The sequence below is a fragment of the Kitasatospora brasiliensis genome, assembly GCF_032654805.1.
Classification (GTDB): Bacteria; Actinomycetota; Actinomycetes; order Streptomycetales; family Streptomycetaceae; genus Kitasatospora; species Kitasatospora brasiliensis.
The window spans coordinates 285,711-343,381 of record NZ_JAUOOW010000009.1; the positions used below are offsets into that span (position 1 = coordinate 285,711).

Annotated in this window: 47 protein-coding genes (2 of these 47 cut by a window edge); 18 read left to right on the forward strand and 29 right to left on the reverse strand. The window is 72.7% G+C overall.

Annotation, left to right across the window (positions count from 1 at the left end):
- The 3 genes in view from QWJ13_RS31350 to QWJ13_RS31360 are tightly spaced (at most 57 nt apart) and all read right to left on the reverse strand, a layout consistent with a single transcriptional unit that may run on beyond the window.
- Positions 1–363: the beginning of a glucose-6-phosphate dehydrogenase gene (locus QWJ13_RS31350; RefSeq protein WP_316528810.1), read on the reverse strand. 1,005 nt of this gene lie to the left of the window's left edge; the window shows 363 of its 1,368 coding nt (coding positions 1–363); the start codon lies at positions 361–363; the stop codon falls past the left edge of the window.
- Positions 360–2,189 carry a glycoside hydrolase family 15 protein gene (locus QWJ13_RS31355; protein ID WP_316528811.1) on the reverse strand — a complete coding sequence of 610 codons (1,830 nt, stop codon included), beginning with the start codon at positions 2,187–2,189 and terminating at the stop codon, positions 360–362. The genes QWJ13_RS31350 and QWJ13_RS31355 overlap by 4 nt, the downstream gene beginning before the upstream one ends.
- A gap of 57 nt (positions 2,190–2,246) precedes the next feature.
- Positions 2,247–3,296: an NAD(P)-dependent alcohol dehydrogenase gene (locus QWJ13_RS31360; protein ID WP_316528812.1), complete on the reverse strand. Its 1,050-nt coding sequence runs from the start codon at positions 3,294–3,296 to the stop codon at positions 2,247–2,249.
- A 250-nt stretch (positions 3,297–3,546) separates the two neighbouring features.
- Between QWJ13_RS31360 and QWJ13_RS31365 the strand changes: the two genes are divergently transcribed.
- The gene (locus tag QWJ13_RS31365) at positions 3,547–4,593 is read left to right on the forward strand and encodes a lactonase family protein (RefSeq protein WP_432277638.1); all 1,047 of its coding nucleotides are present in this window, start codon (positions 3,547–3,549) and stop codon (positions 4,591–4,593) included.
- Between the two features lie 45 nt (positions 4,594–4,638).
- Here QWJ13_RS31365 and QWJ13_RS31370 read toward each other — a convergent pair whose 3' ends face one another.
- From QWJ13_RS31370 to QWJ13_RS31390, 5 genes are all read right to left on the reverse strand, one after another.
- Positions 4,639–5,094, reverse strand: a complete 456-nt coding sequence (locus tag QWJ13_RS31370; RefSeq protein ID WP_316528816.1) for a universal stress protein — start codon at positions 5,092–5,094, stop codon at positions 4,639–4,641.
- A 209-nt stretch (positions 5,095–5,303) separates the two neighbouring features.
- Positions 5,304–8,054, reverse strand: a complete 2,751-nt coding sequence (locus QWJ13_RS31375) for an alkaline phosphatase family protein (protein WP_316528818.1) — start codon at positions 8,052–8,054, stop codon at positions 5,304–5,306.
- Positions 8,055–8,058: 4 nt separating this feature from the next.
- Positions 8,059–9,453 carry an ABC transporter permease gene (locus QWJ13_RS31380; RefSeq protein WP_316528819.1) on the reverse strand — a complete coding sequence of 465 codons (1,395 nt, stop codon included), beginning with the start codon at positions 9,451–9,453 and terminating at the stop codon, positions 8,059–8,061.
- A 73-nt stretch (positions 9,454–9,526) separates the two neighbouring features.
- Positions 9,527–10,459, reverse strand: coding sequence for an ABC transporter ATP-binding protein (locus QWJ13_RS31385; protein ID WP_316528822.1), 933 nt, complete (start codon positions 10,457–10,459; stop codon positions 9,527–9,529).
- A 141-nt stretch (positions 10,460–10,600) separates the two neighbouring features.
- Positions 10,601–11,434 (reverse strand): PIG-L family deacetylase, encoded by an 834-nt coding sequence (locus QWJ13_RS31390; RefSeq protein WP_316528823.1) that lies wholly within the window; start codon positions 11,432–11,434, stop codon positions 10,601–10,603.
- Positions 11,435–11,647: 213 nt separating this feature from the next.
- Here QWJ13_RS31390 and QWJ13_RS31395 point away from each other — a divergent pair, with 213 nt between their 5' ends.
- Both QWJ13_RS31395 and QWJ13_RS31400 read left to right on the forward strand, forming a co-directional pair.
- On the forward strand, positions 11,648–12,847 hold the full coding sequence (locus QWJ13_RS31395) for an IS110 family RNA-guided transposase (RefSeq protein ID WP_316527751.1): 1,200 nt from the start codon (positions 11,648–11,650) through the stop codon (positions 12,845–12,847).
- Positions 12,848–13,051: 204 nt separating this feature from the next.
- Positions 13,052–13,849 (forward strand): SAM-dependent methyltransferase, encoded by a 798-nt coding sequence (locus QWJ13_RS31400; RefSeq protein ID WP_316528826.1) that lies wholly within the window; start codon positions 13,052–13,054, stop codon positions 13,847–13,849.
- 132 nt (positions 13,850–13,981) lie between these two features.
- Here QWJ13_RS31400 and QWJ13_RS31405 read toward each other — a convergent pair whose 3' ends face one another.
- From QWJ13_RS31405 to QWJ13_RS31420, 4 genes are all read right to left on the reverse strand, one after another.
- A complete protein-coding gene (locus QWJ13_RS31405) occupies positions 13,982–15,262 on the reverse strand; it encodes a hypothetical protein (RefSeq protein WP_316528828.1) in 1,281 nt (426 codons plus the stop codon).
- A gap of 100 nt (positions 15,263–15,362) precedes the next feature.
- Positions 15,363–17,117, reverse strand: a complete 1,755-nt coding sequence (locus tag QWJ13_RS31410) for a carbohydrate binding domain-containing protein (protein WP_316528830.1) — start codon at positions 17,115–17,117, stop codon at positions 15,363–15,365.
- 259 nt (positions 17,118–17,376) lie between these two features.
- Complete coding sequence (locus QWJ13_RS31415; protein ID WP_316528832.1) at positions 17,377–18,903, reverse strand: FMN-binding glutamate synthase family protein; 1,527 nt, start codon at positions 18,901–18,903, stop codon at positions 17,377–17,379.
- A gap of 198 nt (positions 18,904–19,101) precedes the next feature.
- Positions 19,102–19,932, reverse strand: coding sequence for an SAM-dependent methyltransferase (locus QWJ13_RS31420; protein WP_316528833.1), 831 nt, complete (start codon positions 19,930–19,932; stop codon positions 19,102–19,104).
- A 207-nt stretch (positions 19,933–20,139) separates the two neighbouring features.
- Between QWJ13_RS31420 and QWJ13_RS31425 the strand changes: the two genes are divergently transcribed.
- Positions 20,140–20,694, forward strand: a complete 555-nt coding sequence (locus QWJ13_RS31425; RefSeq protein ID WP_316528834.1) for an RNA polymerase sigma factor — start codon at positions 20,140–20,142, stop codon at positions 20,692–20,694.
- Positions 20,691–21,389, forward strand: coding sequence for a hypothetical protein (locus QWJ13_RS31430; RefSeq protein ID WP_316528836.1), 699 nt, complete (start codon positions 20,691–20,693; stop codon positions 21,387–21,389). The genes QWJ13_RS31425 and QWJ13_RS31430 overlap by 4 nt, the downstream gene beginning before the upstream one ends.
- A 56-nt stretch (positions 21,390–21,445) precedes the next feature.
- Here QWJ13_RS31430 and QWJ13_RS31435 read toward each other — a convergent pair whose 3' ends face one another.
- Positions 21,446–22,231: a class I SAM-dependent methyltransferase gene (locus QWJ13_RS31435; protein ID WP_316528838.1), complete on the reverse strand. Its 786-nt coding sequence runs from the start codon at positions 22,229–22,231 to the stop codon at positions 21,446–21,448.
- 203 nt (positions 22,232–22,434) lie between these two features.
- Between QWJ13_RS31435 and QWJ13_RS31440 the strand changes: the two genes are divergently transcribed.
- The 3 genes from QWJ13_RS31440 to QWJ13_RS31450 all read left to right on the forward strand — a co-directional run bounded on the left by QWJ13_RS31440 (position 22,435) and on the right by QWJ13_RS31450 (position 25,319).
- The gene (locus QWJ13_RS31440) at positions 22,435–23,325 is read left to right on the forward strand and encodes a transglutaminase-like domain-containing protein (protein ID WP_316528839.1); all 891 of its coding nucleotides are present in this window, start codon (positions 22,435–22,437) and stop codon (positions 23,323–23,325) included.
- 82 nt (positions 23,326–23,407) lie between these two features.
- Positions 23,408–24,001 carry a helix-turn-helix domain-containing protein gene (locus tag QWJ13_RS31445; protein ID WP_316528842.1) on the forward strand — a complete coding sequence of 198 codons (594 nt, stop codon included), beginning with the start codon at positions 23,408–23,410 and terminating at the stop codon, positions 23,999–24,001.
- A gap of 49 nt (positions 24,002–24,050) precedes the next feature.
- Complete coding sequence (locus QWJ13_RS31450; protein WP_432277634.1) at positions 24,051–25,319, forward strand: MFS transporter; 1,269 nt, start codon at positions 24,051–24,053, stop codon at positions 25,317–25,319.
- Positions 25,320–25,684: 365 nt separating this feature from the next.
- Here QWJ13_RS31450 and QWJ13_RS31455 read toward each other — a convergent pair whose 3' ends face one another.
- The gene (locus QWJ13_RS31455; protein ID WP_316528844.1) at positions 25,685–26,188 is read right to left on the reverse strand and encodes a DinB family protein; all 504 of its coding nucleotides are present in this window, start codon (positions 26,186–26,188) and stop codon (positions 25,685–25,687) included.
- Positions 26,189–26,289: 101 nt separating this feature from the next.
- Between QWJ13_RS31455 and QWJ13_RS31460 the strand changes: the two genes are divergently transcribed.
- Positions 26,290–26,718, forward strand: coding sequence for a PPOX class F420-dependent oxidoreductase (locus QWJ13_RS31460; RefSeq protein WP_316528846.1), 429 nt, complete (start codon positions 26,290–26,292; stop codon positions 26,716–26,718).
- An 81-nt stretch (positions 26,719–26,799) separates the two neighbouring features.
- Here QWJ13_RS31460 and QWJ13_RS31465 read toward each other — a convergent pair whose 3' ends face one another.
- Complete coding sequence (locus tag QWJ13_RS31465; RefSeq protein WP_316528848.1) at positions 26,800–27,591, reverse strand: putative protein N(5)-glutamine methyltransferase; 792 nt, start codon at positions 27,589–27,591, stop codon at positions 26,800–26,802.
- Between the two features lie 412 nt (positions 27,592–28,003).
- On the opposite strand from QWJ13_RS31465, the gene QWJ13_RS31470 reads away from it, so the two are divergent.
- Positions 28,004–35,617 (forward strand): DUF7507 domain-containing protein, encoded by a 7,614-nt coding sequence (locus QWJ13_RS31470; protein ID WP_316528850.1) that lies wholly within the window; start codon positions 28,004–28,006, stop codon positions 35,615–35,617.
- A 277-nt stretch (positions 35,618–35,894) separates the two neighbouring features.
- Here QWJ13_RS31470 and QWJ13_RS31475 read toward each other — a convergent pair whose 3' ends face one another.
- The 4 genes from QWJ13_RS31475 to QWJ13_RS31490 form a co-directional block, all read right to left on the reverse strand.
- A complete protein-coding gene (locus QWJ13_RS31475; protein ID WP_316528853.1) occupies positions 35,895–36,575 on the reverse strand; it encodes a ScbR family autoregulator-binding transcription factor in 681 nt (226 codons plus the stop codon).
- A 258-nt stretch (positions 36,576–36,833) separates the two neighbouring features.
- Positions 36,834–39,275, reverse strand: a complete 2,442-nt coding sequence (locus QWJ13_RS31480) for a DEAD/DEAH box helicase (protein ID WP_316528855.1) — start codon at positions 39,273–39,275, stop codon at positions 36,834–36,836.
- Positions 39,272–40,915: a hypothetical protein gene (locus QWJ13_RS31485; RefSeq protein WP_316528856.1), complete on the reverse strand. Its 1,644-nt coding sequence runs from the start codon at positions 40,913–40,915 to the stop codon at positions 39,272–39,274. The genes QWJ13_RS31480 and QWJ13_RS31485 overlap by 4 nt, the downstream gene beginning before the upstream one ends.
- A gap of 189 nt (positions 40,916–41,104) precedes the next feature.
- Complete coding sequence (locus tag QWJ13_RS31490) at positions 41,105–42,130, reverse strand: alkylmercury lyase family protein (protein ID WP_316528858.1); 1,026 nt, start codon at positions 42,128–42,130, stop codon at positions 41,105–41,107.
- An 88-nt stretch (positions 42,131–42,218) separates the two neighbouring features.
- Here QWJ13_RS31490 and QWJ13_RS31495 point away from each other — a divergent pair, with 88 nt between their 5' ends.
- Positions 42,219–42,623, forward strand: a complete 405-nt coding sequence (locus QWJ13_RS31495; RefSeq protein WP_316528860.1) for a heavy metal-responsive transcriptional regulator — start codon at positions 42,219–42,221, stop codon at positions 42,621–42,623.
- A 137-nt stretch (positions 42,624–42,760) separates the two neighbouring features.
- The gene (locus QWJ13_RS31500) at positions 42,761–43,393 is read left to right on the forward strand and encodes a peptidase inhibitor family I36 protein (RefSeq protein WP_316528862.1); all 633 of its coding nucleotides are present in this window, start codon (positions 42,761–42,763) and stop codon (positions 43,391–43,393) included.
- Here the strand turns inward: QWJ13_RS31500 and QWJ13_RS31505 are convergent, their stop codons facing one another.
- The 4 genes from QWJ13_RS31505 to QWJ13_RS31520 form a co-directional block, all read right to left on the reverse strand.
- Positions 43,394–43,570, reverse strand: coding sequence for a hypothetical protein (locus QWJ13_RS31505; RefSeq protein WP_316528864.1), 177 nt, complete (start codon positions 43,568–43,570; stop codon positions 43,394–43,396).
- Positions 43,571–43,664: 94 nt separating this feature from the next.
- Positions 43,665–44,987: a nucleotidyl transferase AbiEii/AbiGii toxin family protein gene (locus tag QWJ13_RS31510; protein WP_316528866.1), complete on the reverse strand. Its 1,323-nt coding sequence runs from the start codon at positions 44,985–44,987 to the stop codon at positions 43,665–43,667.
- Complete coding sequence (locus tag QWJ13_RS31515; RefSeq protein WP_316528867.1) at positions 44,984–45,763, reverse strand: hypothetical protein; 780 nt, start codon at positions 45,761–45,763, stop codon at positions 44,984–44,986. Before QWJ13_RS31515 ends, QWJ13_RS31510 begins: the two co-directional genes overlap by 4 nt.
- Positions 45,764–45,832: 69 nt before the next feature.
- On the reverse strand, positions 45,833–46,240 hold the full coding sequence (locus tag QWJ13_RS31520; RefSeq protein WP_316528868.1) for a RidA family protein: 408 nt from the start codon (positions 46,238–46,240) through the stop codon (positions 45,833–45,835).
- Positions 46,241–46,472: 232 nt separating this feature from the next.
- Here QWJ13_RS31520 and QWJ13_RS31525 point away from each other — a divergent pair, with 232 nt between their 5' ends.
- On the forward strand, positions 46,473–47,111 hold the full coding sequence (locus QWJ13_RS31525; RefSeq protein ID WP_316528869.1) for a C40 family peptidase: 639 nt from the start codon (positions 46,473–46,475) through the stop codon (positions 47,109–47,111).
- 31 nt (positions 47,112–47,142) lie between these two features.
- Here QWJ13_RS31525 and QWJ13_RS31530 read toward each other — a convergent pair whose 3' ends face one another.
- A complete protein-coding gene (locus tag QWJ13_RS31530; protein WP_316528870.1) occupies positions 47,143–47,619 on the reverse strand; it encodes a MarR family winged helix-turn-helix transcriptional regulator in 477 nt (158 codons plus the stop codon).
- A 70-nt stretch (positions 47,620–47,689) separates the two neighbouring features.
- Here QWJ13_RS31530 and QWJ13_RS31535 point away from each other — a divergent pair, with 70 nt between their 5' ends.
- A complete protein-coding gene (locus QWJ13_RS31535; RefSeq protein ID WP_316528872.1) occupies positions 47,690–48,094 on the forward strand; it encodes a VOC family protein in 405 nt (134 codons plus the stop codon).
- A gap of 61 nt (positions 48,095–48,155) precedes the next feature.
- Here QWJ13_RS31535 and QWJ13_RS31540 read toward each other — a convergent pair whose 3' ends face one another.
- The 5 genes from QWJ13_RS31540 to QWJ13_RS31560 all read right to left on the reverse strand — a co-directional run bounded on the left by QWJ13_RS31540 (position 48,156) and on the right by QWJ13_RS31560 (position 53,449).
- Positions 48,156–48,443 (reverse strand): hypothetical protein, encoded by a 288-nt coding sequence (locus tag QWJ13_RS31540; protein WP_316528874.1) that lies wholly within the window; start codon positions 48,441–48,443, stop codon positions 48,156–48,158.
- Between the two features lie 180 nt (positions 48,444–48,623).
- Entirely contained in the window at positions 48,624–49,853 is a 1,230-nt protein-coding gene (thrS, locus tag QWJ13_RS31545; RefSeq protein ID WP_316528897.1) for a threonine--tRNA ligase, read from the reverse strand.
- A 221-nt stretch (positions 49,854–50,074) separates the two neighbouring features.
- Positions 50,075–51,430, reverse strand: a complete 1,356-nt coding sequence (locus QWJ13_RS31550; protein ID WP_316528876.1) for a GNAT family N-acetyltransferase — start codon at positions 51,428–51,430, stop codon at positions 50,075–50,077.
- Between the two features lie 115 nt (positions 51,431–51,545).
- Positions 51,546–52,805 (reverse strand): serine hydrolase domain-containing protein, encoded by a 1,260-nt coding sequence (locus QWJ13_RS31555; RefSeq protein ID WP_316528878.1) that lies wholly within the window; start codon positions 52,803–52,805, stop codon positions 51,546–51,548.
- A 155-nt stretch (positions 52,806–52,960) separates the two neighbouring features.
- A complete protein-coding gene (locus tag QWJ13_RS31560) occupies positions 52,961–53,449 on the reverse strand; it encodes a carboxymuconolactone decarboxylase family protein (protein ID WP_316528880.1) in 489 nt (162 codons plus the stop codon).
- A gap of 96 nt (positions 53,450–53,545) precedes the next feature.
- On the opposite strand from QWJ13_RS31560, the gene QWJ13_RS31565 reads away from it, so the two are divergent.
- The 4 genes from QWJ13_RS31565 to QWJ13_RS31580 form a co-directional block, all read left to right on the forward strand.
- Positions 53,546–54,499, forward strand: a complete 954-nt coding sequence (locus QWJ13_RS31565; RefSeq protein WP_316528882.1) for a pirin family protein — start codon at positions 53,546–53,548, stop codon at positions 54,497–54,499.
- Positions 54,500–54,918: 419 nt separating this feature from the next.
- The gene (locus QWJ13_RS31570; RefSeq protein WP_316528883.1) at positions 54,919–55,128 is read left to right on the forward strand and encodes a hypothetical protein; all 210 of its coding nucleotides are present in this window, start codon (positions 54,919–54,921) and stop codon (positions 55,126–55,128) included.
- A 224-nt stretch (positions 55,129–55,352) separates the two neighbouring features.
- Entirely contained in the window at positions 55,353–56,069 is a 717-nt protein-coding gene (locus tag QWJ13_RS31575; RefSeq protein ID WP_316528884.1) for a TnsA-like heteromeric transposase endonuclease subunit, read from the forward strand.
- Positions 56,062–57,671, forward strand: the 5' portion of a protein-coding gene (locus QWJ13_RS31580; RefSeq protein ID WP_316528885.1) for a TnsB C-terminal domain-containing protein. The gene runs 463 nt beyond the window's last position; 1,610 of the gene's 2,073 nt are visible here — the first part of the coding sequence; the start codon lies at positions 56,062–56,064; the stop codon falls past the right edge of the window. The genes QWJ13_RS31575 and QWJ13_RS31580 overlap by 8 nt, the downstream gene beginning before the upstream one ends.

Consider the following 57,671-nt stretch of genomic DNA (forward strand, 5'->3'; position numbering starts at 1 on the left):
CTCGTGCAGCGCGGTGATCACGGACGGGAAGAGCGCCGGCGGCAGGGCGAGGTAGACGGCGACGGGCCCCTCGCCGGCGACCACCGCGGCCACGTCGGCGGGGTTGGTGACGTTCGCCCGCAGGTAGCTCAGCGAGGCCAGCACCGCGTCCTTGGCCTCCTCCGGGTAGCCGCCGCCGTGCCGCTCCAGCTGGGTGGCGGCCCACTCCCGGTAGTGCTCGGTGGGCCAGTCCTCCCGGCTCGCCCCGGTCACCCGCAGGCCGTCGCCGACCTGCCCGGAGGCCCGCAGGGCGGTCAGCGCCGGCAGCAGGAAGCGGGCGGTGAGGTCGCCGGTCGCGCCGAGGACGGCGAGTCGGTCGATCATCCCCGCCCACCCGCCTTCGCCCGGGCCAGGCTCACGCCGCCGGCGATGATCCCGATGTGGCTGAACGCCTGGGGGAAGTTGCCCATGAACTCTCCTGTGGACGGGTTGATCTGTTCGGACATCAGCCCCAGCGGGCTCGCCCGGGAGCACAGCGAGGCGTACAACTCCTCGGCCTCGCCGATCCGGCCCTGGCCGATCAGGTTGTCGACCAGCCAGAAGCTGCACAGCACGAAGGCGCCCTCGTCGCCGGGCAGGCCGTCCGGGGACTCCTCGTGCAGGTAGCGGTAGAGCAGCCCGCCGCCCGCCGACAGCCGTTCGGCGACGGCCGCGGCGGTCGCCACCATCCGCGGGTGGTCGGCCGGCACCACCTGGCGCAGCGGGAGCGCGAGCAGGCTGGCGTCCAACGCGCCGCCGCCGTCCAGGTGGGCGCTGAGGGTCTTCGCGTCCTCGTCCCAGGACTGCTCCAGGATCAGCCGGCGCAGCTTCTCGGCCGAGGCCCGCCAGCGGTCGGTGCCGCTGGGCAGCCCGAGCCGGGCGCCGATCTGCGCGGCCCGGTCCAGGGCGACCTGGCACAGCCCGGCCGAGTAGGTGAACACCCGGCCCTCGCTGCGCACCTCCCAGATGCCCTGGTCCGGCTGGCGCCAGGCCAGTTCGGCGGAGTCGGCCAGCCCGGCCAGGCTGGCCCACAGTCCGGGCTGGATCTCGCCGCCGGCCCGCAGCCACTGGTCGGCGCAGTCCAGGATCTCGCCGTAGACGTCGTGCTGGCGCTGGTCGGCCGCGCCGTTGCCCCAGCGCACCGGGGCGGAGCGCTGGTAGCCCTCCAGCTCGCCGTCCTCGATCTCGTCCGGCACCAGTCCGCCCCGCAGGTCGTACATGATCCGGGGCCGCCGGCTGGCCTCGAAGGCGTCCAGGACCCAGCCGAGGAAGGCGTCGGCCTCGCCGCGGAAGCCGATCCGGCGCAGCGCGAACACGGCGAACGCCGCGTCGCGGATCCAGCTGTAGCGGTAGTCCCAGTTGCGGACGCCGCCGATGGGGGCGGGCAGCGAGGAGGTGGGCGCCGCGACCAGCGAGCCGTTGGCCCAGTCGTCGCAGAGCTTGAGGGTGATCGCGGCCCGCCGCACCAGCGGTTCCTCGGGGCCGTCGTAGTCGAAGTGCCGCATCCAGCGGCGCCAGGCCTCGGCGGTGCCCTTCAGGGTCGCCTCGGTGTCGAAGCGGTGGTGGCGGTGGAAGCGGCCCCAGGACAGCACCAGGTCCAGCCGTTCGCCCTGGCGCAGTTCGTGGGTGCTGTGCAGGCCGTTCAGCGGACGGTTGGACCGCAGGTGCAGGCGCAGGTCCGGGCGCCGGTGCGGCCGCACCTCCAGGCCGCTGAACAGGGCCTGCGCCTGGGCGCCGCCGCGCGGCTCCAGTTCGGCCCGCAGCCGGACGGTCCCGTCCAGCACCACGGCGGAGCGGACGAGTTCGCCCCGGTCGGCCCGCGCGTCGTCGGTGAGGTCCGCGCCGGAGCGCACGGTCAGCGCGTCGGTGACCCTCACCAGGCCGGTGGGGCCGCGCAGTTCGGTGAGCAGGACGCCGGTGTCCGGCTCGTAGCGCTGCCTGGCCTCCGTCAGGCCTTCCGGGGCGAGGGTGAAGTGCCCGCCCCGCGCGTGGTCCAGCAGGCCGCAGAACAGCGGCTCGGAGTCGAACCGGGGCAGGCACAGCCACGGGATGGTGCCGTCCAGGCCGACCAGCGCGGCGGTCGCGCCGTCGCCGATCAGCCCGAGGTCCTCCAGCGGCAGGTAGCCGCCCCGCCGGCGGACCGGCCGGAACGGTGGATCGGGATCGTACATGCCGCCTCGATTCCGCAGCACCAGAGGGGAGTTGACCGAAGGGGGAGCACGGTCCGGCTAGAAGGTGATCATCACCTTGACGACGTCCTCCAGCTTCTTGTCCGACACCTCGAAGGCCCGTTCCATGTCGTCGAAGCGGAACTCGTGGGTGGTCAGGTGCGAGGGGTCGACGCGGCCGCCCGCCAGGATCCGCAGCAGCCGCTCCATCCGCAGCCGGCCGCCCGGACAGAGCCCGGTCGCGATCGTCTTGTCCGCCATGCCGACGCCCCACTCGACGCGCGGGATGCGGACGAACTCGCCCTCGCCGAAGTAGCCGGTGTTGGAGACGGTGCCGCCGGGCTTGGTGACCTTGACGCAGGTCTGGAAGGTCACGTCCGCGCCGAGCGCCTCGATGGCGGTGTCCACGCCCTGGCCCCCGGTCAGCTCCATGATCCGCTCGACCACGTCCTCCTTGGTGAAGTCCACGATCTCGTCCGCGCCGTACGTCCGGGCGAGCTTCTGCCGGCTGGGCACCGACTCGACGCCGATGATCAGGCCGGCGCCGCGCAGCCGGGCGCCCGCCGTCGCCATCAGGCCCACCGGCCCCTGGGCGACGACGGCCACCGTCCCGCCGATCGGGATGGCGCCGTGCTCGGCGCCCATGAAGCCGGTGGAGAGCATGTCGGCGCAGTAGACCGCGTCCGCGTCGGAGATCGACTCGGGGATCTTCGCGAGGTTGGCGTCGGCGTCGTTGACGTGGAAGTACTCGGCGAAGACCCCGTCCTTCAGGTTCGCGAACTGGAAGCCGCCGAGCGCCCCGCCGGACTGCGAGGGGTGGCCGTTCTGGGAGTTCAGGTCGCCCCAGTCGGGGGTGATCGCCCCGACGAGGACCCGGTCGCCGGGCTTGAAGTCCTTCACCTCGCCGCCCACCTCGTGCACCACGCCCACCGCCTCGTGCCCGAGGGTCAGGTTCTCCCGGGGGCCGATGCCGCCCTGGACGGTGTGGGAGTCGGAGGTGCAGATCAGCGCCCGAGTCGTCCGTACGACGGCGTCGTTCGGGCCGGGCCGGGGGACCGGCTTCTCCAGGAAACCGACCCGCCCGATCTCCTTCATCACGAAGGCCTTCACTGGCCTGTCCTTCCTGCCCTCGCACCACCGCCGCGGCGGTGGTGCGGATCGATTCGGCTCCCTCCCCGCCGGGCTGCCGGTGGCCGGCCACGCGGCCAACGGGTCCCACGTTCCCGGCAAACGCGGCGCCGCGCGATCCGGCCGCCGCGGCAGCGGTGCTTTCCAGTGAAAAACGCGCGGACGCGGCAAAGGCCCGCGCCCACCGACTGCTAGCGTCTGCCGCGTACCGGCGGGAGCTGTGGAGGTCGCTGTGGTGGACAAGGGCGTGGCACGGGCCTTCATCGGGTCGTTCACCTCGGCGGGCGGGCCCGGGATCGTGGCCGCGTCCCTCGATCCGCGCACCGGGGCGCTCACCGCGACCGGCACCGTCGAGGCCGTCGATCCGTCCTACCTCGCCGTCGGGCGGTCCGAGGCCGGTCCGGTGCTCTACGCCGTCTCCGAGACGGTGCCGGGCGCCGTCACCGCGTACGACATCGCCGCACCGGTGGCCCGCCCGCTCGGCGCCCCGGTGCCGGTCGGCGGGGACGAGCCCACCCATCTGGCCGTCGCGCGCGGCCACCTGGTGACCGCCAACTACGGCTCCGGCAGCGTCAGCGTGCTGCCGCTCGCCGCCGACGGCGCCCCGCGGCCCCCGAGCGCTGTGCTGCGCCACGAGGGCAGCGGACCGGACCCGGAACGCCAGCGGGCCCCGCACGCCCACCAGGTGCTCACCGATCCCTCGGGCCGCTGGGTGCTCAGCGTCGACCTGGGCACCGACTCGGTCCGGATCTGCTCGCTGGACACGGCGACCGGCGCGCCGGCCCTGCGGTCCGAGACCGCGCTGCCGCCCGGCACCGGGCCCCGGCACCTCGCCTTCCACCCCTCGGGCCGCCACGCCTACGTGCTCGGCGAGCTGCGTCCCACCGTGACGGTCTGCCGCTGGGACGCCGCGGCCGGGGCGCTCGAACCGGTCGGGGAGACGCCGCTGTTCCCCGAGGGCGTCGAGGGCCCGGTCTCCCCGTCGGCCCCGGTGGTCTCCCCCGACGGCCGCCACCTGTGGGCGGCGGTGCGCGGCACCGACACCATCGTGGTGCTGGCGCTCGACGGTACCGGCGAGCGGGCCCGCGTGGTCGCCTCGGTGCCCTGCGGGGGCCGCTGGCCGCGCGACCTGGTGCTCGGCCCGACCGGCACCCGGCTGTACGCGGCGAACGAGCGCTCCGGCGACGTCACCTGGTTCGACCTGGAGGCCGGGAGCGGCTTCCCCCGCCGGGCGGGCTCGCTGGCCGTCCCGGCGGCCTCCGCCGTCCTGTTCGTCTGAGCCCGAGGCTGCGGCTGCGGCTGCGGCTGCGGCTCAGGCTCAGGCTCACTCGCTGTCGCGGACCACCACGACCGGGACGGTGGCGTGCCGGGTGCAGTGCTGGGCCACCGAGCCCAGCAGCATCCCCGAGAAGCCGCCGAGGCCGCGGCTGCCGACCACCAGCAGCTCCGCGCCCCTGGACGCCTCGACCAGGGCCCCGGCCGGAGTGCCGTAGCGCACCTCGGTGCGCACCTCGACCGGCGGCGTCCCGCCCAGCGCCTGCTCGACGGCCCGGGCGACCTCCTGGCGCGCCCGGCCCTCCAGCACCGCCTCGTCGGTGCTCGCCGGCGGGAACCAGCCGCGCGCGCCGTGGTACGTCGGGTACTCCCAGGCGATCACCGCCACCACCACCCCGTGGGTGAGCTCCGCCTGGCGCACCGCCCAGCGGAGGGCCCGCTGGGACGAGTCCGAGCCGTCCACCCCGACCACGATCCGGCCCGGCTCCTGGCGCTGGTCAGCCATGCTTCCTCCTCGACTCGACGGTGCCCGACCGTGGCGGCGGATCGCACAGGCCGTGGGTCCGCCGTCACCGGGCTCGGTGTCCAGCCTCGGGCCGACCGCACCGGGTGCGCAGTCCGGCAGGTCCAGACGGGGCCCGGCCCCGCCTCCGAACGACGATCGGGCCCCGAGTCGGCGGCGCGACTCGGAGCCCGATCAGGGGTCCGGAAGGATCAGCCGTCGTTCTCCGCCGACGGCAGGTACGCGCCGGGCACGTCGTTCGGCGCGAGGATCGCGCTCTCCCCCGGATACGGGGTGGCCCAGTTGTGCGCCTGGTACCAGACCAGGTGCTCCATCTGCGCCGGGTTGGCGTGGTCCGGCACCGCGTTGCGGCCGGTCAGCCGCTGCTTGGACTTCCAGGCGTCCCACTGGGCCGCGACGGCCTGCTCGGCGGCCGGCGGCGCGGTGGTGGCCGGCACCGCCGCCGCCCGCAGGTCCTGCGCCGCGGGCACGTCGAGGCCGCAGGAGGGCGGCGTCTTCAGGCCGTCGGTCAGCGGGGTCCGGTTGGGCACCGCGGTGAACGGCGTGTAGTCCGGCCGGTCGGTGAAGGCCCCGGTCATCGGGGTGGCCGCGCTGTCCTTCTGGTTCATCGGGCGGATCCCGAGGATCTGCTCGATGGTGCGGATCATGGTGATCTGCGAGTAGTAGTGGCTGTCCACCACCCCGTGCTGCGCCCAGGGGCTGACGATCTGGATCGGGGCGCGGTGGCCGTCCACGTGGTCGAGACCGGCCTGGGAGTCGTCCTCGACGACGAAGATCGCCGAGTCCTTCCAGTACGCGCTGTGGGTGATCTCGTCGACGATCTTCCCGGTCGCCAGGTCGTTGTCGGCGACCTGCGCGGCCGGGCCGGCCGGGCCGCCGGTGTGGTCGCTGGACAGCCACAGCATGTTGAGGTCGGCCGGGCCGTTCTTCTCGAAGTCCTGCTTCCAGACCTGGTACCGGTACATGTCCGGGACGTCGGTGTCGAACTTCGGGAAGCCGGGCACCGAGACGCTGTTGAGCGAGGGGATCGGCGAGGAGGACTTCAGCGCGTAGGCGCTGCCCTGGCCGCTCTCGTCCATGGACTTGGCGTCGCAGTACAGGTTCTGCCAGGTGGCGTCGTCGGGCTTGTCCAGGAACTGGTGGAACTCCCCGAAGTCGCGCACCGACTTGCCCGCCGCCTGGGCGCCCGTCCACAGGAAGCCGGAGCGCTGGTGGCCCAGGCCGTCGTCCTCGGTGTCATAGCTGCGCTCGTACTCGCCGGCCGAGGACTCGGTGTACTCCGGGTTGTCGGCCTGCATCAGCCAGTTGTGGCCCTCGGCGGAGTTAGTGCCGATGTCGTAGGTGTTGTCGTACAGCCCGAACTGCTCGGCCAGCGCGTGCTGGTTGGGCGTCACGTTCGCGCCGAACTGGGCGAGCTTCGGGTCGCCGTTGCCCTGGGCGACGTCGCCGAACAGCTGGTCGTACGTCCGGTTCTCCTTGACGATCAGGAAGACGTGCTTGATCGGCGACGGGTCGCCGATCCGCTTCGGCACCGGCTCCGCCTTCGCCTTGTGGCCGTTGGCGAGCTTGACGGCGTTGTTGGTCCAGCCGTTCTGCTGGAACACCTTCGACGTCTGGGAGCGGATCTCCTTGTCGCTCGGCAGCGTGAAGGAGGTCAGGCTGGAGGTGGTGTCGTGGGTCTTGTGGGCGCCGGTGCTGTTGGGCCGACGGGCGTCGATGCCACGGGTGTTGGAGACGATCACCTTCGAGCCGACGGTGGCGACCTCGGCCGGGAAGTAGTCCGTGGGCAGCAGGCCGACGTAGCTCACCGGCTCCTGGGCGCCGGTGAAGCGGTAGACGGCCACCGCGTTGGCGCGGCCGAGGGTGACCAGCAGACGGCCGTCCTCGGTGAGGGTCACCGCGGTGGGCTCGTAGCCGACGGAGGCCTCCGGCCACGGCTTGGTGGAAATGGTCTGGACGACCTTGTCGTGCGCGGTGTCGATCACCGATATCTCGTCGGTGGCGGTGTTCGCGACGAACACCACCCCGTTCTTGGCGTACAGCGCCGTCGGGTGCAGGCCGACGGGGACGGAGCCGACGGCGCCGGCCGGGTTCGCGAGGTCGATCACGCTGACCGTGCCGGTGGTGGTGGCGGCGGTCACCGGGTCGGCCGGCACCTGGGTGCCGTACGAGTTGATGGTGGTGTCCTCGGCCGTGGCCGCCCGGCCGCCCTCGTTGCCGACGTACAGCTTGTCGCCGACCCGCACCACGCCGCGCGGCGCGTTGCCGACCGTCCAGCTCTGCTCGACGGCGCCGGTCGCCGCGTCGATCGCGACCACCCGGTTCTGGCCGTTGACCGCCCCGTAGACCGTGGAGCCGTCGGCGGAGAACACCGCGGCCGAGGCCAGCGCGTGCTTGTCCCCGTCGGCCGGGATCGGCACCGCCACCGGCTTGGCCAGCGAGCCGTCACTCTGCACGGTGAACCGGGTGTAGCCGTCGAGCTGGCCCAGCCACAGCTGCTTGCCGTCCGGCGAGTAGACCGGGGACTCCTGGCCGACCGCGCCGCTCGGGATGCGCAGCTCATCCGCCTTGTTGGTGCCGACGCGCTGCCGGACCTTGCCGGTCTTCAGGTCCACCACGACCAGCGCCGAGTCGCCGTCGGTGACCGCGGCGGCCAGGTGGCCGCCGTCCGGGCTGACGGTGGAGCCCATGATCTTGCCGTTGTTCAGGACCTGCCGGCTGCCGTACGGGGAGAGGTACTGGTCGCTGGAGATCACCAGGCCGTTGGCCGTGGTCCGGCCGACCTGGTCGGTGCCGAACTGCTGGGTGGCCGCGAAAGCCGTGCCGGTGGCCACCGCCACCGCGGTGATGCAGGCCGTGGCGAGTGCGGCCCGGCGGCCCACCCGGCGGCCGAGGAGGACGGGGTTGTCGTTCCGGCTGCGTCGACGACGCGTCACCTGCATGACGTCATTCCTTCGTTGGGTCGAGCGGATGTGCGGGGGAAGCGAGCAGCCCGACCTGACCGTCGAACTGCCACAGCGGGTTGGGTGCGTCCCCGGTCGGGGTGTGCACCAGGAAGTAACCGTTCACGTCCTTGGGGCCGTCGCCGTCGGCGGTCAGCCGGCCGTCGGAGGCCACGTCGAGCTGGTAGACCGCCGTCCCCGGCGCGTCCGTGCCGGGCAGGTGCCAGGTGACCACGCAGCGCCAGTCGTTGCCCGGCCCCTCCGGGTCGACCTGGCCGTCGCCGCGCTGGCAGGCGGCCGTGGCCCGCAGCTGGTCCTCCGTCACGGCGGGCCGGTGCAACTGCTCGGTCTGCAACCGGTAGAGGTGGGCGAAGGCGGTGGCAACCGACCGCTGCACCTTCTCCTGGGTGATCCCCGAGCCGGTCGAGGGCGTGGCCGGCCAGACCGCGCCGGAGGTCAGCGCGAGCAGCCCGGCCAGCGGCAGCACCGCGAAGGCGAGCGCACGGCGCCCCGCACCGTCCTCGCTGCCGGTGGTGAAGTCCCGCCGGACGAACAGCAGCCAGGCCGCCGTGGTCGCCGCCGCGGCCCACACCAGGCTGACCGCGACCGCGATCAGCAGCTCGTCCAGCCGCGCCGGGTCGGCGAACAGCCCGTTCCAGGAGACGAAGGCGTAGCCGGGCAGCGCCAGGCGCAGCGCCACCGGCAGCGGCAGCAGCTGCGCGAGCTGCATCGCGACCGCCGCCAGCGCGGGGACCAGCAGCCCCATCGGCGAGCGGCCCAGCAGGACGGAGCCGAGCAGCCCGAGCGCCGCCAGCGCCAGGGTCGGCGCCAGCGCGCACGCCCAGGCCAGCAGCACGCTCACGGCCGCGTCGGAGGGTCGCAGCAGGTGCCCGTCGACGCCGACCAGCGGCTGATCGCCCACGGCCGCCAGCCCGCCCACCGTGCCGGAGGCGGCCAGCCCCGCCACCAGCAACACGATCACGGTGGTGCTCGCCAGCGCCTTCGCCGCGAAGATCCGCCGCGGCGAGCGGACCGTCACCAGCAGCTGCCGCCAGGTCCCGAGCCGGTCCTCCACGGCGAACACGTCGCCGGCGACCACGGAGGTCAGCAGCGGCAGCGCCCAGGAGCCGGCGAAGCCCAGCACCACCAGCGGCCCGGCCCAGCCGGTGGCGTGCATCCAGCGGCCGAACAGCGTGTCGGAGGGCAGCGTCCCCTGCTGGGCGACGGCGGCGGTGAACAGCCCCGGGGCGGTCCAGCACGCGAGCAGCAGCAGCCTGATCCGCCACTGCGAGAGCAGCTTGACCAGCTCGAAGCGGTACACCCGGCCCACCGGGACGGGGCGCGCCGCCACGGGTCCGGCGGCGACGACAGCCGTGCGTCCGGCCGTGATCACGCTCATGCGCCCGCCTCGCTCCGCTCGGCGAGGGCATTCGCCCACGCGCGCCTCTCGATGACTCGCTCGCTCCGCTCACTCATGGCAGGTCCTCCTGCTGCTCGGTCAGGGCCAGGAACGCGGCCTCCAACGGCGGTACGACGGGGGCGACCTCGCGCACCCGTACGCCGGCGGGCACCAGCGCGGCCACCAGCTCCTCGACGGCCGGTCCGGTGGCGCGCACCACCAGGGCCTCGGCCCCGGTCTCGGAGAGGACCTTCACGCCCCCGACCGTGGCGGCCACCCGCCGCGCGGCCGCCGGGTCGGAGGTGCGCAGCCGGTGCTCCAGCTCGCGGCTGTCCGTCGCCAACTCGCCCAGCGGGCCGGAGAACCGGACCCGGCCGGCGGCCAGGATGGTGACCTCGTCGCAGAGCGCCTCCAGGTCGTCCATCCGGTGGCTGGACAGGACCACCGTCACCCCGTCGTCCGCGAGCCTGCGCAGTGCCCGGTGCACATGCTGCTTGCCCGCCGGGTCCAGGCCGTTGGACGGCTCGTCGAGCACCAGCAGCCGGGGTTCGGTGAGCAGCGCCGCGGCCAGGCCGAGCCGCTGGCGCATGCCGAGCGAGAAGCCGCGCACCCGGTCGTCGGCGACCTCGCTCAGCCCGACCTCGGCGAGCACCTCGTCGATCCGCGCCGAGCGGGGGTCCTGGCCGCGCAGTGAGGCGAGTGCGGCCAGGTTCTTCCGGGCGGTCAGCGACGGGTAGAGCCCGGGCCCGTCCACGAACCCGGCCACCCCGTCCGGTGCCGCCAGGGCCCGGCCGACCGGTCTGCCCAGCACCTCCAGCGCGCCTTCGTCGGCGACGGCCAGCCCGAGCAGCAGTCCGAGCAGCGTGGTCTTCCCGGCGCCGTTCGGCCCGGCCAGCCCGTGGATCCGCCCGGGTGCCAGCTCCAGTCCGACGCCGTCCAGTGCCACGACGTCGTCGAAACTCTTCGTCAGCCCGTGTGCCCGTACGGCAAGTTGCGTGTCCCTCATGGCCCCTTCTCGCAGTTCCTCCGGGAACCTAGGGCGTTGACGGGTCGCAGTCAGGGCCGGGCGGTTGAACACCCGGGGAACAGCAGACGGCCGGTGCCCCGTTCGGGGCACCGGCCGTCGTGGGCCTGGGGGTACCGGAGATCAGCGCAGGCCGGCGAAGAGGTCGTCCTCGGGCAGGGAGGCGCCGGTGCCGTCCTGGACCCGGACGAAGGTCTCCACGCCCATCAGCTCGGTGAACCGCTCCTTGCCCATCTTCAGGAAGAAGATGTTCTCGCCCTGGCTGGCGTGCGCGGCCAGGGCGTCGAACTTGCGGCCGCCGAAGGCGGTGGTGTCCACCCAGGTGGTGATCTCCTCGTCGGGCAGGCCGAGCGGCGGCACCCCGGAGCCCTCCGAGCCCTCCGGCTCATCCCAGTCCGCGCCGAACTCGCGCATCACCTCGCCGAACCGCCGCATGCCGGAGTGCGGCGCCGTCGTCCAGTAGACCTTCGGCGCCAGCCCGGACAGCTCCACCGCCGCCATGGTGATGCGGTGGGCCTGGATGTGGTCGGGGTGGCCGTAGAAGCCGTTCTCGTCGTAGGTGACGACCACGTCGGGCCGGTAGTGCCGCATCAGCTCGGCGAGACGGGCGGCGCCGTCCGCCACCGGCGTGCCCCAGAAGGACCCGGGGGCGTCGTTGCTCGCCCAGCCCATCATCCCGGAGTCGGTGTACTCCAGAAGCTCCAGGTGAGAGACCTTCAGCACCTCGCAGCTGGCCTCCAGTTCCCTGCGGCGCATCTCGGCGACGGCGGCCGGGTCGTGGCCGGGCTCGCCCGGCTTGACCCCGCCCGGCCCGTCGCCGCAGCTGCCGTCCGTACAGGTCACCAGGACGGTGCGGATGCCCTCCGCCGCGTACCGGGCGAGGACACCTCCCGTCCCGCTCGCCTCGTCGTCGGGGTGAGCGTGCACCGCCATCAGCGTCAACGGCCGGTCAGCCATGGGGTTCTCCGTAAGGTGTTAGGCGGCCCAGGAGGGCCGGATGTGGCTTATGGGGTCTTGCCTTCAGTGGCTCCTGAGGAGTGGCCGTCCGGCTCTCCGGGGCGCCCTGGCTGCTGATTGAGATGTGCGCGCTGTGTGCGGTCGCTGTTTACGGAGACGACGGCGGGGTGTTCCTCGGGCCAACGTGATGCCGGTGGGAGCGAGGAGGGGCGAGTGAGTGAGCGAAGTGCCTGTGTCTGGGCGGGTGTTGACGCCGGGAAGGGCCATCACTGGGCGGCCGTGGTCGACGAGGGTGGCGCCACGCTGTGGTCGAAGAAGGTCGACAACGACGAGACCGCGATCCTGACCGCGCTCGGCGAGATCCTCGCTCTGGCCGACCGGGTCCACTGGGCGGTGGACATCTCCGGGACGTCCTCCGCCCTGCTGCTCGCGTTGCTCGCCGCGCACGGTCAGCAGGCTGTCTACGTGCCCGGCAGGACCGTCAACCGCATGGCCGGCGCCTACCGGGGCGAGGCGAAGACCGACGCCCGTGACGCCTACGTCATCGCCGAGACCGCCCGCCACCGCCGGGACTTCACCACGATCGAGGTACCCGCCCAGCTCGCGGCCGACCTCGCCCTGCTGACCGCCCACCGCTCGGACCTGGTCGCCGACCGGGTACGGATGATCAACCGGCTCCGCGACGTGCTGACCGGTATCTTCCCGGCCCTGGAGCGGGCCTTCGACTACTCCGCGCACAAGGGCGCCCTGGTCCTGCTCACCGGCTACCAGACTCCCGCCGCGATCCGTCGCCGCGGCCGGGCCCGGCTGACGGCCTGGCTGGCCAACCGGGGTGTCCGCGGCGCCGATGCCGTTGCGGCTACCGCGCTGGAGGCCGCCGAGGCCCAGCGCACCGTGCTGCCCGGTGAGGACGTCGCCGCCGCCATCGTCGCGGACCTGGCCGCGCAGATCCTGGCCCTGGACGACCGGTTGAAGCGGGTCGACAAGCAGATCCGCGACACCTTCCACGCCCACCCGCAGGCCGAGGTCATCGAGTCCTTGCCCGGCATCGGCCCGATACTCGGCGCGGAACTCGTCGTCGCGGCCGGCGATCTGACGGCCTACGCGGACGCCGGGCACCTCGCCTCGGCGGCCGGGCTCGTGCCCGTCCCCCGCGACTGCGGACGCCGCACCGGCAACCTGCGCCGGCCCAAACGCTACAGCCGCCGCCTGCGCAGGGTGTTCTACCTGTCCGCGCAGACCAGCATCATCAAGGACGGCCCCAACCGGGACTTCTACCTCAAGAAGCGCGCCGAGGGCTGCAAACACGTCCAGGCCGTCATCGCGCTGGCCCGCCGACGGGTCAGCGTCCTGTGGGCCCTCCTGCGCGACAACCGGGTCTTCACCCCCGATCCCGTCGCGCAGACGGCTTGACTCAATCATTGAGACTCCTCCGGTTCGAAAGTGTGCTCGCCCCCCAGTCTGCGTCACCCGGGCGGTCGATCGGTCATGACAACCGATCCGGGCCCCGGCGGGATTCCCTCCGACGCCACCCGCCGGGGTGCCGGGCCGGTTCGAGACGGTTCTCCTACGATCGGCCCGACAGCGCCCCAGCCCCCAGCCCCCGGATTGGTTCCCATGACCGATCACAGCGCCCGGATCGACCCGACGAAGCCGAGCATCGCCCGCGTCTACGACTACCTGCTCGGCGGCACCGACAACTTCCCCGTGGACCGCGAGGTCGGCGACTTCTTCCTCCGGGAGCTGCCCGGTTCGGTGGCCATCGCGTTCGCCGCCCGTCGGGCACTGGTCCGCGCGGTGGGCGCCATGGCCGGCGACGGCATCCGCCAGTTCCTCGACCTGGGCAGCGGTCTGCCCACCGCCGAGAACGTGCACCAGGTCGCCCACCGGCACCGCGCCGACGCCCGGGTCGTCTACGTCGACAACGACCCGACCGTCCTCGCCCACGGCCGCGCGCTGCTGGCCGCCGACCCGCGCACCGCGCTGGTCGAGGCCGACCTGCTCGAACCCGAGCGCCTCCTCGACGACCCCGACGTGCGGCGGCTGATCGACTTCGGCCGGCCGGTGGGGCTCGTCCTCAGCGCCGTCCTGCACCACTTCGAGGACTCCGAGCGGCCCGCCGGCCTGGTGCGCTGGTGGGCGGAGCGGCTGCCTCCGGGCAGCCTGGTCTACATCTCCCACTTCCGCTCCGGCGGGAACGAGGAGACCGGGCTGCTGGAACGGAAGCTCCAGGAGAGCTTCGGCCGCGGCCGCTGGCGCACCGACGAGGAGATCCTCGGGCTGTTCGGCGACCTCGAACTGCTCGAACCGGGGCTGGTTCCCTGCCCGTTGTGGCGCCCTGAGCCGGCCGCGGGCGAGGGCGACCTGTCCGTGTGGGAGCGGCTGATCTCCTGCGCGCTGGCCCGCAAGCGCTGACCTGCAGCGGCCCTGGCCCGGGTCGGCCGGTCGGTCGGTCGGTCGGTCGGTGGTGAGCACCTGGTCGCCGGGGGCTCCCGGCGGCCTCGGTCATTGAACACAATGTCGAACAACCGAGGGCCGCCGGGTGGTTCAGCTGCCGTCGGCCCGGACGGCGTACACGTAGCGGCTGCCGGCGTACTCGCTGAGGTTCCAGATCACCGACTCGGCGTACTTCCAGCCGGTCGTCGCCGAGCTGTGGAAGCTCAGGTCCTCGCAGCCCTTCGCGAGGCGCAGCACGGCGGTGGGCTTGTCGGCGCCGGAGGTGACGGCGTGCAGGGTGCCGTTGCTGTTCTCGCCGTTGCTGGTCGACAGGTAGTGCTTCGACTCCTGGGCGACGGTGCCCTGGATCTTGCCCTGGTTGACGGTGATCGCCTCCCGGGCGGTGGTGTTGCCGAGCTTGCGGTTGGTGTAGTCGAGGTCCCAGCGGACGATCTTCGGCGTGGTGATCTTCGTGCCGTTACCGTTCCAGCCGCCCCCGGTGTAGTCCACGACCGGGGTGGTGGGGTCGACGGCGTACTCGCTGACGGTCAGGCTGTCCGGCGTACTCGCGCGGTCCAGGCCGATGCAGGAGAAGCGCAGCAGCGTCCCGGTGTTGTCGTACGCGCCGCTCTGCGGCAGCACGTACCGGTAGTCGTACGCGTAGTAGTGGCCGTCGGAGGCGTCCAGGCCACAGACGTCGGGCTTGCCGGTCGCCACCTCCAGGAGGTTGTCCAGATCGAAGACCCGCAGGCCCTTGGTGGTGTCGACCATGTAGAGCAGGTTGCCGTACCAGAGGATCCCGCCGGCGTGGCGCTGCACCGGGGCGTAGGAGTACGCGCCGGCGGCCGTCTTCACCGGCTCCACCAGCAGCACGTGGCGGTACTTGGGCGCGGTGCGGTCGGTGTAGTCGACGAAGGAGACCCGTACGCCCTTGTTCACCGGGAAGTCGGGGACGCCGTCGCCGTTCGGGTCGGTGTCGAAGTACCAGGAGACCAGGACGACCCGCTTGCCGCTCCACACCCCCGAACCGAGCGCGTCCGCGCTGGTGGTGACGCCCTGGGGCATCCACTCGGCGACGCCCTGGTCCCCGGCGTTCCAGCCGAAGCCGTCCTCGAACGCCCCGACGCCGCTCGGCGCGCCGGTCAGGTGGACGGCGTCCCGGTTGGCGTTGGCCAGGACGTCCGCCACCGTCACCTTGGGCAGCGCGGCCGCCAGGCCCGCCGTCTGGGCGGCGTACGTGCCGGAGCCGTTGCCCAGCCGCTCCGCCAGGGTGAACTGGCCGGCCGTCAGCGTGGCCGCCTGGGCCGCCGCGGGGGCCAGGAGGCCGCCGCCCGCCGCTACGAACGGGGTGGCGGCGATGCCCTTGATGATCGTCCTGCGTGAGATCGTCATGGGGTCAGCATGCAGGAGACCCACCTGCCCCCGGAACCCCCGGAAGACCCTGTGCCCCGGTCCTCGGACCGGGGCGCAGGGCTCAGTGACAGGTCGGGCGTCAACGCCCCTGGAGGCGCTTGACGTTGTCGCCGAAGGTCCAGCCCTTCGAGCCGTCCCAGTTGATCGACCAGGTCATCAGGCCCTTCAGCGAGCCGCTGAAGGCGCTCCACGACTGGCCGACCGGGCCCGGGTCCATGTAGCCGCCGCCCGCGCCGGGCTGGGCCGGCAGGCCGGGCACCTGCTTGTCGTAGGGGACCTTGATCGTGGTGCCCTGGATGTTCAGGCCGTTGTTCAGGCAGGTGGTCTGCGCGGTGAAGCCCTGGACGGTGCCGGCCTGGTAGGAGTCACCGGAGCAGCCGTACATGCTGCCGTTGTAGTACTGCATGTTCAGCCACCACAGCTGCCCGTTGTCCGCGTACTTCTTGACGATCGGCAGGTAGGCGCCCCAGATCGACCCGTAGTTGACGCTGCCGCCGGTGACGTACGCGGTCTCGGGGGCCATCGTCAGGCCGAAGCCGGCGGGCATCTGGGCCAGCACGCCGTCGATGATGCGGATCAGGTTGGCCTGCGAGGCGGACAGGGTGTTGATGTTGCCGCTGCCGGACAGGCCGGTCTCGATGTCGATGTCGATCCCGTCGAAGTTGTACTTCTTGAGGATCGGGACGACGGTCGCGACGAACTTGTCGGCGACGGTGCTGGAGCTGAGGTCGATGCCCGCGGCGGCGCCGCCAATCGACATCAGGATGGTCGCCCCGGCCGCCTTGGCCTGGCACATCTCGGCGGGGGTGGAGACCTTGACGTTGGTGTCCATGCCGTCCTGCCACAGCACGGTGCCGTCCGAGAGGATCACCGGGAAGGCGGCGTTGATGACGTTGTAGCCGTGCGCGGCCATCCGGCTGTCCGTGATGGGCACCCAGCCCATGCCCGGGTGGACGCCGTTGGAGGCGCCGTCCCAGTTCTCCCAGTAGCCCTGGAGGACCTTGCCGGACGGCTTGGGCTTCGTCGGGCAGGTGTCACCCGGCGCCGGGGTGGTCGGCGGCGGGGTGGTGGGCGGCGGGGTGGTGGGCGGCGGCGTCGTGGGCGGCGGGGTGGTCGGCGGCGGGGTGGTGGGCGGCGGCGTCGTGGGCGGCGGCGTCGTCGGCGGGGGCGTGGTCGGCGGCGGGGTGGTCCCCGTGGGGCTGGGGCTGCTGCCGCCGGGGCCGGTGAGCGACACGTCGTCCGCGTAGAACGCGGGCTGCCCGTACCAGCCGTGCAGGTAGACGGTCACCGAGGTGGTGTTCGCCCCGGTGGTGAAGCCGACGCTGAGCTGGCCGTACGAGGCGTTGCTCGCCGTCCAGGTGGACGGGTCGCTGCCGGCGCCGGTGCCGGTGGCGCCCAGGTAGACGTAGCTGCCCTGGACGTAAGCGCTCAGCGTGTACTGCGAGTTGGGCTGCACGCTGATGGTCTGGCCGCACTGGGCGGTGTCCTGGCCGGTCGGCGTGGCCTGGAGCGCGGAGCTGCCGGAGTGGACCGGGCTGGTGACCACCGCGCCGGTGCCGCCGGTGCAGGTCCAGCCTGAGAGCCCGTTCTCGAACCCGGGGTTGGCCACCAGGTTCGGGGTGGCGGCCCCGGCCGTGACGGTACCGGCCACGGCGAGGCCGGCCCCGATGACGGCGGCGGCGCTCACCCCGGCGAGGGAGCGCTTCAGGACGCTGGGCCCGGACCCGCCCTGGCCGGTCCTGGGGGTCTGCGCTGCGCGCTCGACGACCGCCCGCTGCGGACCGGGGCGGGCCTGGCCCGGCGGGCGTGGAGTGCGCGACCTACGACGGAACATGCTGTGCTCTCTTCCCGCCGAGCGCCATGGGACATGACCGACGCGTGGGGGCGCGACGCCCGGCTCTGGGTGAGGTGGGGACATGTGGGGCTGTGCCGGTCCGGATCGTAGGAGCGACGGCAGGGCCCGTCAATAGGTCTGGACCAATTGAGGTCTGGACCAATCGCGCGGAGCAGGGAAACGCACCGGCGGCCGGTGCTCCGGATCACCGACCCGGAGCACCGGCCGCCCGCCGCCGACCGAGGTCGGCGAGGGGGCGTCAGACCGCGGGCCCCGCGGTCATCAGCGCCGTGATCTCCTGGGCGAGCTCGGGGCCGAGCTCGCCCCAGCCTTCCTTGTAGCCGTACACGCCGGCCAGGGTACGGGCCTCGTAGTCGCCGTTCATGATCTCGATGTCATCGGCGGTGATGAGCGACGGGTGGGCCACGCCGACGGCCGAGGAGACCTTCAGCAGCTCCTTGCGCAGGGTGCGCAGGTAGACGGCGGCCCGGGTGGACTTCGAGGCCGGGTCGACGCCGCGGGCCAGCCACGGGTTCTGGGTGGCGATGCCGGTGGGGCACTTGTCGGTGTGGCACTTCTGCGCCTGGATGCAGCCGATCGACAGCATCGCCTCGCGGGCCACGTTGATCATGTCCGCCCCCAGGGCGAAGGCGACCGCGGCGTTCTCCGGCAGGCCGAGCTTCCCGGAGCCGATGAAGGTCAGGTCGTCGGTCAGCCCCAGCTCCGCGAAGGTACCGTAGACCCGGGAGAAGCCCATCCGGAACGGCAGCGACACCGAGTCCGCGAACATCCGCGGCGCCGCGCCGGTGCCGCCCTCGCCGCCGTCGACGGTCACGAAGTCGACCCCGCGGTCGCCGCGCGCCATCAGGGTTGCCAGCTCCTGCCAGAAGCCCATCTCGCCCACCGCGCTCTTGACCCCGACCGGCAGGCCGGTCTCGGTGGCGAGCAGCTCGACGAAGTCGAGCATCGAGTCGACGTCGCCGAACGCGGTGTGCCGCGACGGGGAGGCGCAGTCCTGGCCGACCGGGATGCCGCGGATCTCGGCGATCTCCGGAGTCACCTTGGCGCCCGGCAGCATGCCGCCCAGTCCGGGCTTGGCGCCCTGGGAGAGCTTGATCTCTATCGCCTTGACCGGGGCGCCGGCGACCACCTCCTTCAGCTTCTCCAGGTTGAAGCTGCCGTCCTCGTTGCGGCAGCCGAAGTAGGCCGTGCCGAGCTGGAGGACGAGGTCGCCGCCGCCGCGGTGGTGCGGGGAGAGGCCGCCCTCGCCCGTGTTGTGCATCGCGCCGGCCTGCGCCGCCCCCTGGTTGAGCGCGGTGATGGCCGCGCCGGAGAGCGAGCCGAAGCTCATCGCCGAGATGTTCACCACGCTCGCCGGGCGGAACGCCTTGGCGCGCCCGCGCGGCCCGCCCAGCACCTTGGCCGAGGGCAGCGGCGCCTGCGGGTCGTGGAGGTCGGGCAGCGCGCCGGCGAAGGTGCGCTGCTTCAGGTAGGCGTGCCCCTGGACGTGCTCGACGTCGACCTCGGTGCCGAAGCCGAAGTAGTTGTTCTCCTCCTTCGCCGAGGCGTAGATCCAGGTGCGCTGGTCACGGCTGAACGGACGCTCCTCCTCGTTGGAGGTCACGATGTACTGCCGCAGCTCCGGGCCGATCCGCTCCAGCAGGTACCGGGCGTGGCCCACCACCGGGAAGTTCCGGAGCAGGGCGTGCCGCTTCTGGACGAGGTCGCGAGCAGCCAGAACCGCCACCGCTGTCGCGGCGGCCGCACCAATCCTCTTGGCGTTCATGGACGTTCCTCCTTGCGGCGCGACCCCGCGGCCATCCGGTGGAGTCGCGCTGCCATGTCGGGTGTCGGACGGCGGGCGCACCGCGGAGCGGGCGTCAGCGTCCGCTGAAGAATGCGAAATGATGGTAAAAGGCCCATCAGACAGGCTTGCGCCCAGGGTCGGACCCGGGCTTCGCATCCCAGTCGCACCCGCCGTCCGTCAGGCCCGGACGGCCACCGCCCCGAGGCAGGACGCCTCGATGTCGCTGATCGGTTCCGCGCCCGGCTCGGGGCGCCAGCGCGGGGTGGAGGTGACACCGGGGTCCAGGAGCTCCCAGCCGGCGAAGAACCCGCCGAACTCCTCGCGGGTACGGGCCCGGACCGGGTTGCCGTTGTCCCGGTAGGCCTTCTCGATGCCGGCCGTGTCCTGGGGGGCGAACTCGGGGGTGAGGTGGCTGATCACCAGGGCGGAGCCCCGGGCCGTCAGCGCGCTCTTGAGGGTCTCGGCGATCTCGTGGGCGCCCTCCGGCACGAAGTGGAGCAGCGCGACGAGGCTCAGGGCGATCGGCCGGGTGAAGTCGAGCACGCCCGTGGCGCGGACCGCGTCCAGCAGGGCCTCGGGGTCGCGGACGTCGGCCTGCACGTAGGTGGTGCGCCCCTGGGGGCTGCTGTGCAGGAGGGCTTGGGCGTGGGTGAGGACGATGGGGTCGTTGTCGGCGTAGACGATCCTGGCCCGCGGTTCGATGCCCTGGGCGATCTCGTGGAGGTTGGGCGAGGTCGGGATGCCGGTGCCGATGTCCAGGAACTGGGTGACGCCGCTCTGGGCGAGGGCCCGGGTGGCGCGGTGCATGAACGCCCGGTTGGCCCGGGCCGCGGCCGGCGCCTGCGGGAAGACGGCGAGGGCGTGCGCGGCGGCCTCCCGGTCGGCCGGGAAGTTGGTCGCCCCGTCGAGGAAGTAGTCGTAGATCCGTGCCGTGTGCGGGCGGTGGATGGCGAGGTCGACCTCGGCGCCGGGCGGTGTCACGGTGTCGTCCTGCTGCTCTGCTCCCATGGGGTCCCCCTACGGCTCGACGCGTTACGGCAGACCTGGAGCTTAGCCGGAAAGTTTCCCGATCGAACATGACTATTCATTACCTGATTCATTGTCATATGCCAGGTCATACAAGCATTTTTGCGAATGCGACTTCACGCCAAGCGGTACGGGACGATTTGATGTCCGGGTGGAGAAGAGCGGTTCTTCACCTGACGAGGAGGATTCTTGACCAGCGACGACGAGTGGGCGGCGGTTCGGCCGACTCACCGCCTGTCCTACCGACCGTTCTGCGAGGGCCACGAGGCGCTCTGGCGCGGAGTGGCCCGGGCGCGGCTGCACGACGAGGAGCTCGTCGACCGGGCGCTCCACGGCATCCGCCGGGAACTGCGGCAGAACTGGGGCCTCGTCCTGAGCCAACCCGACGTCGCCGCCCACGCCTGGATGATCGCCAAGAGGTGCATCACCGACCGGGAACTGGGCACCGGCCAGACCCCGCCCAGGGCGGTCGTCCGTGGCTGGAACACCGCCCTCCGACACGCCCGGGTCGGCATCGACCCGCGGAACCTCGACAACTACGAGCTGCTCTACTCCGCGATCCTGCGGCTGACCGAGCGCCAGCACGACATGCTTGTCCTGCACCTCGTGCTGGAGATCGACCACCTGGCGATCGCCACCCACCTCGGCACCACCGAGACCGACGTCCGCTCCACCATCCGCCAGGGCCTGGCCAAGCTCCGCCGGCTCATCGGCGCCGACACCACCACGGAGGACATGCAGTGACACGGGGACACGACCGCCGGACAGCCGCTCCGTGGAACTGGCACTACGGGTGCGACGACGAACCCGACCAGCCGATCCCGCTGCCCGCCGGCGTGGCCGCCCCCGACCTGCGCCGCCTCGTGCGCGCCCGCTCCCCCCTGGGCCCCGAACACCTCCAGGCCCGCCACGAACTCGACCTCGCCGCGACCCTGATCATCGCCCAGCCCGAGGCCGCCGACTCCCTGAGAGCCCTCACCGACAACCGGCAGCGCATCCACCCCGGCGGCGCGCTCGTCCTGGCCGCGCTGCTCCACCTGACCGGGCACGACGACGGCTGCCAGTTCTGGCTCCAGTTCGCCGCCGGCGGCGGCAACACGACCGCCGCCAGCTGTCTGTCCTTCCTCCACGCCAGCCGCGGCGAGTTCCGCGACTCCGACTACTGGCGCAACCAGGCCGACCGGCTCGCCGCCGAACCCCGCAACCCGGCGGCGTCGACCGCGCCCTGGCCGGGCCGCTCGCTCCCGCCCGAGGTGTGGGCCGAGACCCTCGCCGCCTGCCACGAGGGCCTGGCCCTGCGCCTGCCGACCCGGGTGGCCGCCGTCGTCCACCAGCTGCCCGTCGACTCCGACGACGAGGACCACGGCGAGATCCCCCAGCCCTCCCCCACCCTGGTGGACGACCTCTCGCACGCATCCGGCCACGCCCGGTACCTCTGAGCCTCCTCCGGGCCGGCGCGGCACCGCGCCGGCCGTCCACCCGGGCGGCCGCCGCCTCAGCTGCGCCCGGCGCGGCGGATGACGAGCATGTCCTGGGTGTGACCGATCGCGTAGCCGCCGGCGGGGAGCTCGAAGTGCTCCCGGACGTAGTCGGTCAGGGCGGCGCGGGAGGGGCGGTGGTCGAGGGCGGCCGGCTCGGCGACGTTGACCATGAACTCGGCGACGTCCACGGCTTCGGCCAGGTCGGGCGTGCGGTAGTGGAGTTCGAGGGTCTCCAGGGCGTAGTCGTGCTCCGACTGCCGGGCGCGCAGCCGGTCGACGAGCGGACCGAGGTCGTAGCGGACACCGGTGAAGTGCGCGGCCATCCGCATGCAGGGGCTCTCCGGGTTCTGGAGCACGACCAGGAGGGTGCCACCGGGGGCCGTCCACTCCAGGGCGCGGCCGACGGTGCCGATCCAGTCCGGTACGGGCACGTAGTAGAGCACATGGGAGAGGTGGACGAGGTCGGCCGGTTCGGGCGGGCAGGCCCGGTCGAGCGGTTCCGGGAGGACCAGGGCGTCGGGACAGGCCGTGACGAGCTTCTCGCGCATCGCCGCGCTGGGTTCCACCGCGATCGTGCGGTCGAAGGAGCGGCCCAGGTAGGCGGTGGTGCGGCCGTCGCCCGCGCCGAGGTCCAGCAGGACCCGGCGGTGCGGCAGGGCGGCCACGATCTCGCCGAGCCGGGCGTGGGTGATCGGCTTCTCGTCCGTCCCGGCCAGGAACAGTTCGAACGCCCGGCGGTACTCGGCGCTCGACACGTCCAGCACCCGGATCGGATCGCCGTTCTTCGTCCTGGTCTCCACCGGCTTGCCTCCTCGTTGACGACGCGTCAGATCGCGCCATTGCACCCCGGGGTCACGGCGCGGGAGTGCAGGGACGTTCCTGCCCGCGCGTCGCCCGACGGCCGGAGGCGGATCTTCTGGACAACCACCCCAAAAATTTGCCACGGTGAGGAGCAGCGGCCCAGCCAACGATCCTGCGGCCGAAGCCTCATGGGAGTTCCCCCGTGCCTTCCGCTGACTTCCCCGCCTTCTATCTGGGACAGAGCGCCTTCTCCGACCCCGGCGCCCACCTTCCCCGGTATGCCGCCCTCCCCGCCGATCCGCGCCGACTCGCCAGGATCGCGCGGAATGTGGTCATCCATCGCCTGGAGGGCCCCCTGTTCCACCACCACATCCCGACGGACCGCCTCCACCACGACGCCGAGACACGCTACCTCGACGACATCCTGCGCCTGATCACCGAGCGCGATCCCGCCCCGCTCACCCACCCCCGCGCCCCGGCCGACCGCTTCGTCGGCGTCTGCCGCGACCTGGCGCTGCTGCACTGCTCCTTCCTGCGCCACGTCGGCGTCCCGGCCCGACTGCGCTGCGGCTTCGCCGACTACCTCGGCCCGGACGGCTTCCACGCCGACCACGTGGCCACCGAGTACTGGGACGAGCGGCGCGGCTGGCTGCTCGCCGATCCGCAGCTGGCCGACCCGAGGGTGGCCGACGCCTGCCGGGTGGACTTCGACCCGATGGACGTCCCGCGCGACCGCTTCCTGGTGGCCGGCCGGGCCTGGCGCACGATCCGCGCCGACCGGGCCGCCGCCGACTCCTTCGGCGTCCATCCGCCGGACCAGGGCCCACTCAACGGCGAGTGGTTCGTCGCCCACTCCACCCGGCTCGACCTCGCCGCCCTGAACAAGGTCGAGACCCTGCTCTGGGACACCTGGGGCTCCGACTCCACCAACACTCCCCACGCCCCGTACGACGAGGTCGCCCATCTGACCGTCGGTCCGGTCGACCTCCCCGCCGCCCGCCGCCTCTTCGCCGAGCACGACGCCCTGCGCACCCCGAAGACCGTTCTGTCCCTGGCCCCCTTCAACGGCCCCCGCGAAGTCACCCTGCGCTGACGGCGGTTCGGCCTCTCGACGCCGAGTCAGAAGATACGAAATTCTTATTGCGCAATTTTCCTTTCGGATCTATCGTCGACGCATGCCCAAGGAGCCCCAGCCCGACCGGATCACCGACCTGTCCCGCCTCAAGGCGTTCACCAACCCGCTGCGCGTGCAGCTCTACCGCCTCCTTTACGTCGCCGGCAGCGCGACCGCCTCACAGCTCGCCGAGCAGGTCGACCAGGCTCCGTCCCTGGTCAGCTACCACCTGCGCAAGCTCGCCGAGCAGGGCTTCGTGACCGAGGCGAGCGGCCGGAGCAGCGACGGCCGGGAGCGGTGGTGGCAGGTCGCCTCCGAGGAGGGCTGGGGCTTCCGCGAGTCCGACCTCTCCGGCACGCCCGAGGGTGCGGCCACCGTCAACGCGGTGACCAAGGGCCTGGTCGACTCCCGCGCCGCCCAGTACCGCGCCTACCTCGACCAGAGCGCCGCCTGGGGCGGGGAGTGGACCGACGCGGCCTTCAGCTCCGAGTGGATGCTCGACCTCACCGCGGCCGAACTCGCCGAACTGGAAGATGAGTTGCAGGCCGTATCACGGCGCTGGCGGGAGCGCGGCAAGGCCGCCAGGGCGGCCGGCGACACCAGCGGCCGCGAGCACGTCTCGGTCCACCTGTACGGGTTCCCCTTCCGCCCCTGACCTCCCGCGGCGCCGGCACCGCCCGCGTCCCCGACCGTCGGAGCTCCTCATGGTCCTCGCGGAAGCGCCCCTGCCCACGCGACCGATGAAACCCGCCCACCGCGACGGCAACGTCCTGCGCTGGCTCATCGCCCACACCGCCTCGCTGATCGGCGACAGCGTCTACTTCGCCGCCCTCGCCTGGTCCGCCCAGCGGTCCGCCGGCCCCACCGAGGTCGGCCTGGTGATGGCCGCCGGCGCCGCCCCGCGCGCCCTGCTGATGCTCGGCGGCGGCGTCCTCGCCGACCGGCTCGACCCCCGCCGACTGCTCCTCGGCAGCGACACCGTGCGCTGCCTGCTCATCCTGGCCGTGGCCGGCGCCGTCGCCCTGACCACGCCCGCGCTCTGGCTCCTGGTCGCGGTGGCGCTGGTCTTCGGCGCCGTGGACGCCCTGTTCGTCCCCGCCGTGGGCGCCCTGCCACCCCGGATCACCACCCCCGACCAGCTGGCCCGGATCACCGGCCTGCGCTCGCTGTCGATGCGCCTCGGCCAGATCGCCGGCCCGCCCCTCGGCGGCCTCGCCATGGGCCTGGGCGGCCCGGCCGCCGCCTTCACCGCGGCCGGCCTGCTCTTCGCGCTCTCCCTGCCGCTGCTGCTCTCGCTGCGGATCAGCCCGCTGCCGACGCCCTCGGGCGAGGCACCGGCGCCGACGGCCGCGCCCCGGCCGGGCAGGGCCCGCGCCGAACTCGTCGACGGGCTGCGCTACATCCGCCGCCACCCGCTGATCGGCCCGCTGGTCGCAGCCGGGGCCGTCTGCGAACTCGGGCTCACCGGCACCCTCAACGTCGGCATGGTCCTGCTCAACGCCGAACGCGGCTGGGGTCCGTCCGGCTACGGCCTGATCATCAGCTGCTTCGGCGGCGGGGCCGCGGCGAGCGCCGTGCTGCTCGCCGTCGCCGGCCGGCTGCCCCGGGCCGGTCTGACCATGGCCGGCACCCTGCTGGCGGGCAGCGTCGGCGCTGCGGCCATGGGGCTGGTCCCGCACCTGGGCACCGCCGCCGCCGTCGCCGCCCTGGTCGGCCTGGCCGCGGGCGTCTTCGGCAGCCTGGACGCCACGCTCATCCAGACCACCGCCGACCCCGCCTACCTGGGCCGGGTCACCTCCGTCATGATGCTCACCATGGTCGGCCTCGCCCCGCTCGGCTATCCGCTGGTCGGCGCCGCCATCGGCCTCTGGGGCGCCGGCCCGGTCTTCCTCGGCTGCGGCGCCCTCTCCTGCCTCGGCGCCGTCCTCGCCCTGGCCTCCCCGGCCGTCCGCAGCGCCGAACTCCCCCGCTGAAGGGCCGCGCCGGACGCGCCCGCGGGGCGTGAGGGCGGCGGCGGCCCGGCCGGTCACCAGGTGACCGGGAGCGCCTCGGCCCCGGAGACCGTCGAGCCCTCACGAAAGCGCAGGGCGGTGTCGGGGACGGCCACGGCCGTGCGCAATTCCCCCACCCGCCCGCGCGTTCCAGGTCATGAACCGGAACGCCGTCCGCTCCGGCCGACGGCCCCGGGCGCGCGGTCGGCCGGGGGAATGAACACCGTGAACCGCGAACTCGCCTTCGATGTCGACCAGTTGTCCATATCCCGGAGGGCGGCGGCCAGTGGGGGCGCGGGCGCCGCCCGGACCGTCGACTTCCGGACGGCCCTGGCGGCGCGGGCCGGTCAGCTCTGGTCGTGGGCCCCGGTGCCGCCGTCGATCAGCTCCCGCAGGATGTCCATGTGCCCGGCGTGCCGCGCCGTCTCCGCGATCATGCGGATCAGCACCCAGCGCAGCGAGACGGTGTCGCCCGACCAGGAGGTGCCGACGTCGTCCAGCGCCACCTCCCGGATCGTCTCGTTCGCGGCGGCCCGGGCGCGCGCGTAGAACGCCAGGATGTCCGCCGTCGACTCGTGCGGCTCGACCCGCATGTCGGACTCCGCGTCCGCGTCGATGTCGAACGGCAGCGGCCCGCTCTCCCGGCCGAACGTCGTCCGTAACCAGCCGAGTTCGGCGCCGCCGAGGTGCTTGACCAGCCCCAGCAGATTCGTCCCCGACGGCGTCATCGGCCGCCGCAGCTGCTCGTCGTCCAGGCCTTCCACCTTCCACAGCACCGCGTCGCGATGCAGCTCCAGCGCCGCGTGAAGGCTTTCCTTCTCCTCACCCCTGTGGGGCACCGTTCTGCTCATGCGCGGACCGTACCAGGGCCCACCGACAATCCCGCCGGTCAGTCGGCCCCCGACCGCCGCGCCTTGACCTTCACACCGGTGAGAAGCCCGATGATGCCCTCATGACCGCCACACCTTACGACCCGTACGCGCTGCTCGCGCAGAGCCGCCTCGGCGTCCTCGCCACCATCAAGGCGGACGGCCGGCCGCAGCTCTCCCCCGTCCTGCCGTTCTACGACCGGGAGGCGAACGCCATCCTGATCTCCACCCGGGACGGGCTGGCCAAGACCGCCAACCTGCGCCGGGACCCTCGGGTCAGCCTGGAGGTGACCGGGCCGGACGGCCGCTCCTGGGCGACCGCCGAAGGCGTGGCCTCGCTCACCGGTCCGGGCACCGACCCCGACGGGCCGGAGGTCCAGGCGCTGGTGGACTACTACCGCCGCGCCGCCGGGGAGCACCCGAACTGGGCGGAGTACCGCGAGGCGATGGTCGCCGACCGCCGGGTGCTGCTCACCATCCCGGTCGACCACGTGTACGGCACCTCGCTCTGAGCCTCCCGGGCCCGGCCACCGTCACGAGAAAACGGTGGCCGAGCCCATCGCGTCAGCAACTCACCTTCGGTGCAGGAGAGTTCAGCGCAGCGCCGCCGTGACCACGGTGGCGTCCAGGTCCTCCTCCCAGCTCTCCGCCGCCGTCAGCCCGGCCGCCCTGGTCACCGCGAGGGCCGTCGGCGCCTGCCGCTCGCTGGTCTCGAACAGCAGCGACCCGCCCGGCGCCAACCACCCCGGCGCCTCGGCCATCACCCGACGCAGCACGTCCAGTCCGTCCGCCCCGCCGTCCAGCGCCGGCCGGGCCTCGTGCAGCCGCGCCTCGGGCGGCAGCAGGCCGAGATCACCGGTCGGGACGTACGGGACGTTGGCGATCAGCACGTCCACCCGGCCGCGCAGCTCCGTGGGCACGGCCGCGAACAGGTCGCCCTCGAAGACCCGCGCCCCGACGCCGGCCAGGTTGCGGCGGGCGCAGCGGACCGCGCCCGGGTCGATGTCCGCCGCGTACAGCTCGACCGGGTGCGCCGCCGCGGCCGCCACCGCGGCGCCCAGCGCGCCACTGCCGCAGCACAGGTCGAGCACCACCGCGCCGGGGGTGGTCAGCGCGGCGGCGGTGGCGGCCAGGAACTCGCTGCGGCGACGCGGGACGAAGACGCCCGGGTCGACGGCGATCCGCAGACCGGCGAACTCGGCCCAGCCGACGACGTGTTCGAGCGGTCGCCCGTCGGCGCGGGATCGGACCATGACGGCCAGGTCGGCGGGCGAGGCCGCGGCGGAGAGCAGGATCCGCGCCTCGTCCTCGGCGAACACACAGCCGGCGGCGCGCAGTCGGGAGACCACCGAGGAACGGAGGGAGGCGGAAGAGAAGACCGACAAGAGAACCCCTTGGGGTAGGGAAAGACAGGAGGAGGACGAACCACTCCGCCAGGGCTCCCTTGAGGGCCGGCACCGCGTCGGCGCGCCGTCCGCGCTACGCGCAGGGGCAGGCGCCCGCTCGGCCGCGCTCCGGGAGCACCCGCTCGGACAGTCCGGTAATGGGTCTCACCTCCCTGAGTCGCAGTCATACTCGGCAGCGGCCACCCTACCGCACTGCCGAGCGGGGGTGGTTGGAATGATTCCTTCGGCCCCTCCGCCGGTCCCACGACGACCGCCGTGACGACCGCCATGACAGGCCGTGGGACGACCCGCGAGCGCCCCGCATCCCACGCTCGCTCATCCGAGCTATTCCATAGCTCCACTGACAGTACATAGCGATAACCGACTGTAGCGGCCGCACATATTAACTGACATGACGAGACACTCTCGCGGACCGTCACGGCTTCGATCCCGTGCGGCCCGCTTCATCAGCGCTGCGGCCACCTTGGGCCTGCTCAGCGCCGGCCTCACCTCCACGCTGGCCCAGGCCGTCGCTCCGCCCACCCAACACACCGCCAAGGCGCTGCCGGAGCGTGTCCGGGCGACCGGCACTCCGCTGCTCACGGAAACCTTCACCGGTGCGACCGCCGACGACCGGTTCATCGCCGTCGGCGCCGCATGCCTCATCGGCGCGCCCATCTCATCGCTCGGGCCGGACGGCCGCCCGCTCGGCGGCTGCCCCGTTCCCGAGATCGGCCCGGTGCCCCCGCTGGACAGCGCGCCACACGGCTATCTGCGGCTCACCGACTCCGACAACGACCAGAGCGGCGCGGTCCTCTTCGAACAGGCGCTCCCGGCCAGCGCCGGTCTGGACGTGAGCTTCGACCAGTGGCAGTACGGCAGCACCACGCCCGCCACCCCGGCCGACGGGATCTCCTTCTTCCTCGTCAACGGTGATGTCTCCCTCACCCACCCGGGCGCCTACGGCGGCAGTCTCGGCTACGCCCAGAAGCTGCCCGGCAACGACCCGCAGCTCGGCTTCCTGCCCGGCGTCGACCGCGGCTACCTGGGCGTCGGGCTCGACGTCCTCGGCAACTACTTCGGCGACTGGGAGCAGCGCGGAAACGGTTGCCCCGTGCGCTCCCCCGCCGGCACCGGCTTCCACATCCCCGCGCCCGGGGCCAACATGGTCACCCTCCGTGGCCCGGGTAACGGCCTTGAGGGCTACTGCTTCCTGACCGCGACGACCAACAACTTCACCACCAGCGGCCCCTGGACCTCCACCCTCCCGGGGACCCTCCAGGGCCCGCTCACCTACATGCCGCCCACCGCGACGCCGACCGAGGCCGAGGCCCTGCTGGAGCCCTCCCGCCGCCGGGTGAACGTGCACCTGACGTCCGGGGCCTCCCCGGTCCTGACCGTCTCCGTCGACTTCAACGACGGCACCGGCTCACACCAGGTGCTCCAGACGCCCGCGCCGCAGCCGGTGCCCTCGACCTACAAGTTCGGCTTCGCCGGGTCCACCGGCTCGTTCACCGACGTGCACCTGATCCGCAACGTGGTGATCGGCACCGACGTGCCGCTGCCCGAGCTGAACCTGGTCAAGCAGGTGCACCAGCCGCTGCCCGGCGTGATCACGGTGGGCACCCCGATCCCGTACGACTTCGTCGTCACCAACTCCGGGAACGTGCCGATCACCAACCTGGCCGTCAACGACCCCAAGGTCGGCCCGGTCAGCTGCCCGGTGAGCACCCTGGCCCCCGGTGAGACGGTGACGTGCACGGCGACGTATCTGGTCACCGCCGCGGACGCGGCGGCGGGCGCGATCGACAACACCGCCGTGGCCACCGGGACCACCGACTCGGGGCCGGTCACCTCGCCACCGTCCTCGGAGCACGTACCGGTGATTTCGCCGCCGGGCCTCCAGGTGGTCAAGGAGGTCGGCGCGGCCGAGCCGTTCCACGTCGGCGACACCGTCCCGTACACCTACGTGGTCTCCAACACCGGTGGCACCGAGATCACCAACCTCGCGCTGACGGACGACCACGTCACCGGCATCACCTGCGACACCACGACCCTCTCCCCACGCGGCAGTCCCGGTGACACGACGAAGTGCCACGGCACCTATGTGATCACGGCGGCCGACGCCGACGCCGGGCAGGTGACCAACCACGTGGTCGCCACCGGCACGTCTGACGGTTCGACGGTCACCTCGCCGGAGGCGGAGGCCACGGTCACCGTGGTCGGCCCGTCGTCCATCGCCCTGACCAAGACGGCGAGCACCCCCGGCCCGGTCCACGTCGGGGACACCATCACCTACACCTACACCGTCACCAACACCGGATCGACGGTGCTCACCAACGTCGGCGTCACCGACGACCACGTCACTCCGGTGAACTGCCCGACGGCCACTCTCAACCCGGGTGAGAGCACCACCTGCACCTCCACGTACGTGGTGACCAACGCGGACCTGGCGCTCGGCCACATCACCAACACGGCCGAGGCGTTCGGCACCAACCCGGAGGCCGAGCAGGTCGTCAGCCCGCCCGCGGAGGTGACGGTGCCCGTGATCGGCGTGGCCCAGCTGAGCCTCTCGAAGGCGGCGGACAGCGCGGGTCCGTTCCACCTGGGCGACACCGTCAGCTACACCTACACGGTGACCAACACCGGCACCGCCGCGGTGCACAGCCTGACCGTGTCCGATGACCATGTCTCCTCGGTGACCTGTGGCACGACCACCCTCAACCCGGGTGAGAGCACCACCTGCCACGGCAGCTACGTCGTCACGGCGGCCGACGTCTCCGCCGGCCACGTGACCAACACGGCCCACGCCACCGGCACCGACCCGGAGGGCGTGCAGGTCCAGAGCCCGCCGGCCGAGGCGACGGTCCCCGTCATCGGCGTCGCGGAGCTGAGCCTGATCAAGACGGCCGACAGCGCCGGACCGTTCCACCTCGGTGAGACCATCAGCTACACCTACAACGTCACCAACACCGGTACGGCCACGGTGCACAGCATCAACATCACCGACGACCACGTCACCACGATCACCTGTGACACCACCACCCTCGACCCCGGTCAGACCGCGACCTGCCACGGCACCTACGTGGTCACCGCCGCCGACATCACCGCCGGCCACGTGACCAACACGGCCCACGCCACCGGCACCGACCCCGAGGGTCAGCCGGTGCAGAGCCCGGACGTCGAGGCCACCGTTCCCACCGTGGGCGAGCCCCGGCTGAGCCTGACCAAGACGGCCGACAGCCCCGGCCCGTACCACCTGGGCGACACCGTCAACTACACCTACACCGTCACCAACACCGGCACCGCGGTCGTGAACAACGTGTCCGTGAGTGACGACCACGTCTCCCCGGTGACCTGCGCCGCGAACACGCTCAACCCCGGCCAGAGCACCACCTGCCACGGCAGCTACGTCATCACGGCGGCCGACGTCTCCGCCGGCCACGTGACGAACACCGCGCACGCCCACGGCAACGGCGGCCCCGAGGGCGAGCCGGTCCAGAGCCCGCCGGCCGAGGAGACCGTCACCGTCATCGGCGAGCCCGCGCTGAGCGTGACCAAGACGGCCGACAGCACCGGCCCGTTCCACCTCGGTGAGACCGTCAGCTACACCTACACGGTCACCAACACCGGCACCGCCACCGTCACCAACCTGACCGTCACCGACGACCACGTCACCCCGGTGACCTGCGACACCACCACCCTCGCCCCCAACCAGACCACCACCTGCCACGGCACGTACGTCATCACCGCCGCCGACGTCGACGCCGGCCACGTGACCAACACCGCGCACGCCACCGGCACCGGCCCCGGGGGCGAGCCGATCGACAGCCCGCCGACCGAGGAGACCGTCCCGGTCGCGGGTGTCGTCCAGCTGAGCCTGGAGAAGACGGCGAACAGCGCCGGCCCGTTCCACCTCGGTGAGACCGTCACCTACACCTACACGGTCACCAACACCGGCACGGCCACCGTCACCAACCTGACCGTCACCGACGACCACGTCACCCCGGTGACCTGCGACACCACCACCCTCGCCCCCAACCAGACCACCACCTGTCACGGCACGTACGTCATCACGGCGGCCGACGTGGCGGCCGGTCACGTGACCAACACCGCCGTCGCCTCCGGCACCACCCCCGAAGGAGGGACCGAGCAGAGCCCGCCGGCCGAGGAGACCGTCACCACTGCGGGCGAGGGCCAGCTGACCCTGACCAAGACGGCGGACAGCGCCGGCCCGTTCCACCTCGGTGAGACCGTCACCTACACCTACACGGTGACCAACACCGGCACGGCCGCGGTGCACAACCTCAACATCATCGACGACCACGTGCCGTCCGTGACGTGTGCCACGACCACCCTCAACCCGGGCCAGAGCACCACCTGCCACGGCAGCTACGTCATCACCGCCGCCGACGTCACCGCCGGCCACGTGACCAACGTCGCCCACGCCAACGGCACCGACCCCGAGGGCCGTCCGGTGCAGAGCCCGGAGGGCTCGGCCAGCGTCCCCGTCGTGGGCGAGGCTCAGCTGAGACTGACCAAGACAGCCGACAGCGCCGGCCCCTTCCACCTGGGCGACACCGTCACCTACACCTACACCGTCACCAACACCGGGACGGGTGAGGTCACCAACCTGGCCATCACGGACGACCACGTCTCCTCGGTGACCTGCGCCGCGACCACCCTGGCTCCGGGCGCGAGCACCACCTGCCACGGCAGCTACGTCATCACCGCCGCCGACGTCCAGGCCGGCCAGGTGACCAACACCGCCCACGCCACGGGCACCGGCCCCGAGGGCCAGCCCGTGCAGAGCCCGCCGTCCGACGAGACCGTCCCCGTCGCCGGCGTCGTCCAGCTGAGCCTGGCCAAGCGGGCCGACAGCGCCGGACCGTTCCACCTCGGTGACACCGTCAACTACACCTACACGGTGACCAACATCGGCACGGCCACGGTGACCAACCTGACCGTCACGGACGACCGCATCAGCCCGATCACCTGCGACACCACCACCCTCGCCCCCGGGGCGAGCACCACCTGCCACGGCAGCTACGTGATCACGGCCGCCGACGTCACCGTCGGCCACGTGACCAACAGCGCCATCGCCTCTGGCACCAACCCGGAAGGAGTGACCGAGCAGAGCCCGCCGGCCGAGGAGACCGTCCCCGTCGCGGGAGTCGCCCAGCTGAGCATCGTCAAGACCGCCGACAGCGCCGGCCCGTTCCACCTGGGCGACACTGTCAGCTACACCTACACCGTCACCAACACGGGTACGGCCGCGGTGCACAACCTCACCGTGAGTGACGACCATGTGTCCTCGGTGACCTGTGCCGTGACCACGCTCAACCCGGGCGAGAGCACGACCTGCCACGGCACGTACGTGATCACGGCCGCCGACGTCGCCACCGGCCACGTGACCAACACCGCGCACGCCAACGGCACCGACCCCGAGGGTCAGCCCGTGCAGAGCCCGCCCGGCGAAGCCACCGTCCCCACCGTGGGCGAGGCCCAGCTGAGCATTGACAAGCGGTCGGACGGCACCGGGCCGTTCCACCTCGGTGACACCGTCACCTACACCTACACCGTCACCAACACCGGCACGGCCCCGGTCACCAACCTGGTCGTCACCGACAACCGCGTCCCCTCGATCACCTGCGCCGCGACCACCCTGGCTCCGGGCGCGAGCACGACCTGCCACGGCAGCTACGTCATCACCGCCGCCGACGTCACGGCCGGCCAGGTGACCAACACCGCCCACGCCACCGGCACCGGCCCCGACGGCGAGCCGATCGACAGCCCGCCGGCCGAGGAGACCGTCCCCGTCGCCGGCGTCGTCCAGCTGAGCCTGGCCAAGCGGGCCGACAGCGCCGGACCGTTCCACCTCGGCGACACCGTCACCTACACCTACACCGTCACCAACACCGGCACCGCGCCCGTCACCAACCTGGTCGTCACCGACGACCACGTCACCACGGTGACCTGCGACACCACCACCCTCAACCCCGGCCAGACCGCTACCTGCCACGGCAGCTACGTCATCACCGCCGCCGACGTCACCGCCGGCCACGTGACCAACACCGCCCACGCCACCGGCACCAACCCGGAAGGAGTCACCGAGCAAAGCCCGCCCGCCGAGGAAACCGTCCCGGTCTCGGGAGTCGCTCAGCTGAGCATTGACAAGCGGTCGGACGGCACCGGGCCGTTCCACCTCGGTGACACCGTCACCTACACCTACACCGTCACCAACACCGGCACCGCGCCCGTCACCAACCTGACCGTCACCGACAACCGCGTCCCCTCGATCACCTGCGACACCACCACCCTCAATCCCGGCCAGACCGCTACCTGCCACGGCAGCTACGTGATCACCGCCGCCGACGTCACGGCCGGCCAGGTGACCAACACCGCCCACGCCACCGGCACCGGCCCCGACGGCGAGCCCGTCGACAGCCCCCCGGCCGAGGAGACCGTCCCCGTCGCCGGCGTCGTCCAGCTGAGCCTGGCCAAGCGGGCCGACAGCGCCGGACCGTTCCACCTGGGCGACACCGTCACCTACACCTACACCGTCACCAACACCGGCACCGCGCCCGTCACCAACCTGACCGTCACCGACGACCACGTCACCACGGTGACCTGCGACACCACCACCCTCGCCCCCGGGGCGAGCACCACCTGCCACGGCAGCTACGTCATCACCGCCGCCGACGTCACCGCCGGCCACGTGACCAACACCGCCATCGCCACCGGCACCAACCCGGAAGGAGTCACCGAGCAAAGCCCGCCCGCCGAGGAAACCGTCCCCGTCGCCGGAGTCGCTCAGCTGAGCATCGTCAAGAAGGCGGACAGCGCCGGCCCGTTCAATGTCGGTGACACCGTCAGCTACACGTACACCGTCACCAACACCGGCACCGCGCCGATCACCAACATCACCATCACGGACAACCGGGTCGCCTCGGTGACCTGTGACGCGACCACCCTCAACCCGGGCCAGAGCACCACCTGCCACGGCACCTACACGGTGACCGAGGCGGACGCCCAGGCCGGACACGTCACCAACACCGCGCACGCCACCGGCACCGGCCCCGACGGCGAGCCCGTCGACAGCCCCCCGGCCGAGGAGACCGTCGACGTCGTCCCCCCGACGTCCTCGCTGAGCATCACCAAGCGCGCCGACATCACCGAGAACGCGCGCCCCGGCGACACCATCACCTACACCTACACCGTCACCAACACCGGTTCGACGGTCATCAACAACATCACCGTCACCGACGACCACGTCACCTCGGTCACCTGTGACGCGACCAGCCTCAACCCCGGCCAGAGCACCACCTGCCACGGCACCTACACCGTGACCGAGGCGGACGCCCAGGCCGGACACGTCACCAACACCGCCCGTGCCAACGGCACCGACCCCGAGGGCCGGCCGGTCGAGAGCCCGCCCGTCGAGCTCTGCATCACCGTCGTCCCCAGCGCCTCCTCGTTGACCATCACCAAGCAGGCCGACATCACCGAGAACGCGCACCCCGGCGACACCATCACCTACACCTACACCGTCACCAACACCGGCTCCACCACGGTGACGGAGCTGACCGTCAACGACGACCGCGTCCAGCAGGTGACCTGCGACGTGACCACCCTCGACCCCGGGCAGAGCACCACCTGCCACGGGACCTACACCGTGACCGAGGAGGACGCGAAGGCCGGACACGTCACCAACACCGCCACGGCCTCTGCCCGTGACCCGCAGGGTCAGCTGGTGCAGAGCCCGCCGGTCGAGCTCTGCGTCACCGTCGAGGCCTGCCCGCCGAAGGACGGCTGGCGCGGCGGCGGCGGCAAGGGCTGCCCCAGCCACTCGGGTCACCCCGGTCAGCACCCGGTTCCGCCGCAGGGCGGAGGCTCGGGCAAGCTGCCTGAGGCCGGCTCGACGGCCCTGGCCGCCGGCCTCGCCGGAGGCGGACTGATGACCGTCGGCGGACTGCTGCTCTACCGGGCCAAGCGCCGCGCGGCGGATGACCGCTCCATGGCGTAACGCCTGAGATCCCACCGTCCCCGGACGGTCGGACCGCCCCCGGCGCCTTCGGGTACCGGGGGCGGTCCGCTGTCCGGAGGTTCCGGGAAACAGGACATGCGGTTTGTCAGCATAAAACCGACCAAAATGTTTGTTTTTGATGGAGCATCATCGCCTGGCATTTCACCCGTGGCACACCAAAGGCGGCGCCAGACCCTCATGGCCCCGTCGCCGCCGATTCACCCGTTCGGCTGATGTCGTCCGGATTCCCGTGATCCGCAGGGTTGGTGAACCATCGTCAGCCGACGCCGGCGACCACCTTCGCCCCGGTGTGCGCCGCACGGGCCGCCGCGGCCTCCGCGGCCACCTGGGCGCCACGGTCCGGCCCCATCCGAAGCGAGGCGAGCACGCCGGGCACCGCGATGCTGGGCATCAGGTACTGGTACAGCCCGGACACCCGCTGTTCCAGGTCCGACCGGCCGGAGAGCTTCTGCGACTGGATCTGCGCCCCCGTCCACGCGGCGACCAGCAGCCACGCGACGTCCGCCGGCACGACGTGCGGGAGCAGCTCGCCGCGCTCGCCGGCCGCAACCAGCAGCGCCTCGAACCGGTTGATCCAGCCGGGGACGGCACCGCCGCCGAGATCGTCGAAGACGTCCTGCCCGAGCGAGAGCCGGGCGCCCGCGCTGAGCAGCGGGTCACGCGGCATCAGGTGCGCCACCACCATCCCGGTGTCCACGAACTCCTGGAGTTTGCAGGCGCGTTCGGGAACTCCGTCCTGGACGAACTGCTCGTCCACCACGCCCTGCGCCAGATCGCGCTTGGAGGCGAAATGGAAGTACACCGCACCGCGCGTCACCCCGGCCCGGGAGACCACCTCGCCGATGGTCGCGCCTTCGTACCCGAACTCGTCGAAGACCGAGGCCGCCGCCTCCAGGATCAGCCGACGTGTCCGGATCGCCCGTTCCTGCCGTACCACCGAAACCACCCCGCCGTGAGCTCCCGGAAAAACAAAACCAAACACCCCGTATCTTAGCTTCGCCTAACCTACGGCCGACAAGGCGATTCCGGCGGCCCCCTCAACCCGCCGTCCTCACCGGTTAGGTGACGATTCCACGCCCTGACGGCCAAGCGGTGATGTCCCGGATCGGGGCCCGCTTCGCCTGGAACGAGAACCGAACGAACGGTCTGTTCCGGAGGGGAGGTTCCGTCGGATCGTCAGGACGCCTGGGGCCCGTCAGGACGCCTGGGGCCCGTCGGGGTCGCGGCCGGGCTCGTCCAGCGGCCAGAGGTCGCGGTCGCGGACGTGATCGTAAACGGGCAGTTCGTCGGCCAGCACGTCGAAGTGGATCAGCGGGGCCCACAGGGCGCGGTCGCCGACGACGTAGAGGCGGCGTTTGGCGCGGCTGGCGGCCACGTTGAGGAGGTGCGGGGTGCCGGCCGCCCAGGCGCGGGCGCCGGGGCGGCCGGCCCCGAGCAGGAGGATCACGACGTCGGCCTCCTTGCCCTGGGCCTTGTGCACGGTGGCACAGCGTTCGTCCAGGTGCTCGGCGGTCCAGCCGGGGAACGTACGGCAAGTGTGGCGGGCTTCGGCGACGAGGGCGCGGAACGGGGCGATGATGCGCACGCGTTCCACGGCGACGCCGTGCCGGTCGAGTTGGCGCAGCAGGAAGGTGAGGGCGCGGCGGTCGCGCTCGCCCCAGGGGGCGTCGGCGGCGCGGTCCGGGTCGGGGGTGTCCAGCCAGCGGCTGGGGAGCAGGCCTCCGCGGTCCTGGTCGGGGAAGGGCTGGGGGTGGGTGCCGTAGACCATCAGGCCGCCGTACGCGACCTCGTTGCTGACGGTGAACATCGGCTCCTCGCAGCGGCGGTGCACGCGCAGCGGCGAGCCGACCCAGACGGTGTCCTGCTCGGCGCCGGTAGGGGCGGGCAGGTAGGTGCCGTAGCGGTTGACCCGGTCGGCGACGGCCTGGGCGGAGGTGGCCGAGGGCAGCCACTCCTCGTCGACGCCGTGGGCGAGCAGCAGTCGGCGCTGGAGGGCGGTGGGCATGGTGACGACGGGTTCGAGCTGGAGCGGGTCGCCGACGAGGACGGCCCGGCGGGCGCGCCACAGCGCACCGACGGCGGCCTGCGGGGTGGCCTGGCCGGCTTCGTCGACGAGGACCCAGCCGATGGAGCCGCGGCCGAGGCGGGCGAACATGCTGCCGATGGAGGAGAAGGTGGTGGAGACGACGGGGACGAGCAGGAAGAGGGTCTGCCAGGCGTGCAGGACCTGCTCGTCGGGGACGGGCCCGGCGGTCCCGGACATGAGTTCCACCAGGACCAGGAGGTTGCCGCGGATCCGCAGGGCGGCGTTGGCGACGAACGCGCGGTGGAGGTCGAGGGCGCGCAGGAACAGGTCGCTGCGGGCGGTGCTCCAGGCCTCGTCGGACCAGGGGGCGCCGAGTTCCTGCTCGTGGTCGTCGAGGTCGAGCCAGTCGAGCGGCAGCGAGGGCAGGGAGCCGGCGGCGGTGCGGAGGGTGCGGTGGACGGCGTCGAGTTCGGCGGTGGCGCGCTCCAGCTCGCTCCAGGCGGCCTGGGCTTCGTGCCGGGCCTGTTCGAGGTCCGCGCGGGCGGCGGACTGGGCGACGCGGGCGGCGTCCTCGTGGTCGCGGGCGCGGGTGGCGGCTTCGGCGGCCTCGGTGACGGCGGCGGCGGAGCGGGTGTGCAGTTCGGTGGCGAGGCTCTCGGCGTGCACGCAGCGGGCGATGTGGTCCTGGGCCTCCTCCAGGGCGGTGCGCTGCTGGACGAGCCGGCTGAGGAGTTCGGTCCGGGTCTGGTCGCGGTGCTGTTCGGCGGCCTGGCGGTCGGCACCGCTCTGGAGCAGGCGGCGCAGCCCGGAGCGCAGGCCCGGCTGGGCGGCGGGCGGCTCGGCGTGCAGGCTGGTCAGCACGTCGACCTGTCGGCGGTGCTGGTCGGCGCGTTCGCGGGCGACGGCCAGGGTCGCCCGGGCGTCGGCGAGGGCCTCGCGGGCCCGGGGGACGCGCTCGATCGCGGACCGGTGGGCGGCTTCGGCGGCGAGGGTGGCGCTGCCGGCGGTCTCGATGGCCGGGCCGGCGGCGGCGAGGCGGGCCTCGGCGGCCACCGCGCGGTCGTCGGCGCGGGCGATGGCGGCGCGCAGGGCGTCCAGCCGGGGGGCGACCCGGGCCGACCGGGTGTCCGCCAGGGCGGCGGCGAGGCGGGTGCGTTCGGCGCGCAGGCGCTCGACCTCGGCCTGGGCGGACTGGAAGGCGGCGACGGCCTCCGGCCAGGAGGGGACCGGCTGGGCGGGACCCGCGGGGGCCTGGGTCTCGGTGGCCGGGCGGCGGTCGCCCGAGGCGGGGGCGGGCCGGGGCGTACGGGGCGGGATCCAGTCGCCGAGGACGGCGTACATGCCGCGCAGCGACGGCAGCCCGGCTTCGGTGCGGGCGTCGGTCTCGGCCTCGGGCAGGCGGCCCCACCAGAAGCGCTCGGCGAACTTCGTCCGGTTGGTCTTGTTGCCGAGCACGGCGGCGACCAGCCCCCAGGCGGGCGCGCCGCCGAGGAGGGCGGAGGCGAGGTCGGAGAAGTGGTCGGGGCCGTCGTGCCAGTGCTCGTCGAGGGCGTCGGCGCCGGGCAGTTCGGCGGTGATGTTCTCCACGGCGCCGTTGTTGGAGGAGGTCACCAGGATCTCGCGGCCGGTGAGCTTCGGGTCGAGGCCGAGACGAAGCGCGCGTGGACGCCCTGGCGGTCCTTGCCGCGCCAGGCACGGCCGACGAACGCGTCCTCGGGCCGCCGGTAGTCGGCCAGCACGGCGGCGCGTTCGACCACGAGGGCGGCGACCAGGTCGCGCAGCATGGTGGTCTTGCCGGTGCCGGGCGGGCCGTTGACGGAGAACAGGCCGCCGTCGTCGGTGTTGGCGGCGGCCTTGGCGGCCGCGCCTTCGGCTGCGGCGCGGTCGGCTCCGGCCCGGTGAGCTGCGGTGCGATCGGCTGCGGCGCCTTCGGCTCTCGCCCGGTCGGCTCCGGCCCGGTCGGCTCCGGCCCGGTCGGCGAGCATGCGGTTGACGGCGAACTGCTGGCTGAGCGCGAGCGGGTACCGCGCCTTGGCGGGCCAGCGCCCGGCCGGGACGAGGGCCGGGTCGACGCCTTCGAGGACGGTGAGGCGGTCCTCGCGCAGATCGGTGCGGGCGCCGACGGGAATGTCCCGGCGGTCGGTCAGGTACGCCTCCAGGGCCGGACCGAGGCCCCCTCCCCGGCCGTCCTCCAACGCGGCCCGGACCCGGGCGAGGTCGGGCGGCAGCAGGCTGTTCAGGAACGGCTGGGCGGCGACGGGCTTGGCCTTCGGGTCGCGCGGGCGGTACACCAGCCGGCTCTGCACCCGGATCACGCGCGGGTCGAGATGCTCCTCGACGCCGCAGAGGTGGGCGATCTGGGCCGTCAGGGCGACCAGGTCGGCGAGCGCGACCGGGCGCGGGCCGCTCCCGTCCTGCGGCGGTCCGACCGGTGACGGCGCGTCGACCTGCGGTTCCGGTCCCGCGGGCGCGGCCCCCGGGTCCGCGGCGGAGTCCCACTCCGGGCAGCGCTCCGCCACCCAGTCGGCGACCCGCCGCACCAGCGGGTCCGCCGCCTCCTGCATGGCCGCCCCGGCGGCCTCGCCGAACAGTGCCGCGACCGCCGCCACCGCCGCGCTGCCGAGGATCTCCGCGAGCAACTCACGCCAGTCGCGGCCTGCCGGCCCCTCCGGTACGGGCACCAGGTCCGACGCGGCGCCCGCCACCGGCGCGTACGGGATCGGCGTGGCGGTCAGCCGCCCCACCGCCTCCTCGAACGCCACGCCCAGCGCCTCGAAGCCGTCCAGCCAGCCGGGCGCCGACGGCCCCGGGTCGAAGAGCCGGCCCGTCGCCCAGGCACACGCGGAGACCACCGAGGTGTCCTGCACCGGCCGGCCGTGCTCGTCCAGGACCAGCGCGAACAGCGCGCTCTTCCCCGACAGCACCAGCTCCTCGTCCGGCACCCCCGGATCCGGGTCGGTACCGGCGGGCAGCACGGCGATCATCGCCCGGCGCAGCAGCTCCAGCTCGAAGACGCCGCCGTACACCTCGTGCCGCCACACCATCCCCTTCGGTGCCCGCCACGCCGCCGTCTCCGGGTGCTCCGGCGCCCACGGCAGAACCGGCGCGGCCTCGCCGCCGACCGGGGTCACGTCGACGACGACCGGCTCCGACGCCCGGGGGCGCCCGGCGCGGCGCTTGCGCGGCACCTCCGGGATCGACGGCGGGCCGAACAGCTCGATCGCCCGCCAGCACTCCAGCAGGTCAACCACCCGCCGGTCCTGCCCGTCACCGCTGCGCACCGCGTCGCCCCCTGTGTCGAACCCGCGGCACCGAGCCTCTTCGTGTGCCGATCAACCGGCGGCAGAATCTACCGGACGGCGGGCGGGCCGAGTGCCGGGGGTCGGCTCCGCCCGTGGGGTGACACCGGCTCTGCGGCACCCGGCCCCGACCAGGCGCGTTCAGGGTGTGAGCAGGGGGCCGAAGATCTCCTGACCGATCTGCCCGGCGTCGGCCCCGTCGATGACCCGGCCGCGGATCTCCGGGTGCTCGCTCGCCCAGACGTCGGCGTTCATCGGGTCGGCGAAGAAGTTCAGCGCCTCGCAGCAGATGTCGGCCGCGGGCCCGCCTCCGGGCCGGTGCCCGAGGAAGACCACCGCGCCGGCCGGCTCCCAGCGCAAGGTGCCGTCGGTCGAGGTGACGGTGACGGGGGCGCCGCTCACCGGGTCGGTGGAGGAGATCACCGCGTCCTGGCCGAGCATGACCGGGATGCCCAGGGCGTCGGCGGCGCACATCGACCACACCGCCACCCCGCTGTCCAGGCGGACCCGGTGTCGGGTGGGAACGGCGGAGAAGGGGTAGGCGGCCCGGATCCGGCCCGCCTCGTCCAGGGTGAGGAAGTCCTCGTCGGCCAGCTCGGCGAGCACCTCGCCGGCGTTCCGGCCGGCGGCGGCCGCCACCGGCTGGAGCCGCGCCGCGTCGGGGGCGGAGCCGGTGGCGGCGAAGTGGCGCAGGACCTCCTGGTGCACGGCGCGCAGGCCGCGCTCGGCGGGGGCACGGCGTCCACGGCCGCCTCGGCCGACGATGTCCAGGGCGTCCGGGGCGATCGCGGCGCCCGGGGCCTCCGGGGCGACCGGCACAGCCGGGGCGCAGCAGTCCGACACCGCACCGATGCCGTGCGGCGGTGCGGCGTTCCCGGCCAGGGCCTGGCGCAGGGCGGCCTCGTCCGGCACCCCGGACACGGTGCCTTCGGCGCCGCGGTAGAGGCGGCACGACAGGCTCGGCACCGCTCCGGGCGGCGCGAACGGGTCGGTACCGTCGATCAGGATCGTCGGCGAGCCGTACATGCCCAGCCGGACGGCCTCGGCGTCGTCGGCCACCTCGACCAGCTCCACCTCGGCTTCCCGTCCGTCCAGCGCGGCGGTCACCAGGTCCAGCGCGGGCCTCGCGTTGGGGCAGTCCGCCACCGTCAGCACCGTGATCCGCATCCGCCCACTCCTCCGGTCCGTCGTTCGATTCCTGCGCCCGAGGCTAGACCTTCCAGCGCACTGGAAGGTCAAGGGCTAGCCTGGGGGCATGCGCATCGGGCATCTCGCCGCCCGCACCGGGCTGACGACCAAGACCATCCGCTTCTACGAGGACAGCGGCCTGCTGCCCCCGCCGCCACGCACCGCGGGCGGCTACCGCGACTACCCCGACGCGGCCGTGACCCGGCTCGCGTTCGTCCGTGACGCCCAGCGCGCCGGCCTCACCCTCGCCGAGATCCGCTCGGTCCTCACCCTGCGCGACGACGGCCACGCCCCCTGCGGCCACATCACCGGCCTCATTCACGAGCACCTCACCGACATCGAGCGGCGGATGGCCGACCTCGCCGCCACCCGGGACGCGCTGCGCCGCCTCGCGGACCGCGCCGCCACCACCGATCCGGCCGCCTGCGGCGCGGATGACATCTGCACCATCGTCAACCCCGCGAAGCCGTAGGCCTCGGCAACCCCTGGTCCACCACGGGTTCGCTCGATCAGGGGGGCGCGTGCGCACCGGCGCGCCGGTGCGGGGTGCACGCCGCGTGATCGAGCGAGCACGGTTACCGGCAGTATGTGCGCGGATACGGTTGTCATATGACGCACCCTCGATTCCGCCGTCTTGTCATCCGCACGGTCGGGGCCCTGGTGCTCCTGGCCGCCCCCCTCGGCGCACAGGCCGCCTCCGCGGACAGCCCGGCCGGGGACCGCAGAGCCATCATCACCGCCCTGAGTGGTGCCGACCGCGACGCGCTCCAGCAGGCGGTGGACGCCCAGCTCGCCGCGAGCAGGGGCGGAAAGCAGACCGCGGCCAACGAGGTCAGCTACCCGGACGGCGCGGTGGTGGTGCTCCCCCTGCCCGGACAGTCGCAGGCGCCGCAGTGGAGCGGCGACCACAGCCGCCGCGGCGTCCGGGGCCCCGACTGGAAGCACTGCCCATCGCCGATCACCGAGCCGTCGTACTACTGCTTCTACTCCGAGAAGAGCTGGGGCGGCCGCCGGATCCAGTTCAACCTGTTCCATGAGGAATCGGCCATCTACTTCGCCGACTACGGGTTCCGCGACCAGGCCAGCAGCTGGGTGAACACCGCCCGCGGCCTGGTGGTGATCGTGGACAACGACCCGGGCGACGGCCAGTGGCAGCTGCTCTGGCGGGAACCTCCGGAGTCGCTGTCCGCCTCGGTCGCCGCTGACGACATGGCCGACCGGTTCTGGGCCGTACGGCAGTAGCTACCGGCCCGCGGCCGGCGGCGAGACGGCGCCGGTGGCGACCGGCTCCGGCGTGACCATGATGTAGGTCGGCGCCGGAGCGGTCTCCCGGGAGTCCGCCGCGTACCAGCCGGCACCGAACGCGATGATGCCGAGCAGAAGGCCGCCGAGGATCAGGGTGACGATGTGCTGTTTCATGGGCCCAGGGTAGGGTTCCGGCGGCCAACTACCTTGCAGCCACGGCCTGCTGAGTCATCGGGCGTCAAGCCGGATTGACGGCCCGGCGGTGGGGTCAGTCGTCGGTGCCGCCCTTGGGCCGGTCGGTGCCGCCCTTGGGCCGGTCGGTGCCGAGTTCGGCGGCGTAGTCGGCGAAGGACTCGTCGAGAATCTCGGTCCACCGGGCTGGTTCGCCTTCGAGGTGGCCCGCGACGGTCCGGCGGGCCTCATCGAGGCTGCCGCCGAGCAGTTCGCGGGTGACGACCAGGCTGTTGTTCGGGAACACGTGGCGTCGGGACATCCACCGTTGGACCGCTGCCATGCCGTCGCATGCCAGCACCCCCCGCAGTTCCTCGGTCAACGGAGCCAGCCACTGGGCGCGCAGGGCGTACTCGCCGCGGTCGGCGAAGGTCGGGTGGAGGGCGGCCAGCAGCTGGGCCGGGTACTCCTCGACCGGCCCGACGAACTGCGGGTAGTCCTTGGCGAATCCGTCCCAGTCGACCTCGATCCCGGCGATCTGCTCCGGCAGGAGCGGGTAGCGCGACCAGCTCTCGTCGGCCTGGGCGAAGACCTGCCGCAGCAGCTCGTAGGGGACCTCGGCGGTGCGCGAGAGCAGGATCGCGTCGTAGAGGTCCTTGCCCTGCGGGTGGTTGTCCGAGACCAGCCAGAGGATCTTCCAGGCGAGGGAGAGCTGCGGGGTGGCCGCGAGCAGCGGGCCGCTGACACCGGGGAGCCGGTAGGACTCGGGCGGGACGGGCAGGTGCTCGGTGAAGACGAAGTCCAGCTGGACGGTGCCGCCCGGGACGCCCGACGCCGACCACGGCAGGACGAGCCGGCGCCCGGGAATCCTGCTGTACGTCCAGATCTCGTCGCTGAGCGCCTGGTCGGCATGGAACCGCACCGTGCCCGAGAGGCGTTCGGCGCCGGCGGCGAGTTCCTGGAGCATGCGATCGGTGCGCTCGTCCTCCAGCTGCCAGTCCACCGGGCGGACCACGAAGTCCAGGTCGCCCGGCTCCCGTGCCTGCTCGCCGTACCAGGCCCGCAGCAGAATGCTGCCGCGCAGCACCAGGTGCTCGGCCCAGGGCGAGTCGGCGACGGCGGACAGGACGGTGTTCAGCGCCTCGCGCCGGGCGGCGAGCCAGCGTTCGGCGAGCCGCGGGTCGGTGAAGGCCGGCTCGCTGGGACGCAGGGCCCGGCCGTAGCCGGCCAGGGCGGGGTCGAAGACCGGCTGCTGGCTGACCGCCTCGTCGTCGATCGGACGGATGCTCCTGGGCAGGTCCTGCTCCTCGCGCACCTCCTCCGACGGCGGCTGCTTGGGCAGCACGACGCTGTGCCACGGCCCCCATTGCAGGTTCTCCCACTCCAGCGGGGGCTGGGTCTGGGTCTGGTCTTCGGTCATCTCTGCTCTCCCTCTCCGTTCGGCCGGGCGCCGTGTCCTTGCCCGTGCTCGGTAATCCAGCCCGCGTCCAGCGCCTCGTCGCTGTCCACCACGACGAACTCCCGCTCCACCGACACCACTTCGCGGCCGTCGGCGGTGAGGCCACCCAGCAGCGCCTCCAGGCGGCGGCCCGCGGTGTCCAGGCCGACCAGGCGGCACCGCTGGGTCACGAACCACTCGCACCGGCCGTCCTCGCGCACCCGGCGCGGATTGCGCGACAGGTGTGCGTCGTGCCGGACGACCAGCTCGGTGAGGGCGGCGAGGCGGGCGGGGTCGGCGGCGTCCGCCCGGTCCGCCCGGTCCGCCAGGGCCGTCCCCGGTGTCGGGCCCGGTGTCGGGCCCGGAAGCAGCAGCTTGACGTGGTGTTCGAAGTACCGGCCGCCCCCGTGCGGCACGGCGTCCGCGTCCGATACGGGGACGCCCTGCGCCCACGGCGTGGCCTCGATCTTCGCCCGCAGGACCGCGAACCCGGCCCGGGCCAGCCGGTCCGCCGTCCGGGACGTGGCCGTGGCGACCTCCTCCAGCGTGCCGTCGACGCGCAGGGTCAGCATCGGCTGCGAGGGCACCGCACCGCGCGCCAGCAGGATCTGGGTGAACTTCAGGCCCTCGCGTTCCGCCCAGGCGGCCAGCGCCCCGGCGGCACCGGCCTCCACGGTCAGGTGCACCTCGAAGTCACCCCGGACGTCGGGCGGGGCGGGCCGGTCGTCGCGGCGCAGGTCAGGACTGGTGTCGAGCATGGTGATCATCCTGCCAAGCCCCTCTGACAACGCCGTCGGCACCCGGCCCCCGTCCGGCCGGAAGGGGCGTCAAGCGGGCAGCACGGCCACGGCCTCCACCTCCACCAGCTGGTCGTGGTAGCCGAGCACCGTGACGCCGAGCAGGGTGCTCGGGGCGTCGTGCTCCCCCAGGTACTCGCGGTAGACGCTCCACACCTTCCCCAGGTCCGCCTGGTTGCCGGAGGCCACGTAGACGGTGGTCCTGACGATGTCGGTGAGCGCCGCGCCGCTGTCCTCCAGCGTGGTTATCAGGTTCCGCATCACCTGGTGGGCCTGTCCCTCGAAGTCGCCGACGGCGACCGTACGGCCCTGCTCGTCGAGCGGGCAGGCGCCGGCCAGCCAGAGCGAGCGGACCGGTGCGTCGACCTCCGCGGCGTAGGCGTAGTCGACCGCGCTGGTCAGCCGCGTGTCGCGGATCAGCTTGACGGCGCTGCTCATGTGGTCCTCCAGTGGCCCGACCGAACGTTCGCGCCCATCGTTGGGCGTTCCCGAACGACCGTCAAACCATTTACCGGCACAGGCCTTTCCGTTTCAGGGCCGGGGTGTCCGCGATTCATCAATCCGGGTGATGGCGGCCCACCCCGCCAGGGCGGAATCCTGGTGCCTGCGCGCCCGGCCGCCCCGCGTGCGCGCCCGACCGACCTCGCCACCTCACCCGGGAGCCACCGCCATGGAAACTCAACCGTCCGGCCCCGACCACACCTCCGGAGTCCGCCGGCGCCGCATGCTCGGCCTCGCCCTCGGGGCGGGCCTTGTCCCGGCGCTCGGGCCGGCCGCCCAGGCCGCCTCCGACCCGGCATCCGAAACGGCGCCCGAGACGGTCCGGACGCTTCCCGCCGCCGCGCTGGGCCGCCGGGTCGCCGCCGTGGCCGCGAGCCAGCTCGGCGTGCCGTACGCCTGGGGCGGCGGCGACCGGATGGGCGCCAGTCTGGGCTTCTGCGACGCGGACAACGGCTGGCTGAACGGCGTCTGCATGGGCGAGAAGACGGTCGGCTTCGATTGCAGCGGCCTGTCGCTCTACTGCTGGTACCGGGCCAGCCACGGCACCGTCGAACTCGGTCACTACACCGGCGCGCAGTTCAACCTGAGCGCCCCCGTGGCCCGCGACGCGCTCGCCCCGGGCGACCTGCTGTTCTTCTCCCGCCCGGACGCCCCGCTCCACCACGTCGGGATCTACGTCGGCGAGGGCGCGATGATCCACGCCGAGCACACCGGCACCCTGGTCGCCCGGCTGGAGAACGTGCTCGACGTCCCGCGCTGGGCGGCCGAGTTCGCCGGCGCCCGCCGCCCTGGGCCCGCCGCCGGCTGACCGGAGCCCCCACCCGCCGGCCCGCACTCGGTCACGGGCCGCCGCGCCGCTCCCCCATCCCCCGGTGCACCCGCAGCAGCAGCTCCTGCAACACCTGCCGCTCCCCCGCGTCCAGCGGCGCCAGCACCTCGTCCTGTACCGCCCGCGCCTGCGCGTCCAGTTCGGCGAGCAGCGCCCGTCCGGCCTCGGTGACCGAGACCGAGACCCGCCGCCGGTCGGCCTGGTCCCTGGCCCGCTGGACGTACCCGGCGGCGGCCAGCTGGTCGGCGACCTTCGCCAGGTCGCTCGGGTCGATGGCCAGCCGCGCCGCCAGGTCCCGCTGGGCCTGCGGGCCGAAGTCGGCGAGCGCGGCCAGCACCGCCATGTCCCAGAGCCGCAGGCCGCGTTCGGCCAGCCGTTCGGCGAACCGGCCGCGCGCCGTCTTGCCGACCCGGGAGAGCAGGTAGGTGCTGAGGTCCAGCAGGGTCGGGGGGAGGTCGGCGGCTGGGTGCGGGTTCTCGGAGGCCATGGCCGCAGTCTAGGGTCCTGCCTATAGTGGGTACCAACCCACTAATTACCTCACCGCCAGGAGCCCGCCCGTGGACGCCCTGTACCCCCGCCTGCTCGCCTCCCGCTTCGCCGAGTGCTTCGGCTTCTACCGCGCCGTCCTGCCGCCGCTCACCGGCGCCGTCCTGGTCAAGGGCGCGCCCGAGGGCCCGTACGCCAACTGGGACGTGGCCGGCCAGGCCGTCCTGGTGCTCTACGACCGCTCCGCGATGGCCGCCACCCTCGGCACCACCGAACTGCCCGTCACCGCGCCCGCGCAGGACGCCACGATGCTGGTCTTCCGGGTGGCCGACGTGGACGCCGCCCTCGTCCTCTGCCTGCGCCACGGCGGCACCCCGGCCGCCCCGGCCACCGACCGCCCAGAGTGGGGACCGAACCTGCGCACCGCCCATCTGCGCGACCCGGACGGCCATCTGATCGAGCTCCAGTCCTACTGACCGGCTCGCGCCGCACGGCTCCCCTCGTGCGACGCGTCCGGCCGGCAGGACGCCCGCCCGGCTACTCCATCGGCGGCGAGGAACGCTCCGGCGACCACCCGGCGGCATCAAGGCCGCCCTCCGCCCGGGCGAACCCGGGGACCCGGAAGTCCGACGAGCAGGCCCGCCCCAGGGCCGCCGAGGCGGCGTCGGCACCCGGCACGTGCCCGAGCACGGCCGCGCAGTACTGGACGGCTGGGCCGGGCAGCGGGCGGAGCCCCGCCGAGCCGGCCGGGGCGGCGGCCACCACCCCGGCAAGGGCGAGACAGCCGGCCAGGGCGGGAGCGGCGAGGCCGCGTGGGAAGCGCATCGGGTACCTCCGGTACGGGTGGGGGCAGCGGCAGCCGTGGACTCGGCCGTCCGGCCCATTCGACGGGCGGCCGCCGCCCGCGACCCGGCCGACACACCGCGCGGCGCACTAGTCGTACGGACGCCGTCGGCGTGTCGGCTCGGCCTCCTCGGCCCTCGGGGTCCTCAGCACTCGGCCTCCTCAGTCCTCGGCGCCCTCAGCCCACAGCCGCGCGTCGCACGCCGCCACCAGCGCCCCGATCCGCGCCCACGCCTCCTCGGCCGGCAGCGGTGGCAATCGCCGTCCGTCCCGCAGCCGCAGCGCGACCCGGTCGTCCACCGCCTCCCTGGCCCCGATCACCGCCTGGTACGGCACCAACCGGGCCGCGCGGATCCGGGCGCCCAGGGTGCCGTGCTCGGGCCCGGCGACCTCGGCGCGCAGCCCGAGGTCCAGACAGCGCTGCCGCAGCCGCTCGGCCTGCGGCAGTTCGGCCTCGGAGACGGGCAGCAGCACCGCCTGGACGGGCGCCAGCCAGGCTGGGAACGAGCCGCCGTACAGCTCGATCAGGTGGGCCACCACGCGCTCGACACTGCCGATCACGCTGCGGTGCACCATCACCGGGCGGTGCTTGGCGCCGTCCGGGCCGACGTAGTGCAGGTTGAACCGCTCCGGCTGGTGGAAGTCGATCTGGACGGTGGAGAGGGTGAACTCGCGCCCGGCGCCGTCGGCGATCTGCACGTCGATCTTGGGCCCGTAGAACGCGGCCTCGCCCCCCACCGCCTCGAACGGCACCCCGGAGCGTTCCAGTACCTCGGTGAGCAGCGCGACGGCGCGCTCCCAAAGGGCCGGGTCGGCCACGTACTTGCCGCCCGCGCCGGGCAGCGAGAGGCGGTAGCGGACCGGGACCACGCCCAGCGCCCGGTGTGCCTCGCGGATCAACTCCAGTGCGGCGACGGCCTCGTCGGCCGCCTGCTCCGGGGTGCAGAAGATGTGCGCGTCGTTCAGCTGGATCGCCCGCACCCTGGTCAGCCCGCCCAGCACCCCGGACAGCTCGGAGCGGTACATGCCACCCAACTCGGCCATGCGCAGCGGGAGTTCCCGGTAGCTGTGGGAGCGGGAGCGGTAGATCAACGCGTGGTGGGGGCAGAGGCTGGGGCGTAGCACCATCTCCTCGGAGCCCAGTTCCATGGGTGGGAACATGTCGTCGCGGTAGTGCGCCCAGTGCCCGGAGATCTCGTACAGTTCCCGTTTGCCGAGTACCGGGGAGTAGACGTGGCGGTAGCCGGCCCGGCGCTCGCGGCCGCGGATGAACTCCTCCAGGGAGTGCCGGATCGCGGCGCCGTCGGGCAGCCAGTACGGCAGGCCGGAGCCCATCAGCGGATCGGTGTCGAAGAGGTCGAGTTCACGGCCGAGCTTGCGGTGGTCGTGCACGGGGACGGTCATGGGGGGTGGTCTCCACTCGGGTCGGCGGGCGAGTGGGTCCGGGAACGGCGAAGCCCCGGGGCACTCGCCCCGGGGTTTCGGACTAGGTCAGCAGTCAGCGCGCCGGGACTCTCTCCGGCGTCGTCGTGGCGAGTGCAGCGCGCTTCATGCGTTCCACGGTAGCAGCTCCGCTCCCGGGTCGGTCGAGCTTTCCCTGGACCGTCGGTCGGCTACAGCAGGGTGAGGCAGCCGCGTGCGGCCAGCGCCGCCAGCCGCGGGTCCGACGGCCGCACGTCGTTCCACCGCAGGTCCAGCTTCTCCAGCGCGGGCAGCGCGCCCGGTTCGGCCAGCCAGTCGGGCAGTTCGGTGATCCGGTTGCCGCGCAGGTCGAGGCGGCGCAGCAGCGGGAGCCCGGCGAGCGCGGCGGGGATCCCGGTGAGGGCGTTGTCCCGCAGTTCCAGCTCGCGCAGCTCGACGAGCCGGCCGAAGGAGTCCGGCAGCGCGGTCAACTGGTTGCCACGAAGCCAGAGTTCGCGCAGCGCGCCGAGTTCGCCGATTGACTCCGGCAGCGCGGTGAGCCGGTTGTGCTGTGCGCGCAGCTCGATCAGCGAGGACAACGCTCCGATGTTGGAGGGGAGTTCGGCGATCCGGTTCTCGCCGACGTTGACGTAGCGCAGCGCGGTGAGTCGCCCGATCGCCTCGGGCAGGGCGGTCAGGGCGTTGTCGTGCAGGTAGAGGAAGTCCCGGAGCCCCGTGAGCTCGAAGAGTTCGTCCGGCAGCGCGGCGAGCTGGTTGTGTCCGAGGTCGATGGTCCGCAGCTTGGTCAACCGGCCGATTCCGGAGGGGAGTTCACGGATTCCGGTGTCGGCGAGGATGAGCACGGTCAGCTCGGTGCGATCCCAGACCTCGGCCGGGATCTCGTCGAGCGGTCGCCGCCAGAGGTTGAGCGTCACGTCCGCTGCATCGGTCACGTCCGCCGCATCGGTCGCGCCCGTCGCATCGGTCGCGTCCGTCGTATCGGTCAGGCCCGCTGCCCGTTCCGTCGGCGCGTCCGGCCCGATCCGGAACTCCGCCAGCCGTTGGCCGTACCACCGGTCGGTCAGCCCGGCACTGGTCATCCCGAGGCGCCGGCAGACCGCCGCCGACCGGGCGTTGTCCGGGTTCAGCACGGCGCGGATCTCGGTCAGGCCGTCGGCGAAGCCCTTGGCCAGGACGGCCCGGGCGGCCTCGGTGGCGATGCCCTGGCCCCAGCTGTCGGGGTGGAGGTGCCAGCCGACCTCGATCTCGCCGTCCCCGTCCGGCAGCGGCACCAGCAGGATCGTCCCGACGATCGTTCCGGTGTCGCGCCGCTCGATCGCCCAGGCGCCGTAGCGCGGATCGGTGGAGCGCTTCCGGCAGCGTTCGATGAACGCCCGGGCCTCCTCGGGCTCGGCCATCGCGCGCGAGGTCCGGCCGATCCAACGGGCGACCTCCCAGCGGGAGTAGATGTCGAAGGCGCGGTCCTGGTCGTCCATGGTCCAGTGCCGCACCACCAGCCGTTCGGTGGTCAGCACCACGTCCGGGCCCGGTTCCGTTGTTCCTGCCATGGCGCGCATCCTCTCCGACCGCGGGTGAATGCCTCACCGTACGCATCCGGACCGCCGGACGGAAAACCCACGGACGTGCTCCGGGGCGTCCGCGCGGACGCCCCGGAGCCGCGGGTCAGCCGAACAGCCCGGCCACCGCCCGCGGCGCCCCCGGCGCACCGCCCGGCCGCCGGCCGGTGCCGCAGAAGGCCTGCTCCAGGAAGTCGGCCTCGGCCCCCAGCTGCGCCATGATCTGCGTCAGGTCGCCGCGCGGGGTGACGGACAGCGCGACCTGCCGGTCGCCCGAGCTCCACAGCTGGGTGCCGTAGCCGTACACCGAGCCGTCGTGCCCGTAGACCGGGCCGCAGGAGAGCTGCCAGCCGGCCATCCCCAGGCCGTAGCCCAGCCCGGTGGGCGCGCCGTCGACCTCGATCGGGGTCGTCGCGGTCATCTGCTTCAGCAGCGCCGGCGGCAGCAGCCGGCCGTCCAGCAGGGCCTTCACGAAGCGGTTCAGGTCGCTCAGGGTGGAGATCAGTTCGCCGGCCGCGTTCGCCCAGGTGACGCTGGCGACGGTCACGTCCCGGTCGCTGCGGTCCGCCGGGCCGGGGCCTTCGGGCACCGTCCAGTAGCCGTGGGCGTGCGGGCCCCGGATCCCGGTGGCCGTCCCGGGGAAGTAGGTGGAGTCCAGGCCGAGCGGGCGCAGGATGCGCGCGGTGACCTCCTGGGCGTAGCCGTGCCCGGTCACCTTCTCGATGATCATGCCGAGCAGGGTGAAGTTGACGTTGGAGTAGCCGAACCTGCTGCCGGGCGGGAAGTCGGGGGCGTGCGCCACCGAGGCGGCGACCACCTGGCCCGGGGTGATGGCGCGGGTGAGGCCGCCCTGGTCGAGCCAGTTGCGGACCTCCGCCGGGTCGGTCGGGTCGGGGAACAGCCCGCCCCTCGCCTTGGTAGGGTCCCTGAGTCCGGAGCTGTGGTCGAGCAGCTGACGGACGGTGATGCGGCCACCGTTCGGGACCAGTCCGGGCAGGTACCGTTCGATCGGGTCGTCCAGGCCGATCCGCCCCTCCCCGACCAGCTGGAGCACGGTGGTGGCGGTGAACATCTTGGTGACGCTGCCGGCCCGGAACCGTCCGTCGGTGCGGACCGGCGCGCCGGTGGCCAGATCGGAGACGCCCGAGGAGCCGCGCCAGACCCCGCCGCCACTCCCGTCCGCGCCCCTGACCTCGGCGATCGCTCCGACCGCGCCTGCGCCGGTCAGCGCCCGCAGGGCCGCCTCCCGCGGGTCGGCGGCGCCCGGTCGCCCGACGGCAGCCTCGACGGCACCCGCCGAGACCACCGGTCCGGCCAGTGCCAGACAGACCGCCCCGACCAGCGCGGTAACCGTACGACGTGCCATGCGACCCACCTTCGCCGTCGGCGAGCAGTCCCTCGCCCTCGACGCCCAGCCTCGCCGCCCCGCTGACGGTCGGCCATCCCCCGCCGGGAGGAACCGGTGGTCCACCGACCAACGGAGGGCCTCCGCCGAAAGACGGAGACCCTCCGACGCGACAGCTACCGGACCGGCGCCGGACGGACCGGGTGCTTGCTGAGGATCGACACCCGGTTGAACGCGTTGATGGCGATCGCCACCCAGACCACGGCGGAGATCTCCGCCTCGCTCAGCACCTCGCGCGCGATGGCGTACGCCGACTCCTGCAAGCCCGCGTCGGCCGGGGCGGTGGTCGCCTCGGCCAGTCCGAGGGCGGCGCGCTCACGGTCGGTGAACACCTCGGTGTCACGCCAGGCGGGCAGCACGCCCAGCCGCTGGGTGGTCTCGCCCTCGCGGATCGCGGCCCTGGTGTGCACGTGCAGGCAGTAGGCGCAGCCGTTGATCTGCGACACCCGGAGGTTGACCAGCTCCACCAGCCGGCGGTCCAGCCCGGCCTCCGCCGCGACCTCGCGGGTCGCCTCGGCGGTGGCCAGCAGCGCCTGGTACGCCTTGGGGCTCGCCTTGTCGATGAACACCCGCCGGTCCACGGGGACCACCGTCACATCACTCACCTGCACTCCTTAGGCTGGTCGCACTGTCGCCCGTCACTCTGCCATGACATGATAGTTGAAGATAGAACTAATTGATACCCGGGAGGGACCACAACCGTGAGCACCGCCGAGACCGACGCCGTCGACCTGCCCGCCCCCGCCCCGCGGGTGGAGGTACTGCCCGCTCGGGACGTCCCGCTCGGCGGACCGCGCGCGATGACCGTACGCCGCACCCTGCCCCAGCGCTCCCGCACCATGATCGGCGCCTGGTGCTTCGTCGACCACTACGGACCCGACGACGTCGCGAGCACCGGCGGCATGGACGTCGCCCCGCACCCCCACACCGGCCTCCAGACCGTGAGCTGGCTGTTCACCGGCGAGATCGAACACCGCGACAGCCTCGGCGTGCACGCGTACGTCCGGCCGGGCGAGGTCAACCTGATGACCTCCGGCCACGGCATCGCCCACTCCGAGGTCTCCACCCCGGCCACCACCGTCCTGCACGGCGTACAGCTGTGGGTCGCCCTGCCCGAGGAGCACCGCCACACCGGACGCGACTTCCACCACCACGCACCCGCCCCGATCACCCTCGGCGGCGGCGAGGCGCGGGTCTTCCTCGGCACCCTCGCCGGCGACACCTCCCCCGTCCCCACCTTCACCCCGCTACTCGGCGCCGAACTCATCCTGCACCCCCAGGCCACCGCCACCCTCGACGTCGACCCCGCCTTCGAACACGGCCTCCTGGTCGACAGCGGCGAGGTCCGCTTCGCCGGCACCCCGCTGCGCCCCGCCGAACTCGGCTACCTCGCCCCCGGCCACCGCACGATCACCCTCACCAACACCGCCGACACCAACGCCCGCCTGGTCCTCCTCGGCGGCACGCCCTTCGAGGAGCAGATCGTCATGTGGTGGAACTTCATCGGGCGCACCCACGAGGACATCGTCCAGGCCCGGGAGGAGTGGCAGGCCGCCGCCGACCGCTTCGGCGCCGTCGAAGGCTACCCCGGCGACCGCCTCCCCGCCCCGGAGCTCCCCGGCCTGCCCCTGAAGCCGCGCGGAAACGTGCGCTGACCCGCATGTCAGGCAATCGGGGGTGTGGTGGCCCGCGCCATCACACCCCCGCCCCGAAGTGCACCTGCGCTCACCTCGAAGCGCCCCCGTCGGCACACGCTTCCGCACTCGACGCATGACACGGTTCGACCATCCGCGACAGCGCCCGACAGGACCAATGCTGACCCAATGCCGAGTTTGCTGACGGACCATCAGAACCGACCGGGACGCTCCCGAAGTCCGGGAAGTCATCGTCGGGTGCCGCCGCGAGAACCAACGAACGCCCTGGCGCGCCCCCTCGCCGGCTGCCGAAGGACGGTCACCGCCGGACTGGGGCAGGCCGGTATCGAGCTTCGGCACGGGGGCGCTCGTCGTGTAGCACCCGCGTTCGCCTCCGACAGACGTCCCAAACTACGTAAACCGGCCACCGGCAAGGAACCATGGACGCCTTCGACAAGGAAGGGCTCCTCATGGCCCTCGCCGTCACCGCCCCCTCCGTTCCCGGGCTCGTTCCGGGTGGTCGCGTCGAGCAGCGGACGTGGCTTGTCGGCGCGGGCAGCCCCTACCTGATCAGCGACTTCCTGGCCCTCCACCGGTGGAGCTGGGTCACCGACCTGCGCGGCAGCATCCACGCCTCGTCGCGTTGCTGACAGCTGTAGTTGACATGTAGTGCCGATTGTTGTCACCAAGATCGACAACGCCTTCGCCAGGTTCGCCGAGCGGCTGTCCTGTCGCACTGCAGTTGGCGGATTCTCACTCGATCTCATCCGTGTTCGGGTGGTTTGGTCTCACTTCGTGGGCTGCGTTCTCATCGTTCCTGTCACGGTCGCTTGCGGCATGTACGCGAGGGCCGGAGGTACCGATGGACCCGGGGTTGGTCGATGTCGAGTGGGTTGGTGAGGACGGTCGTGGGTTGCGGAAGTCGGCTCTGACGGCAGCGGCCCGGGTCGCCTTCGAGTCGGTGCCCCCGGTGCGGCGGTTCTCGTCGTACCGGGGGCAGCGGCACTTCCCGGGCTGGTACTGGGCGGCGACCATGGGCTCACTGGTGGGGTTCGAGTCGTGGCTGGAGCGGGACCGGCTGATGCTGCTCGATCACGACCGGCACGTGGCCGGCCTCGCCTCACAGCCGTTCCGAGTCACATGGTGGGGGGCGACGCGGCGGATCTCGCATACGCCCGACTACTTCGCGCGGCTGGTGGACGGGGCGGGACTGGTGGTCGACGTCCGGCCGGCACATCGGGTGAAACCGGAGGACGCGGAGAAGTTCTCGGCGACCGAGGCGATGTGTCGGGCGATCGGCTGCTGGACGTATGCGCTGGTGCACGAGCCCGAGCCGGTGGTGATGGCGAACATTCGCTGGTTGTCGGGCTACCGGCATCCCCGTTACCGGGTCGGCGACGTCGTCGACCGGCTGCGGGATGTCTTCGGCCGGCCACGGATGCTGGTGGAGGGGGCCAGTGCCGCAGGCGACCCGCTGGTGGTGCTGCCGACGCTGTTCCATCTGCTGTGGTGCGGCGACCTGAGCACCGAGCTGACGGTCCCGTTGGACGATGGTTCGCTCGTCAACGGCGCGGAGGCGAGCCGTGGTTGAGCTGGCACCGAGAGGGGTGCTGCGAGTCGGGGACCGGATCCGCTTCGAGGGCCGGACGAGGCAGATCGTGGGCTTGGAGGGAACGGTCCTGAGACTGGTCGGGGAAGACGGGGAGGTGGGTCTGATGGCGGCGGGTCACGTGATGGCCGCCGATGACTTCGAACTCCTAGACCGCGGGCCGGACGCGGTTCCTGCGGCAACGCTGCCTCCGTTCGCGCTGGTGGACGCCCTGCCCGAGGCGGCGGTCGAACAGGCACGGTTCTGGGAACGGCACGTGGTGGAGGTGGTGACCGGCCTGCCGCCGGACGCGGAAGAGGGCGCATCTGCGCGGCCGGAGTATGACCCGGCATGGCGGACGCTGGTGGAACGCGAGGCCGCCAAGGTCGCCGAGTTGACGGCCGCCGGGCAGCAGATCAGCAAGCGGACCTTCCTGCGGATGCGGCAACGCTATGAGGCCGAGGGCTTGTGGGGTCTGGTGGATGGCCGGTCCCGGAAGCCTCCCGCACCGGTCCCGGGCACGGGCCGGGTGGACGAGCGCATCGTGGACGCGGTCACCCAGGCTCTGGCCGGACAGACGGACCTGTCCACCGGCGACCGCAAGCGCGTGATGATGCAGACCCAGCAGATCCTCGCCGACCGGCATGGCGAAGGAGAGGTCGAGCTGCCGAAGCGGGCGACCTTCTACCGGCTCGTCAACGGCTTGGCCAAGGCCAACGACGCCTTCGGATCTGCGACGGTCCGGCGCCAGCGGATTCTCCGGCCGACTGGACCGTTCACTCCGTCCACAGCCGCCCGGCCGGGCGAGATCGTGCAGGTCGACTCGACCCGGCTGGACGTGATGGCCGTGCTGGACGACGGGGTGGTGGCCCGGCCGGAGATGACCATCGCGGTCGATGTGACGACACGCACGATCTGCGCGGCCCTGCTGAGGCCGGCAGGCACGAAGGGTGTCGACGCGGCGGTGCTGCTGGCGAGGATGCTGGTGCCGGAGCCGATGCGGCCTGGCTGGAGCCAGAGGTTGGCGATGGCGGACTCGATCCTGCCGCACCAGCGGCTGATGGCGGTGGACAAGCGGCTGGAGTTCGCCGCGGCCAAGCCGGTGATCGTGCCGGACACCATCGTCATCGACCACGGCAAGGTCTTCGTCTCGGAGACCTTCTCCTCGGCGTGCTCGCTGCTGGGGATCTCGCTGCAACCCGCGCGTCCCCGGACGCCGACGGACAAGGCGATCGTGGAGCGGACGTTCGCGTCGATCAACTCGCTGTTCTGCCAGTACGTCGCGGGTTACACCGGCTCTGACGTCACCCGCCGCGGCAGTGACCCGGCAGCCGAGGCGGTCTGGACTCTAGCCCAGCTCCAGGACCTGCTGGACGAGTGGATCATCTGCTGGCAGCAGCGGCCGCATGAGGGTCTGCGCAATCCCTACATGCCGGGCCGGGTTTTGTCTCCGAACGAGTCGTACGCCATCGCCGTCGCCCGCGCCGGCTACCTGCCCGTCGCGTTGTCGGATCACGACTACATCGAGCTGTTGCCAGCCGTCTGGCGGGCCGTCAACGACTACGGCGTCAAGGTCGACTACCGGACCTACGACAGCCCTGAACT

Coding starts and splice junctions, on each gene's coding strand:
- QWJ13_RS31355 (WP_316528811.1), bottom strand. CDS start 2,189: ATGTACGATCCCGATCCACCGTTCCGGCCGGTCCGCCGGCGGGGCGGC.
- QWJ13_RS31370 (WP_316528816.1), bottom strand. CDS start 5,094: ATGGCTGACCAGCGCCAGGAGCCGGGCCGGATCGTGGTCGGGGTGGAC.
- QWJ13_RS31375 (WP_316528818.1), bottom strand. CDS start 8,054: ATGCAGGTGACGCGTCGTCGACGCAGCCGGAACGACAACCCCGTCCTC.
- QWJ13_RS31380 (WP_316528819.1), bottom strand. CDS start 9,453: ATGAGCGTGATCACGGCCGGACGCACGGCTGTCGTCGCCGCCGGACCC.
- QWJ13_RS31385 (WP_316528822.1), bottom strand. CDS start 10,459: ATGAGGGACACGCAACTTGCCGTACGGGCACACGGGCTGACGAAGAGT.
- QWJ13_RS31390 (WP_316528823.1), bottom strand. CDS start 11,434: ATGGCTGACCGGCCGTTGACGCTGATGGCGGTGCACGCTCACCCCGAC.
- QWJ13_RS31400 (WP_316528826.1), top strand. CDS start 13,052: ATGACCGATCACAGCGCCCGGATCGACCCGACGAAGCCGAGCATCGCC.
- QWJ13_RS31405 (WP_316528828.1), bottom strand. CDS start 15,262: ATGACGATCTCACGCAGGACGATCATCAAGGGCATCGCCGCCACCCCG.
- QWJ13_RS31410 (WP_316528830.1), bottom strand. CDS start 17,117: ATGTTCCGTCGTAGGTCGCGCACTCCACGCCCGCCGGGCCAGGCCCGC.
- QWJ13_RS31415 (WP_316528832.1), bottom strand. CDS start 18,903: ATGAACGCCAAGAGGATTGGTGCGGCCGCCGCGACAGCGGTGGCGGTT.
- QWJ13_RS31420 (WP_316528833.1), bottom strand. CDS start 19,932: ATGGGAGCAGAGCAGCAGGACGACACCGTGACACCGCCCGGCGCCGAG.
- QWJ13_RS31445 (WP_316528842.1), top strand. CDS start 23,408: ATGCCCAAGGAGCCCCAGCCCGACCGGATCACCGACCTGTCCCGCCTC.
- QWJ13_RS31450 (WP_432277634.1), top strand. CDS start 24,051: ATGGTCCTCGCGGAAGCGCCCCTGCCCACGCGACCGATGAAACCCGCC.
- QWJ13_RS31455 (WP_316528844.1), bottom strand. CDS start 26,188: ATGAGCAGAACGGTGCCCCACAGGGGTGAGGAGAAGGAAAGCCTTCAC.
- QWJ13_RS31460 (WP_316528846.1), top strand. CDS start 26,290: ATGACCGCCACACCTTACGACCCGTACGCGCTGCTCGCGCAGAGCCGC.
- QWJ13_RS31470 (WP_316528850.1), top strand. CDS start 28,004: ATGACGAGACACTCTCGCGGACCGTCACGGCTTCGATCCCGTGCGGCC.
- QWJ13_RS31490 (WP_316528858.1), bottom strand. CDS start 42,130: ATGCGGATCACGGTGCTGACGGTGGCGGACTGCCCCAACGCGAGGCCC.
- QWJ13_RS31495 (WP_316528860.1), top strand. CDS start 42,219: ATGCGCATCGGGCATCTCGCCGCCCGCACCGGGCTGACGACCAAGACC.
- QWJ13_RS31500 (WP_316528862.1), top strand. CDS start 42,761: ATGACGCACCCTCGATTCCGCCGTCTTGTCATCCGCACGGTCGGGGCC.
- QWJ13_RS31505 (WP_316528864.1), bottom strand. CDS start 43,570: ATGAAACAGCACATCGTCACCCTGATCCTCGGCGGCCTTCTGCTCGGC.
- QWJ13_RS31510 (WP_316528866.1), bottom strand. CDS start 44,987: ATGACCGAAGACCAGACCCAGACCCAGCCCCCGCTGGAGTGGGAGAAC.
- QWJ13_RS31515 (WP_316528867.1), bottom strand. CDS start 45,763: ATGCTCGACACCAGTCCTGACCTGCGCCGCGACGACCGGCCCGCCCCG.
- QWJ13_RS31520 (WP_316528868.1), bottom strand. CDS start 46,240: ATGAGCAGCGCCGTCAAGCTGATCCGCGACACGCGGCTGACCAGCGCG.
- QWJ13_RS31525 (WP_316528869.1), top strand. CDS start 46,473: ATGGAAACTCAACCGTCCGGCCCCGACCACACCTCCGGAGTCCGCCGG.
- QWJ13_RS31530 (WP_316528870.1), bottom strand. CDS start 47,619: ATGGCCTCCGAGAACCCGCACCCAGCCGCCGACCTCCCCCCGACCCTG.
- QWJ13_RS31540 (WP_316528874.1), bottom strand. CDS start 48,443: ATGCGCTTCCCACGCGGCCTCGCCGCTCCCGCCCTGGCCGGCTGTCTC.
- QWJ13_RS31550 (WP_316528876.1), bottom strand. CDS start 51,430: ATGGCAGGAACAACGGAACCGGGCCCGGACGTGGTGCTGACCACCGAA.
- QWJ13_RS31555 (WP_316528878.1), bottom strand. CDS start 52,805: ATGGCACGTCGTACGGTTACCGCGCTGGTCGGGGCGGTCTGTCTGGCA.
- QWJ13_RS31570 (WP_316528883.1), top strand. CDS start 54,919: ATGGACGCCTTCGACAAGGAAGGGCTCCTCATGGCCCTCGCCGTCACC.